The organism is Streptomyces sp. NPDC102451 (assembly GCF_044765485.1).
Taxonomy (GTDB): domain Bacteria; phylum Actinomycetota; class Actinomycetes; order Streptomycetales; family Streptomycetaceae; genus Streptomyces.
Map to the genome: position 1 here is coordinate 1 of NZ_JBIWKD010000017.1, position 57,283 is coordinate 57,283.

47 protein-coding genes, 1 tRNA gene and 1 pseudogene (1 of these 49 cut by a window edge) are annotated in these 57,283 nt (G+C 69.9%); 30 read left to right on the plus strand and 19 right to left on the minus strand.

Annotated elements, in window-relative coordinates; translation table 11 throughout:
* The first annotated feature begins 275 nt into the window (after positions 1-275).
* Positions 276-348: transfer RNA gene (locus ACIRD8_RS29470), tRNA-Thr, on the plus strand.
* 87 nt (positions 349-435) lie between these two features.
* Here the strand turns inward: ACIRD8_RS29470 and ACIRD8_RS29475 are convergent.
* Entirely contained in the window at positions 436-3,051 is a 2,616-nt protein-coding gene (locus tag ACIRD8_RS29475) for a SpoIIE family protein phosphatase (protein WP_403998062.1), read from the minus strand.
* Positions 3,052-3,477: 426 nt separating this feature from the next.
* Here ACIRD8_RS29475 and ACIRD8_RS29480 point away from each other — a divergent pair, with 426 nt between their 5' ends.
* The 11 genes from ACIRD8_RS29480 (at position 3,478) to ACIRD8_RS29530 (ending at position 18,640) form a co-directional block, all read left to right on the plus strand.
* The gene (locus tag ACIRD8_RS29480) at positions 3,478-8,910 is read left to right on the plus strand and encodes a HAMP domain-containing protein (protein ID WP_403998065.1); all 5,433 of its coding nucleotides are present in this window, start codon (positions 3,478-3,480) and stop codon (positions 8,908-8,910) included.
* Positions 8,911-9,154: 244 nt separating this feature from the next.
* Positions 9,155-9,835: a two-component system response regulator gene (locus ACIRD8_RS29485; protein ID WP_403998068.1), complete on the plus strand. Its 681-nt coding sequence runs from the start codon at positions 9,155-9,157 to the stop codon at positions 9,833-9,835.
* A 110-nt stretch (positions 9,836-9,945) separates the two neighbouring features.
* Positions 9,946-12,723: a DNA translocase FtsK gene (locus ACIRD8_RS29490; RefSeq protein WP_403998071.1), complete on the plus strand. Its 2,778-nt coding sequence runs from the start codon at positions 9,946-9,948 to the stop codon at positions 12,721-12,723.
* A 213-nt stretch (positions 12,724-12,936) separates the two neighbouring features.
* Positions 12,937-13,737: a helix-turn-helix domain-containing protein gene (locus ACIRD8_RS29495; RefSeq protein ID WP_403998074.1), complete on the plus strand. Its 801-nt coding sequence runs from the start codon at positions 12,937-12,939 to the stop codon at positions 13,735-13,737.
* Between the two features lie 155 nt (positions 13,738-13,892).
* On the plus strand, positions 13,893-15,371 hold the full coding sequence (gene rimO, locus ACIRD8_RS29500) for a 30S ribosomal protein S12 methylthiotransferase RimO (protein WP_403998077.1): 1,479 nt from the start codon (positions 13,893-13,895) through the stop codon (positions 15,369-15,371).
* Complete coding sequence (gene pgsA, locus ACIRD8_RS29505; RefSeq protein ID WP_403998080.1) at positions 15,368-16,186, plus strand: CDP-diacylglycerol--glycerol-3-phosphate 3-phosphatidyltransferase; 819 nt, start codon at positions 15,368-15,370, stop codon at positions 16,184-16,186. Before rimO ends, pgsA begins: the two co-directional genes overlap by 4 nt.
* Positions 16,183-16,695, plus strand: a complete 513-nt coding sequence (locus ACIRD8_RS29510; protein ID WP_403998083.1) for a CinA family protein — start codon at positions 16,183-16,185, stop codon at positions 16,693-16,695. Before pgsA ends, ACIRD8_RS29510 begins: the two co-directional genes overlap by 4 nt.
* Before the next feature lie 109 nt (positions 16,696-16,804).
* Complete coding sequence (locus ACIRD8_RS29515; protein ID WP_014153702.1) at positions 16,805-17,188, plus strand: helix-turn-helix domain-containing protein; 384 nt, start codon at positions 16,805-16,807, stop codon at positions 17,186-17,188.
* A 212-nt stretch (positions 17,189-17,400) separates the two neighbouring features.
* Complete coding sequence (locus ACIRD8_RS29520; RefSeq protein ID WP_403998086.1) at positions 17,401-17,871, plus strand: Dps family protein; 471 nt, start codon at positions 17,401-17,403, stop codon at positions 17,869-17,871.
* Between the two features lie 72 nt (positions 17,872-17,943).
* The gene (locus tag ACIRD8_RS29525; RefSeq protein ID WP_387389157.1) at positions 17,944-18,135 is read left to right on the plus strand and encodes a CsbD family protein; all 192 of its coding nucleotides are present in this window, start codon (positions 17,944-17,946) and stop codon (positions 18,133-18,135) included.
* A 286-nt stretch (positions 18,136-18,421) separates the two neighbouring features.
* On the plus strand, positions 18,422-18,640 hold the full coding sequence (locus tag ACIRD8_RS29530) for a hypothetical protein (protein WP_403998089.1): 219 nt from the start codon (positions 18,422-18,424) through the stop codon (positions 18,638-18,640).
* Between the two features lie 54 nt (positions 18,641-18,694).
* Here the strand turns inward: ACIRD8_RS29530 and ACIRD8_RS29535 are convergent, their stop codons facing one another.
* Together ACIRD8_RS29535 and ACIRD8_RS29540 are read right to left on the minus strand one after the other, a co-directional pair.
* The gene (locus ACIRD8_RS29535; protein ID WP_403998092.1) at positions 18,695-19,522 is read right to left on the minus strand and encodes an Fpg/Nei family DNA glycosylase; all 828 of its coding nucleotides are present in this window, start codon (positions 19,520-19,522) and stop codon (positions 18,695-18,697) included.
* A 59-nt stretch (positions 19,523-19,581) separates the two neighbouring features.
* Positions 19,582-24,285 carry a DEAD/DEAH box helicase gene (locus ACIRD8_RS29540; RefSeq protein ID WP_403998095.1) on the minus strand — a complete coding sequence of 1,568 codons (4,704 nt, stop codon included), beginning with the start codon at positions 24,283-24,285 and terminating at the stop codon, positions 19,582-19,584.
* Positions 24,286-24,422: 137 nt separating this feature from the next.
* Between ACIRD8_RS29540 and ACIRD8_RS29545 the strand changes: the two genes are divergently transcribed.
* Genes ACIRD8_RS29545 through ACIRD8_RS29555 form a run of 3 tightly spaced genes read left to right on the plus strand, consistent with a single transcriptional unit; the run spans position 24,423 to position 26,378 of the window.
* On the plus strand, positions 24,423-25,286 hold the full coding sequence (locus ACIRD8_RS29545; protein WP_403998097.1) for an AraC family transcriptional regulator: 864 nt from the start codon (positions 24,423-24,425) through the stop codon (positions 25,284-25,286).
* 10 nt (positions 25,287-25,296) lie between these two features.
* Positions 25,297-26,076, plus strand: coding sequence for an AzlC family ABC transporter permease (locus ACIRD8_RS29550; protein WP_403998100.1), 780 nt, complete (start codon positions 25,297-25,299; stop codon positions 26,074-26,076).
* The gene (locus ACIRD8_RS29555; protein ID WP_382983499.1) at positions 26,073-26,378 is read left to right on the plus strand and encodes an AzlD domain-containing protein; all 306 of its coding nucleotides are present in this window, start codon (positions 26,073-26,075) and stop codon (positions 26,376-26,378) included. Before ACIRD8_RS29550 ends, ACIRD8_RS29555 begins: the two co-directional genes overlap by 4 nt.
* A gap of 11 nt (positions 26,379-26,389) precedes the next feature.
* On the opposite strand, the gene ACIRD8_RS29560 is transcribed toward ACIRD8_RS29555, so the two are convergent.
* The gene (locus tag ACIRD8_RS29560; protein ID WP_403998103.1) at positions 26,390-27,304 is read right to left on the minus strand and encodes a hypothetical protein; all 915 of its coding nucleotides are present in this window, start codon (positions 27,302-27,304) and stop codon (positions 26,390-26,392) included.
* Positions 27,305-27,384: 80 nt separating this feature from the next.
* Here ACIRD8_RS29560 and ACIRD8_RS29565 point away from each other — a divergent pair, with 80 nt between their 5' ends.
* From ACIRD8_RS29565 to recX, 4 genes are all read left to right on the plus strand, one after another.
* The gene (locus ACIRD8_RS29565) at positions 27,385-27,579 is read left to right on the plus strand and encodes a DUF3046 domain-containing protein (RefSeq protein WP_099176446.1); all 195 of its coding nucleotides are present in this window, start codon (positions 27,385-27,387) and stop codon (positions 27,577-27,579) included.
* Positions 27,580-27,784: 205 nt separating this feature from the next.
* Positions 27,785-28,930, plus strand: coding sequence for an AI-2E family transporter (locus ACIRD8_RS29570; protein ID WP_403998415.1), 1,146 nt, complete (start codon positions 27,785-27,787; stop codon positions 28,928-28,930).
* 256 nt (positions 28,931-29,186) lie between these two features.
* The gene (recA, locus tag ACIRD8_RS29575) at positions 29,187-30,317 is read left to right on the plus strand and encodes a recombinase RecA (protein WP_403998106.1); all 1,131 of its coding nucleotides are present in this window, start codon (positions 29,187-29,189) and stop codon (positions 30,315-30,317) included.
* A 3-nt stretch (positions 30,318-30,320) separates the two neighbouring features.
* Positions 30,321-31,013 (plus strand): recombination regulator RecX, encoded by a 693-nt coding sequence (gene recX, locus ACIRD8_RS29580; protein ID WP_403998109.1) that lies wholly within the window; start codon positions 30,321-30,323, stop codon positions 31,011-31,013.
* Between the two features lie 421 nt (positions 31,014-31,434).
* On the opposite strand, the gene ACIRD8_RS29585 is transcribed toward recX, so the two are convergent.
* From ACIRD8_RS29585 to ACIRD8_RS29625, 9 genes are all read right to left on the minus strand, one after another.
* On the minus strand, positions 31,435-32,112 hold the full coding sequence (locus ACIRD8_RS29585; RefSeq protein ID WP_403998112.1) for a hypothetical protein: 678 nt from the start codon (positions 32,110-32,112) through the stop codon (positions 31,435-31,437).
* 251 nt (positions 32,113-32,363) lie between these two features.
* A complete protein-coding gene (locus ACIRD8_RS29590; protein WP_403998116.1) occupies positions 32,364-32,801 on the minus strand; it encodes a rhodanese-like domain-containing protein in 438 nt (145 codons plus the stop codon).
* The gene (locus tag ACIRD8_RS29595) at positions 32,798-33,349 is read right to left on the minus strand and encodes a cysteine dioxygenase (protein WP_403998119.1); all 552 of its coding nucleotides are present in this window, start codon (positions 33,347-33,349) and stop codon (positions 32,798-32,800) included. The genes ACIRD8_RS29590 and ACIRD8_RS29595 overlap by 4 nt, the downstream gene beginning before the upstream one ends.
* A gap of 73 nt (positions 33,350-33,422) precedes the next feature.
* Complete coding sequence (locus ACIRD8_RS29600) at positions 33,423-33,509, minus strand: putative leader peptide (protein ID WP_311605579.1); 87 nt, start codon at positions 33,507-33,509, stop codon at positions 33,423-33,425.
* Between the two features lie 32 nt (positions 33,510-33,541).
* Entirely contained in the window at positions 33,542-35,176 is a 1,635-nt protein-coding gene (locus ACIRD8_RS29605; RefSeq protein ID WP_403998122.1) for an FAD-dependent monooxygenase, read from the minus strand.
* 392 nt (positions 35,177-35,568) lie between these two features.
* A complete protein-coding gene (locus ACIRD8_RS29610; protein WP_403998125.1) occupies positions 35,569-36,501 on the minus strand; it encodes an amino acid ABC transporter permease in 933 nt (310 codons plus the stop codon).
* Positions 36,498-37,145 carry an amino acid ABC transporter permease gene (locus ACIRD8_RS29615; RefSeq protein ID WP_403998127.1) on the minus strand — a complete coding sequence of 216 codons (648 nt, stop codon included), beginning with the start codon at positions 37,143-37,145 and terminating at the stop codon, positions 36,498-36,500. The genes ACIRD8_RS29610 and ACIRD8_RS29615 overlap by 4 nt, the downstream gene beginning before the upstream one ends.
* Positions 37,146-37,286: 141 nt before the next feature.
* Positions 37,287-38,210 (minus strand): glutamate ABC transporter substrate-binding protein, encoded by a 924-nt coding sequence (locus tag ACIRD8_RS29620; protein WP_403998130.1) that lies wholly within the window; start codon positions 38,208-38,210, stop codon positions 37,287-37,289.
* Between the two features lie 32 nt (positions 38,211-38,242).
* Positions 38,243-39,028: an amino acid ABC transporter ATP-binding protein gene (locus ACIRD8_RS29625; RefSeq protein WP_099176455.1), complete on the minus strand. Its 786-nt coding sequence runs from the start codon at positions 39,026-39,028 to the stop codon at positions 38,243-38,245.
* A gap of 362 nt (positions 39,029-39,390) precedes the next feature.
* Here ACIRD8_RS29625 and ACIRD8_RS29630 point away from each other — a divergent pair, with 362 nt between their 5' ends.
* Complete coding sequence (locus ACIRD8_RS29630) at positions 39,391-40,083, plus strand: response regulator transcription factor (protein WP_403998133.1); 693 nt, start codon at positions 39,391-39,393, stop codon at positions 40,081-40,083.
* Between the two features lie 14 nt (positions 40,084-40,097).
* Positions 40,098-41,492 (plus strand): ATP-binding protein, encoded by a 1,395-nt coding sequence (locus ACIRD8_RS29635; RefSeq protein WP_403998135.1) that lies wholly within the window; start codon positions 40,098-40,100, stop codon positions 41,490-41,492.
* Positions 41,493-41,508: 16 nt separating this feature from the next.
* Here ACIRD8_RS29635 and ACIRD8_RS29640 read toward each other — a convergent pair whose 3' ends face one another.
* On the minus strand, positions 41,509-42,507 hold the full coding sequence (locus ACIRD8_RS29640) for a TAXI family TRAP transporter solute-binding subunit (RefSeq protein ID WP_403998138.1): 999 nt from the start codon (positions 42,505-42,507) through the stop codon (positions 41,509-41,511).
* 99 nt (positions 42,508-42,606) lie between these two features.
* Between ACIRD8_RS29640 and miaB the strand changes: the two genes are divergently transcribed.
* Both miaB and ACIRD8_RS29650 read left to right on the plus strand, forming a co-directional pair.
* The gene (gene miaB / locus ACIRD8_RS29645; RefSeq protein WP_403998141.1) at positions 42,607-44,127 is read left to right on the plus strand and encodes a tRNA (N6-isopentenyl adenosine(37)-C2)-methylthiotransferase MiaB; all 1,521 of its coding nucleotides are present in this window, start codon (positions 42,607-42,609) and stop codon (positions 44,125-44,127) included.
* Between the two features lie 29 nt (positions 44,128-44,156).
* Entirely contained in the window at positions 44,157-44,876 is a 720-nt protein-coding gene (locus ACIRD8_RS29650; RefSeq protein ID WP_403998144.1) for a class III extradiol dioxygenase subunit B-like domain-containing protein, read from the plus strand.
* A 72-nt stretch (positions 44,877-44,948) separates the two neighbouring features.
* Here ACIRD8_RS29650 and ACIRD8_RS29655 read toward each other — a convergent pair whose 3' ends face one another.
* Positions 44,949-45,194 carry an antitoxin gene (locus ACIRD8_RS29655; RefSeq protein ID WP_403998147.1) on the minus strand — a complete coding sequence of 82 codons (246 nt, stop codon included), beginning with the start codon at positions 45,192-45,194 and terminating at the stop codon, positions 44,949-44,951.
* A gap of 183 nt (positions 45,195-45,377) precedes the next feature.
* On the opposite strand from ACIRD8_RS29655, the gene miaA reads away from it, so the two are divergent.
* The 4 genes from miaA to ACIRD8_RS29675 all read left to right on the plus strand — a co-directional run bounded on the left by miaA (position 45,378) and on the right by ACIRD8_RS29675 (position 48,234).
* Positions 45,378-46,316, plus strand: a complete 939-nt coding sequence (miaA, locus tag ACIRD8_RS29660; protein ID WP_403998149.1) for a tRNA (adenosine(37)-N6)-dimethylallyltransferase MiaA — start codon at positions 45,378-45,380, stop codon at positions 46,314-46,316.
* A gap of 102 nt (positions 46,317-46,418) precedes the next feature.
* Positions 46,419-46,808: a hypothetical protein gene (locus ACIRD8_RS29665; RefSeq protein ID WP_403998418.1), complete on the plus strand. Its 390-nt coding sequence runs from the start codon at positions 46,419-46,421 to the stop codon at positions 46,806-46,808.
* 68 nt (positions 46,809-46,876) lie between these two features.
* Positions 46,877-47,641: a barstar family protein gene (locus tag ACIRD8_RS29670; protein ID WP_403998152.1), complete on the plus strand. Its 765-nt coding sequence runs from the start codon at positions 46,877-46,879 to the stop codon at positions 47,639-47,641.
* Between the two features lie 314 nt (positions 47,642-47,955).
* Positions 47,956-48,234 carry a hypothetical protein gene (locus tag ACIRD8_RS29675; protein WP_403998155.1) on the plus strand — a complete coding sequence of 93 codons (279 nt, stop codon included), beginning with the start codon at positions 47,956-47,958 and terminating at the stop codon, positions 48,232-48,234.
* A 342-nt stretch (positions 48,235-48,576) separates the two neighbouring features.
* Here ACIRD8_RS29675 and ACIRD8_RS29680 read toward each other — a convergent pair whose 3' ends face one another.
* The 3 genes and pseudogenes from ACIRD8_RS29680 to ACIRD8_RS29690 all read right to left on the minus strand — a co-directional run bounded on the left by ACIRD8_RS29680 (position 48,577) and on the right by ACIRD8_RS29690 (position 51,310).
* Positions 48,577-49,623, minus strand: a complete 1,047-nt coding sequence (locus ACIRD8_RS29680; RefSeq protein ID WP_403998158.1) for a tyrosine-type recombinase/integrase — start codon at positions 49,621-49,623, stop codon at positions 48,577-48,579.
* A 30-nt stretch (positions 49,624-49,653) separates the two neighbouring features.
* Positions 49,654-49,842: a helix-turn-helix domain-containing protein gene (locus ACIRD8_RS29685; RefSeq protein WP_403998161.1), complete on the minus strand. Its 189-nt coding sequence runs from the start codon at positions 49,840-49,842 to the stop codon at positions 49,654-49,656.
* A gap of 32 nt (positions 49,843-49,874) precedes the next feature.
* Positions 49,875-51,310: pseudogene (locus tag ACIRD8_RS29690) on the minus strand (replication initiator).
* Positions 51,311-51,640: 330 nt separating this feature from the next.
* Between ACIRD8_RS29690 and ACIRD8_RS29695 the strand changes: the two are divergent.
* Both ACIRD8_RS29695 and ACIRD8_RS29700 read left to right on the plus strand, forming a co-directional pair.
* The gene (locus ACIRD8_RS29695) at positions 51,641-52,855 is read left to right on the plus strand and encodes a hypothetical protein (RefSeq protein WP_403998164.1); all 1,215 of its coding nucleotides are present in this window, start codon (positions 51,641-51,643) and stop codon (positions 52,853-52,855) included.
* A 564-nt stretch (positions 52,856-53,419) separates the two neighbouring features.
* Positions 53,420-55,123 (plus strand): TlrC/CarA/OleB/SrmB family ABC-F type ribosomal protection protein, encoded by a 1,704-nt coding sequence (locus ACIRD8_RS29700; RefSeq protein WP_403998167.1) that lies wholly within the window; start codon positions 53,420-53,422, stop codon positions 55,121-55,123.
* A 414-nt stretch (positions 55,124-55,537) separates the two neighbouring features.
* Here ACIRD8_RS29700 and ACIRD8_RS29705 read toward each other — a convergent pair whose 3' ends face one another.
* Positions 55,538-56,929 carry an MFS transporter gene (locus ACIRD8_RS29705; RefSeq protein ID WP_403998170.1) on the minus strand — a complete coding sequence of 464 codons (1,392 nt, stop codon included), beginning with the start codon at positions 56,927-56,929 and terminating at the stop codon, positions 55,538-55,540.
* A 224-nt stretch (positions 56,930-57,153) separates the two neighbouring features.
* Here ACIRD8_RS29705 and ACIRD8_RS29710 point away from each other — a divergent pair, with 224 nt between their 5' ends.
* Positions 57,154-57,283: the start of a TetR/AcrR family transcriptional regulator gene (locus tag ACIRD8_RS29710; RefSeq protein ID WP_403998173.1), read on the plus strand. 437 nt of this gene lie beyond the right edge of the window; 130 of the gene's 567 nt are visible here — the first part of the coding sequence; the start codon lies at positions 57,154-57,156; its stop codon lies off the right edge, out of view.

A 57,283-nucleotide genomic window follows, 5' to 3' on the forward strand; every position in this document is an offset into this window, starting at 1 on the left:
ACTGCAGGGGGGACCCTGTGGGAGAGTAGGACGCCGCCGAACAATTATTCCGGGAAAGCCCCGTGCCCTTGTGGCACGGGGCTTTTCTGCGTTCACGGCTCCCGTCATGAGCCCCGCAGATCCGGGGGCGCGGGGGAGACAGCGAGTGCTGGTGCCGGCGGAACCTGGTCGGCCGCAACACCTCCGCCGCGACACATCCGGAGAAGCCATGAACTGGTGGTTCTGAGCACCCCTGAGTTCGGGGTATGCTTTACCTCGTTGCCGCAAGGCAGCAGGCCCCAATAGCTCAGTCGGTAGAGCGTCTCCATGGTAAGGAGAAGGTCTGCGGTTCGATTCCGCATTGGGGCTCAGCACAGAGAAAGGCCCCCGCCACTGGCGGGGGCCTTTCTCATGCCCGAGGCCCCGGGCCGACGCAGAGCGCCGGCCAAGGCCGCGCTAGAGGTTCTGCGGCTCCGGGACGCGCATGGCCAGGATGGCCATGTCGTCGGATGCGGGCTCCGCGGCGAAGCGCTCGACGGCCCGCAGGATGCGTCCGGCCACCGCGCCGGCCGTGAGGCCCGTGCACATGGCGAGGACATCGGCCAGGCCGTCATCACCCAGCATGCGAGCGCCCTCGCGGCGCTCGGTGACGCCGTCGGTCACACACAGCAGGACATCGCCCGGCTCCAGGGTGACCTCCTGCTCGTAGAGCTCGAGGTCCTCGATGACACCCAGCAGCGGCTGCGGTTCGGCCGCCGCCTCCACGGAGCCGTCCTGGCGCAGACGCAGGGGGAGAGGGTGGCCGGCGCAGACCACCTTCAGGAGGGCGCTGCCGTCCTCCTGGGGCCACAACTCCCCGTAGAGCAGCGTGAGGAAGCGGCTGCGCGCGCCCTCGTCCAGGATGGCGGCGTTCAGCCGCTCCAGCACCGCGGGGCCGCCGAACCCCTCACGGGCGAGCAGGCGCAGGGCATGACGGGCGAGGCCCGTGACGGCTGCCGCCTCCGGGCCCGTACCGCAGACGTCGCCGATGGCGAAGCCGTAGGCGCCGTCGCGGATGGGGAACACGTCGTAGAAGTCGCCACCGACCTCGTTGCCCTCGCCCGCCGCGCGGTAGATGACCTCGATCTCCACGTTGGGCACATCGGGCAGGCCGGGCGGGAGCAGGCTCCGCTGGAGGGACTGGCTGATGGCCATGCGCTCCGAGTACAGGCGGGCGTTGTCGAGGGCCAGCGCGGCCCTTCGGGACAGGTCCTCGGCCAGTTCGAGGATCTCCTGGCGGAAGTGTTCGTCGGACGGCTTGCCGAGGGTGAGCATGCCGATGACGCGGTTCCTCGCCACCAGCGGCAGGACCACGGTCTCGCCCCCCACGGCGACCGCAGTGGCCAGCGTGGTGCGGGCGGCCGCTCCCATGCTCAGGGGCGCGTCCCGGCCCAGGGTGCGCTTGGACGTGCGCAGGGCGGCCTGGTGACCGGCCTCCGTGGGCGCCGGCCAGATGCGGGCGCCGGGCGCCGGGACCGGGTCGGGCGGGTCGATGGACGAGAGCAGGGCCTTCAGACCGTCGATGCGCTCCTCGTCCTCGTGGAGGACGTAGGACAGATACGGCTCCGAGGACTGGTCCGCGATGGTGTAGACGGCACACCAGGTGGCCAGCGTAGGCACGGTCATCTGTGCCATCAGCGCCAGAGTCTGGTCCCTGTCCAGCGTTCCCGCCAGCAGGTCGGACGCCTCGACGAGGAAGGACAGCGAGCCCCGGCGCAGGCGTTCCAGCTCGCCCAGCCTGGCCGACTCGACGGCCAGTGCGATGCGGTCCGCGGCGAACTGCAGGCGCAGGGCCTCCTCGTTGGAGTACCGGCCCGCCGCTTCGGCCGCGACCCCGAGGGAGCCGGTGAGGCGGCCCTCGACCTTGAGCGGGACCGTGACGACGGAGCGCATCCCCGTGTCGCTGAGCAGCGGTACGGCGCCCGGGACGACGGTGAGGTCCTCGTGGACGGCGGGCATGCGGGCGGAGCCGTAGCGGCCCGTGCCGGCCTCGACAGGGACGCGTGCGAAGCGCTGGCGGGCCGAGGGAAGGCCGGTGGTCGCGCGGACCTCCAGCTCGGTCTCGTCGTCGGTGGCCAGCAGAAGGAAGGCGGCGTCGGCGTCCAACATGTCGCGCGCCCGCTCGACCGTGCGCTGCAGCAGTCCGTCGAGATCGTCCGGGGCCGGTGAGCCGATGAAGATCTCGAACGGATCCGTACTGCGGTTCTCGGCCGAGGAGTCGGAGACGGGGGCGCGCACCGGCGTCTGGAGCACAGCGCGTTCGTAGTCGCGTACGAGGAGACAGACGGTGGAGGGGGCGCCGTCGGCGTCGCGGACTCTGAGATGCGAGGCGTACACAGGGATGACCCGGCCGTCGGCGCCGCGGATGCCGTAGCTGCCCTCCCAGCGGGAGAGTTGCAGTGCGTCGGCGATGCCGGTGTTGGTGCCCGGGGTGTGCGGCCAGGCCACGAAGTCAGTGAGCTGCTTGCCGGAGACCTGCTCGGCGGCGTAACCGAAGAGGAAGGTGGCGTCGTCGTTCCACGAGGCGATGGAGCCGGAGCCGTCGGTCTGGACGACGGCCACCCGCACCCGCTGTTCCGCCACCGGCAGGAGAGCGGTGGGCAGGACCGGGCTCGCCGAGCGGATACCCACCGGGCGTTCGGGAAGGTCGAGCTGGAACCAGACATGTTTGTGCGTCGGGGTGTACTCGACGCCCCAGCGGGAAGCGAGCGCCGCGCAGAGGAGCAGGCCGCGGCCGCCCTCCCGGTCCGGGCTGCCGAAGTCGAGGCCGGAGCTCTGGAGCGGGACCTCCCGCTCCGGGTAGTGGTCCGAGACCTCGACGCGTACGCCGTCCTCCGTGCGCAGACAGAGCACGTCGGCGGCCGTACCCGCGTGAACGACCGCGTTGGTCACGAGTTCACTGGTAAGAACGACGGCGTCGTCAACGACGTCCGTGTACCCCCACCCCTGAAGGGTGTCGCGGACGAATGCGCGGGCGGTTGCGACCGAGCGTCCGACCGGATCGAAGGTGGCAGCCGCGCGCGCGGTGATCACAGCACTCCCCATATGGTGTCTCGTCGCTTCCCCGAGTCCTGTGCCCGTATATCGCCGCTTCGATTCGTCTGCCAGGCTAGACGTTCGCCAGGCCTCCCGCGTACACGAGGGCAGACTTGGGTACGCAGGCCACCCAGTGGTTGTGCGCCGGGCGCACAACTATGGGTCCCCCGGTGAGGGAAATGGGACGACCATGAGATCTTCCTCGCCCTCCCGCTCCGGCCTGGTACGTTTCAACGATTTGACGACCGCATAGTCACCCGTTGACGGTGTGCTGTGGCGGTGAGCCAAAGTGGAAGTGGGCAAGCTTCCGACAGCGGCCCGAGTAACGGCCCGAGCGATACGGTCAACCCCTGCGGGAGGGACACGGTGGAGTCTGGCGTGGCGGCGCGGGGTTCAGGAACGCGCACAAAAGGCGGGCAGTCCGTGAAAAAGCAGCGCAATGGGACCATCGATGTGGACGCGGCGGCTCTGAACAGACTGCTCGCGGCCCTCGTGGCGATGCGTGACGGCAACTTCCGCAGGCGGCTCACCGTCTCCGGCGACGGCGTACTCACGGAGATCGCCGCGGTCTTCAACGAGGTGGCCGACCGCAATCTGCATCTGACGGGCGAGCTCGCCCGTGTGCGGCGCGTGGTCGGGCGCGAGGGGAAGCTCACCGAGCGTCTGGAGACCGGCGCCTGCGAGGGCTCCTGGGCCGCTGCGATCGATGCCTCCAACGAGCTCGTCGACGACCTGGCGCGACCCGTGTCCGAAGTCGGACGGGTACTCTCCGCGGTCGCCGACGGTGATCTCGAGCAGCGGATGGAACTGCGCACCCACGCTCCGGACGAGACCGTACGCCCGCTGCGCGGGGAGTTCCTCAAGGTCGCCCGCACGGTCAACAACCTGGTCGACCAGCTCTCCGCGTTCACCGAGCAGGTGACGCGGGTCGCGGTCGAGGTGGGCACCGAGGGCAAGCTGGGCGGCCAGGCACAGGTGCGCGGCATGTCCGGGTCGTGGAAGGACCTCACGGACTCCGTCAACACCATGGCCTACCGGCTCACCGCACAGGTGCGCGACATCGCCCTGGTGACGACTGCCGTGGCCAAGGGGGACCTGTCACGGAAGGTCACCGTCCATGTGGCCGGTGAGATGCTCCAGCTCAAGAACACCGTCAACACGATGGTGGACCAGCTGTCGTCGTTCTCCTCCGAGGTGACCCGGGTCGCGCGTGAGGTGGGCACCGAGGGCGAACTGGGCGGGCAGGCGACGGTCCCGGGGGTGGCGGGGGTCTGGAAGGACCTCACCGACTCCGTCAACACGATGGCCGGCAACCTCACGTCCCAGGTGCGCGGCATCGCCGAGGTGACGACCGCCGTCGCCAACGGCGACCTGTCGCAGAAGGTCACGGTGAGCGCCCGCGGCGAGGTCGCGCAGCTCGCCGAGACGATCAACCAGATGACCGAGACGCTGCGTACCTTCGCGGATGAAGTGACACGCGTGGCCAGCGAGGTCGGTGGCGAGGGCCTGCTCGGCGGCCAGGCCCAGGTGCCGGGTGCCGCGGGCACCTGGAAGGACCTCACCGACTCGGTGAACACGGTCTTCCGGAACCTGACGACACAGGTGCGTGACATCGCCCAGGTGACCACCGCGGTGGCCAGTGGTGACATGACGCAGAAGGTCACCGTCGACGTGGCCGGCGAGATGCTGGAGCTGAAGAACACCGTCAACACGATGGTGGACCAGCTCCAGGCCTTCGGTTCGGAGGTGACCCGGGTCGCCCGGGAGGTCGGTGTCGAGGGCCGTCTCGGCGGCCAGGCCGAGGTGCCGGGGGCGGCGGGGACGTGGAAGGACCTCACCGACTCGGTGAACACCGCGTTCCGTAACCTCACGGGCCAGGTGCGTGACATCGCGCAGGTGACCACGGCCGTCGCCAACGGTGATCTGTCGCAGAAGGTCACCGTCGACGTGGCCGGCGAGATGCTGGAGCTGAAGAACACCGTCAACACGATGGTGGCGCAGCTGTCCAACTTCGCCGACCAGGTGACACGGATGGCCAGGGACGTGGGCACGGAGGGCCGCCTGGGCGGTCAGGCACGTGTGGACGGTGTCTCCGGCACGTGGAAGGAACTCACCGACTCCGTCAACTTCATGGCCGGGAACCTGACGTCCCAGGTGCGCCAGATCGCCCAGGTGACCACTGCGGTGGCGCGGGGTGACCTGTCGCAGAAGATCGATGTGGACGCCCGGGGCGAGATCCTGGAGCTGAAGAACACCATCAACACGATGGTCGACCAACTCTCCGCCTTCGCCGACCAGGTGACCCGGGTCGCCCGCGAGGTGGGTACGGACGGCCGTCTCGGCGGTCAGGCCCAGGTGCCCGGTGTGGCAGGCGTGTGGCGTGATCTGACCGACTCGGTGAACGGCATGGCGGGGAACCTCACCGCCCAGGTCCGCAACATCGCGCAGGTCGCCACCGCGGTGGCGCGGGGTGACCTGTCGCAGAAGATCGATGTGGACGCCCGGGGCGAGATCCTGGAGCTGAAGAACACCCTCAACACGATGGTCGACCAGCTGTCGAACTTCGCGGAGCAGGTGACCCGGGTGGCCCGTGAGGTGGGCACGGAGGGGATCCTCGGCGGGCAGGCGGAGGTGCAGGGCGTCTCCGGTACGTGGAAGGATCTCACCCAGTCCGTCAACGGCATGGCGAACAACCTGACGCTCCAGGTGCGCAACATCGCCGAGGTCACCACGGCGGTCGCGAAGGGCGATCTCTCCAAGAAGATCACCGTCGACGCCAAGGGCGAGATCCTCGAACTGGTGACGACGGTCAACACGATGGTCGACCAGCTGATGAACTTCGGCGACGAGGTGAGCCGGGTCGCCCGTGAGGTGGGTACCGAGGGCATCCTCGGCGGTCAGGCCCGGGTGCGCGGTGCGACCGGCATCTGGAAGGACCTCAGCGAGAACGTCAACCTGATGGCCAACAACCTGACCAGTCAGGTGCGGAACATCTCCCGGGTCTCGTCCGCGGTCGCCAACGGCGACCTGACGAAGAAGGTGACGGTCGAGGCGCGTGGCGAGGTCGCCGAACTCGCCGACACCGTCAACACGATGGTGACGACCCTGTCCTCGTTCGCCGACGAGGTGACCCGGGTGGCCCGCGAGGTGGGCACCGAGGGGGAGCTGGGCGGCCAGGCGCGCGTACCGGGTGTCTCGGGCACCTGGAAGGACCTCACCGAGTCGGTGAACTCGATGGCGTCCAACCTGACCGGTCAGGTGCGCCAGATCGCCACGGTGACCACGGCCATCGCCAAGGGCGATCTCACCAAGAAGATCGACATCGATGCGCGCGGTGAGATCCTGGAGCTGAAGAACACCATCAACACGATGGTCGACCAGCTCTCCTCGTTCGCCGAGCAGGTGACCAGGGTCGCCCGCGAGGTGGGTACCGAGGGCCAGCTGGGTGGCCAGGCCCGGGTCCGGGACGTCGACGGAACGTGGCGCGACCTCACCGAGTCGGTGAACGAGATGGCAGGGAACCTGACCCGTCAGGTGCGCGCCATCGCGGCCGTCGCGACCGCGGTGACCCGTGGCGATCTCAACCTCAAGATCGACGTCGATGCGGCCGGCGAGATCCAGGTGCTGCAGGACAACATCAACACGATGATCGCGAACCTCCGCGACACCACGCTCGCCAACAAGGAGCAGGACTGGCTCAAGGGCAACCTCGCCCGGATCTCCGGTCTGATGCAGGGCCGCCGCGACCTGGACGACGTCGCCTCGCTGATCATGAGCGAGCTGACGCCGGTCGTCTCCGCCCAGCACGGTGCGTTCTTCCTGGCCATGACCACCGGTGACGGCGACGAGGTCGGGTCGGACGGCGGCAGGGAGAGCTCGTACGAGCTGCGCATGCGCGGTAGTTACGGCTACTCGGCGGGCTCCATGCCGACCTCCTTCCGGCCCGGTGAGACGCTCATCGGCACGGCGGCCGAGGAGAAGCGGACCATCCAGGTGGACAATGTGCCACCGGGGTACCTGAAGATCTCCTCCGGGCTCGGCGAGGCGCCGCCCGCGCATGTGATCGTGCTTCCGGTGCTCTTCGAGGGCCAGGTGCTCGGGGTCATCGAACTGGCGTCGTTCCAGCCGTTCACGCACATCCAGCGGGACTTCCTCAACCAGCTCGCCGAGATGATCGCCACCAGCGTCAACACGATCAGCGTCAACACGAAGACCGAGAAGCTCCTCGAGCAGTCCCAGGAGCTCACCGAGCAGCTGCGCGACCGTTCGCAGGAGCTCGAGAACCGGCAGAAGGCGCTCCAGGCGTCCAACGCCGAGCTGGAGGAGAAGGCGGAGCTGCTGGCCCAGCAGAACCGCGACATCGAGGTGAAGAACACCGAGATCGAGGAGGCGCGGCAGGTCCTGGAGGAGCGCGCCGAGCAGCTCGCCGTCTCGATGCGCTACAAGTCCGAGTTCCTGGCCAACATGTCGCACGAGCTGCGTACGCCGCTCAACTCGCTGCTCATCCTGGCCAAGTTGCTCGCGGACAACGCCGAGGGCAACCTCTCGCCGAAGCAGGTGGAGTTCGCCGAGACGATCCACGGGGCGGGTTCCGACCTGCTCCAGCTGATCAACGACATCCTCGACCTGTCCAAGGTCGAGGCGGGCAAGATGGACGTCAGCCCGACGCGCATCGCCCTGGTGCAGCTGGTCGACTACGTGGAGGCCACGTTCCGGCCGCTCACCGCGGAGAAGGGGCTCGACTTCTCCGTACGGGTGTCCCCGGAGCTCCCCGCGACGCTGCACACGGACGAGCAGAGGCTGCTCCAGGTCCTGCGCAACCTCCTGTCCAACGCGGTGAAGTTCACCGACAGCGGCGCCGTCGAACTGGTCATCCGGCCGGCCGGGGCCGATGTGCCGAACGCCATCAGGGAACACCTGCTGGAGGCCGGCTCGCTGCGTGACGCCGACGGCGACCTGATCGCCTTCTCGGTCACCGACACCGGGATCGGCATCGCGTCCAGCAAGATGCTGGTGATCTTCGAGGCGTTCAAGCAGGCGGACGGTACGACCAGCCGCAAGTACGGGGGGACGGGCCTCGGCCTCTCCATCAGCCGGGAGATCGCGCGTCTGCTGGGCGGTGAGATCCACGCGGCGAGCGAGCCGGGACGTGGCTCGACCTTCACGCTGTACCTGCCCCTGCACCCGAGCGAGCTCCCTCCGCAGGGCTATCCGCAGATGGGCCCCGGTCCCATCGAGGTCCACGCGGGTTCCGCGGAGGGCGCCCTGCACCTGGAGGCGTCGCAGGGCAACGGGACCGAGCAGCCACTGGGCGACCCCGCTAACTCCGCAGGGGTGTTCCGGCGCCGTCGCAAGGCGCTGGGGGGTACGGCACAGCGCCCCGCCCTGGCCAACGGCAGGTCCGAGGAGGAGAGCGCGGCCCCCGAGGAGTGGGTGCAGAGCGCTCAGGAGGAGCAGGAACCCCGCAGGACGTTCCGCTTCCACGGCGAGAAGGTGCTGATCGTCGACGACGACATCCGCAACGTCTTCGCCCTCACCAGCGTGCTGGAGCAGCACGGGCTGTCGGTGCTGTACGCGGAGAACGGGCGCGAGGGCATCGAAGTCCTCGAACAGCACGATGATGTGACGATCGTTCTGATGGACATCATGATGCCCGAGATGGACGGTTACGCGACCACGACGGCGATCCGCCGGATGCCTCAGTTCGCGGGGCTGCCGATCGTCGCGCTGACCGCCAAGGCCATGAAGGGCGACCGCGAGAAGGCGATCGACTGCGGAGCCTCCGACTACGTGACGAAGCCGGTCGACTCCGACCATCTGCTGTCGGTGATGGAGAAGTGGATGCGCGGAGAGTGACAGCGCGGGGAGCGGTACGCAGGAATCCGTCGGCAGGCTGTGCGCGGGAGGGTGTGAGTGAGCGGATTCCGGGGAACCTTCTGGTCTTCGACCGCGTTTTCGCTATGTGCACAGTGACATCGCGGTGACAGGGTGTGGTGACGGGCGGGGTGCAGCTACCATGACCGGCACAAGGACGGACGGCGTAAGGGAGTCGTCCCCTGGGGCGGCACCCGGTGCGATTCCGGGGCGAGGAGGACGGGCCATGGTGCAGAAGGCCAAGATCCTCCTGGTCGATGACCGGCCGGAGAATCTGCTGGCGCTGGAGGCCATCCTCTCTGCGCTCGATCAGACACTGGTACGGGCATCGTCAGGGGAGGAAGCGCTCAAAGCGCTGCTCACGGACGATTTTGCCGTGATTCTGCTGGACGTACAGATGCCCGGCATGGACGGATTCGAGACGGCCGCGCACATCAAGCGGCGGGAGCGGACCCGGGACATCCCGATCATCTTCCTGACCGCGATCAACCACGGTCCGCATCACACCTTCCGCGGTTACGCGGCGGGTGCGGTGGACTACATCTCGAAGCCCTTCGACCCCTGGGTGCTGCGCGCCAAGGTCTCGGTCTTCGTCGAGCTGTACATGAAGAACTGCCAGCTTCGCGAACAGGCGGCGCTGCTGCGGCTCCAGCTCGAGGGCGGCGCCCATCAGGGCGCGCACGAGAAGGAGCCGGCCGGTCTGCTCGCCGAGCTGTCGGCGCGGCTCGCCGCGGTCGAGGAGCAGGCCGAGGCCCTCTCCAAGCAGTTGGACGACGAATCGGCGGACGCCGCCGCCGTGGCCACCGCCGCCCATCTGGAGCGCAAGCTCACCGGACTGCGCCGCGCGCTCGACGCGCTGGAGCCCGGTGCGGGCGGCTCCGCGGCCCCCCTGCCCTCGCAGAGCTGACCCGCGTCGGCTGAGGGGCCGTCAGTTCGACGCCCGCGTACGGGCGACACGGACGGGTGAAGCCGTAGGCACACGTGTCCACCGGCGTCGACACCGGTAACCTCAGTCACATGGCCTCACGTACGTCCGGCAAGGGTTCCCTGGGTGCGGCGGGCACCGCGAAGCGCGCCGGCCGTACCCAGGGACCGGCGAAGAAAGCCGCGCCAGCCAAGAAGGCGGCGGCGAAGAAGACGGCGCCCGCCAAGAAGGCACCGGCCAAGAAGGCGGCCGCGAAGAAACCCGCGCCCAAGCCGGCGCCGTCCCCCACAGGGGGCGTGTACCGGCTCGTCCGCGCGCTCTGGCTGGGTACCGCGCACGGCGTCGGGGCGGTCTTCCGCTCCATAGGGCGCGGTGCGAAGGGACTTGACCCGGCGCACCGCAAGGACGGGCTCGCCCTGCTGCTCCTGGGGCTGGCGCTGGTCGTGGCGGCGGGCACCTGGTCGCATCTGCGGGGGCCCGTCGGCGATCTCGTCGAGATGCTCGTCACCGGGGCGTTCGGCCGGCTCGATCTGCTGGTGCCGATACTGCTGGGTGCCGTCGCGGTGCGGCTGATCCTCTATCCGGAGAAGCCCGAGGCCAACGGTCGTATCGTCATCGGGCTCTCCGCCCTCGTCATCGGTGTGCTCGGCCAGGTCCACATCGCCTGTGGATCGCCGGGGCGCGAGGACGGCACCGGTGCCATGCAGGACGCGGGCGGTCTGATCGGCTGGGCCGCTTCCCAGCCCCTCGTCTTCACGATGGGCGAGGTCCTCGCGGTCCCGCTCCTTCTGCTGCTGACGGTCTTCGGGCTGCTGGTCGTCACCGCCACCCCGGTGAACGCCATCCCCCGGCGGCTGCGCCAGCTCGGCGTCAGACTCGGCATCGTCGACCCGGTGTACGTACCGGGCGAGGAGGACGGGAGCGACGACGAGCGGTACGACGAACAGTGGCGCGAGGCGCTGCCCGAGCGCTCGCGGCGTTCCTCGGGGCGCCGCTCGGAGACGGACGGCGTGTACGACCCGGACCAGGCCGAGGGCGAGGCGTTGGCCAAGCGGCGCCGGCCCCGTAAACCGTCCGCCCAGCCCGCGATGAACCGCACCATGGACGCCGTGGACGTCGCGGCCGCGGCGGCTGCCGCCCTCGACGGTGCGGTGCTCAACGGCATGCCGCCGTCGCCGGTCGTCGCCGATCTGACCCAGGGCGTATCACCGGACCGGGAGCGGACCGGCACTCCGGTGCCCGGCGCGCGGTCGGCGGAGAAGGCACCGTCCGGCGAAGGGCGCGGGGAGAAGAACACCTCGTCCTCCGGCGACGGCGTGCCCGATCTGACGAAGCCCGCCCCCGAGCGGTCCGGGGCACTGCCCGCCCGGGCGGAGCAGCTCCAGCTCTCCGGTGACATCACCTACTCGCTGCCCTCGCTGGACCTGCTGGAGCGTGGCGGCCCCGGGAAGACGCGCAGCGCCGCCAACGACGCGGTCGTCGCCTCGCTGACCACCGTCTTCACGGAGTTCAAGGTCGACGCGGCCGTCACCGGCTTCACCCGCGGCCCGACCGTCACCCGGTACGAGGTGGAGCTCGGCCCCGCCGTCAAGGTCGAGCGGATCACCGCCCTCACCAAGAACATCGCCTATGCCGTCGCCAGCCCGGACGTCCGCATCATCTCCCCGATCCCGGGCAAGTCCGCCGTCGGCATCGAAATCCCCAACTCCGACCGGGAGATGGTCAACCTCGGCGACGTGCTGCGGCTCGCGGACGCGGCCGAGGACGACCACCCGATGCTCGTCGCGCTCGGCAAGAACGTCGAGGGCGGCTACGAGATGGCCAACCTGGCGAACATGCCGCACGTCCTGGTCGCCGGTGCGACCGGTTCCGGCAAGTCCTCCTGCATCAACTGTCTGATCACCTCGGTCATGGTGCGGGCGACTCCGGAGGACGTGCGGATGGTGCTCGTCGACCCGAAGCGCGTCGAGCTCACCGCCTACGAGGGCATCCCGCACCTCATCACGCCCATCATCACCAACCCGAAGAAGGCCGCCGAGGCGCTCCAGTGGGTCGTGCGGGAGATGGACCTCCGCTACGACGACCTAGCGGCCTACGGCTTCCGGCACATCGACGACTTCAACCACGCGGTGCGCACGGGCAAGGCCAAGACGCCCGAGGGGAGCGAGCGCGAGCTCTCGCCCTACCCGTACCTGCTGGTCATCGTCGACGAGCTGGCGGACCTCATGATGGTGGCCCCGCGCGACGTCGAGGACTCCATCGTCCGCATCACCCAGCTGGCGCGTGCGGCCGGCATCCACCTGGTGCTCGCCACGCAGCGCCCCTCCGTCGATGTCGTGACCGGGCTGATCAAGGCGAACGTGCCCTCCCGGCTCGCCTTCGCCACCTCGTCGCTCGCCGACAGCCGGGTCATCCTCGATCAGCCCGGTGCCGAGAAACTCATCGGAAAGGGTGACGGCCTGTTCCTGCCCATGGGGGCGAACAAGCCGACCCGTATGCAGGGGGCCTTCGTCACCGAGGCCGAGGTCGCGGCCGTCGTCCAGCACTGCAAGGATCAGATGGCGCCGGTCTTCCGCGACGATGTCGTGGTCGGCACCAAGCAGAAGAAGGAGATCGACGAGGACATCGGCGACGATCTCGATCTGCTCTGTCAGGCGGCCGAGCTGGTCGTGTCGACGCAGTTCGGGTCGACCTCGATGCTCCAGCGGAAGCTGCGGGTCGGCTTCGCGAAGGCCGGTCGGCTGATGGACCTGATGGAGTCGCGCAACATCGTGGGTCCCAGCGAGGGTTCCAAGGCGCGCGATGTCATGGTGAAACCGGACGAGCTCGACGGTGTGTTGGCCGTCATTCGTGGGGAAACCGCTTCGTAAGAGTTTTGCGGGCAACCGTTTCGCCCGGCCGTACGTCAAGTTGAAAGGAGGAGCAACGGGATGATCCGTCCGGTGCTCCGTCCCCTGTCCTGCCCGAGGGGCTTCCCGGCGAACCCGATGGCGTACAAAGTCGTCGCTCCCGGTTGCCCCACCCTTTCGTACCACCCCTAGACTGAACATCCAGCAGGTGGCTCACGCTCGAAAGGCGCCCCCGTGTCCATCGGCAACTCCCCCGAAGACGACCGGCCTTCGATCGGTCGCGCGCTTCAGCAGGCTCGTATCGCCGCAGGTCTGACGGTCGAGGAAGTCAGCAGCTCCACCCGGGTGCGCATCCCCATCGTGCACGCGATCGAGGAGGACGACTTCTCCCGCTGCGGCGGCGACGTGTACGCCCGCGGCCATATCCGTATGCTCGCCCGAGCCGTCCGGCTCGACCCCGACCCACTGATCGCGGAGTTCGACGCCGAGCACGGCGGCCGTCCCGCGCCCACGCCCGCGGCGCCGCTGTTCGAGGCGGAGCGGATCCGCTCCGAACCCCGTCGGCCCAACTGGACCGCGGCCATGGTCGCCGCGATCGTCGCCGTGGTCGGCTTCGTCGGCTTCACGCTCTTCAGCGGTGAGGACGAGGGATCGGGCTCGGCACAGGTCGCCGAGGGTTCGACTCCCGACAAGACCACTCCCAAGCCCACCACGACCAAGCCCGCCGACCCCAAGCCCGTACCCTCCGAAAGTGCCATCGCCGCGGCTCCGCGGGACAAGGTGACGGTCAGGCTGAGCGCCACCGAGGGCAAGAGCTGGATCTCCGCCAAGGACCACAACGGGCGGCTGCTCTTCGACGGTCTGCTGGCCCAGGGCGACTCCAAGACCTTCCAGGACAAGGAGCGGATCGACCTCGTCCTCGGGGACGCCGGAGCGATCGATCTCTTCGTCAACGGCAAGAAGGTCGACGACCAGTTCGAATCCGGTCAGGTCGAACGGCTCTCGTACACCAAGGGTGACCCCGAGGTCGGCTGACCTCTCCACCCGTGCTTTCCCGACGGTGGGTACCCGGCAGGCGCCGGGTACCCACCGTCCTGCTTTCCCGCCGATTCACCGACTGTTCGGTCACTCCCCGTAGCAGTGAACCCTGCACGGCAGGGGGACTGCCGGGACAAAGTAGTCTTGAGTCCATGCCCGAACGCCGTACCGTCGCCCTTGTCACTCTTGGCTGCGCCCGTAACGAGGTGGACTCGGAGGAGCTCGCAGGCCGCTTGGCAGCGGACGGCTGGGAGCTCGTCGAGAACGCCACGGACGCTGATGTCGCCGTCGTCAACACCTGTGGGTTCGTGGAGGCCGCCAAGAAGGACTCCGTCGACGCCCTGCTCGAAGCCAACGATCTGAAGGATCACGGCAGAACCCAGGCCGTCGTGGCCGTCGGCTGCATGGCCGAGCGCTACGGCAAGGATCTGGCCGAGGCGCTGCCGGAAGCGGACGGAGTCCTCGGATTCGACGACTACGCCGACATCTCCGACCGTCTGCAGACCATCCTCAACGGTGGCATCCACGCCTCCCACACCCCGCGCGACCGGCGCAAGCTGCTGCCGATCAGCCCGGCCGAGCGGCAGGACGCCGCCGTCGCGCTGCCGGGGCACGCCCAGGAGATCGCACCCGCCCCCGCCGACCTTCCGGAGGGCGTCGCGCCCGTCTCCGGGCCGCGGGCACCGCTGCGCCGGAGGCTGGGGACCAGCCCGGTCGCCTCGGTGAAGCTCGCCTCGGGCTGTGACCGGCGCTGCTCGTTCTGCGCCATCCCGTCCTTCCGCGGCTCGTTCATCTCACGGCGCCCCTCCGACGTCCTCGGAGAGACCCGCTGGCTCGCCGAGCAGGGCGTCAAGGAGGTCATGCTCGTCTCCGAGAACAACACCTCGTACGGCAAGGACCTCGGGGACATCAGGCTGCTGGAGACCCTGCTGCCCGAGCTCGCCGACGTCGACGGGATCGAGCGCATCCGCGTCAGCTACCTGCAGCCCGCCGAGATGCGGCCGGGGCTGATCGACGTACTCACCTCGACGCCCAAGGTCGCCCCCTACTTCGACCTCTCCTTCCAGCACTCCGCCCCCGGGGTGCTGCGCGCGATGCGGCGGTTCGGCGACACGGACCGCTTCCTCGAACTCCTGGACACCATTCGGTCCAAGGCGCCCGAGGCCGGTGCGCGGTCGAACTTCATCGTGGGCTTCCCCGGTGAGACGGAGGCCGACCTCGCCGAGCTGGAACGCTTCCTGACCGGCGCGCGGCTGGACGCCATCGGGGTCTTCGGCTACTCCGACGAGGAAGGCACCGAGGCGGTCGGCTACGAGAACAAGCTGGACGCCGACGTCATCGCCGAGCGCCTCGCGCACATCTCGCAGCTCGCGGAGGAGCTGACCTCGCAGCGCGCCGAGGAGCGGGTCGGGGAAACCCTCCAGGTCCTCGTCGAGTCCGTGGAGTCGGACGAGGACGGGCCCGTGGCGGTGGGCCGGGCCGCCCACCAGGCGCCGGAAACGGACGGCCAGGTCGTCTTCACCGCACGCGAAGGGCTCACGCCGGGCCGTATGGTCGAAGCGAAGGCAGTGGGCACCGAGGGAGTGGACCTCGTGGCCGAACACCACGAGCTTGCGGAGGCAGCCAGATGACGGGAGCCCCGGCATCCGCGGCAGGCGGCTCCGGCGCGACGCCGGCGCCCCGCGGCGGCAAGCTGGGCGCGGCGGCCGTCAACCAGGCCGGTCTGTGGAACATCGCGAACATCCTCACGATGGTGCGGCTGCTGCTCGTCCCGGGCTTTGTCATGCTCCTCCTGCACGACGGCGGCTACGACCCGGTCTGGCGGTCGTTCGCCTGGGCGGCCTTCGCCATCGCGATGATCACGGATGTGTTCGACGGCCATCTGGCACGCACGTACAACCTGGTCACCGATTTCGGGAAGATCGCCGACCCCATCGCGGACAAGGCGATCATGGGCGCGGCCCTGATCTGCCTGTCCTCGCTCGGGGATCTGCCGTGGTGGATCACGGGTGTGATCCTCTTCCGTGAGCTCGGCATCACACTCATGCGGTTCTGGGTCATCCGGCACTCGGTGATCCCCGCCAGCCGCGGCGGGAAGGTGAAGACCCTCGCCCAGGGCATCGCCGTGGGCATGTACGTCCTGGCGCTGACGGGCCCCCTGGCGACCCTGCGCTTCTGGGTGATGATGGCGGCCGTCGTCCTGACGGTCGTCACCGGCCTCGACTACGTACGCCAGGCCGTCGTGCTGCGCCGCCGCGGGCTCGCCGCCGAGCGGGCCGCCGCCATGGAAGCGGTCACGGCGGCAGCGGCCGTGGACGGCGTCGCGGTGGCGCGGATCACCACGGATGATGCCGACGGGACGGCTGAGGGCACGGCGGAGCCTCTCGCGGAATCCGTCGGGGAGCGCGTGGCAGGCAGCCGCGGCCCCGCGGAGGCGGAGCGGTGACGTCCGCCGCGGCCGGGGTTCTGCGGCAGCTCCAGGGGCGCGGTGAGACGCTCGGGGTCGCCGAGTCCCTCACCGGCGGTCTGGTGGCCGCCGAGCTCACCTCCGTGCCCGGCGCCTCGCAGTGCTTCCGCGGGTCCGTCACGGCGTACGCCACGCCCCTGAAGCGTGATCTGCTCGGAGTCGACGGCACACTCCTGGCCGAGCGCGGAGCGGTGGACCCGGCCGTCGCCCTGGGAATGGCCGACGGCGTGCGCCGGGCTCTCGGCGCTGACTGGGGCATCTCGACCACCGGGGTCGCCGGCCCCGAGCCGCAGGACGGCAAGCCCGTGGGAACGGTCTTCATAGCCGTTTCCGGGCCGGGCGGCGTACAGAAAGTCGCCGAGCTGAGGTTGAACGGCGGGAGGGCGGACATCCGTAAGGAGAGTGTACGGAGCCTGCTCGAACTGCTCTCCGGCGAACTCGGCGAAAACGCGAGGGCACAGGATACGGAACAGAACGGGGGGACTTGATGTTTGCAGCCCTGAGTGAACACGACATCGCTCCCCGCACGGCCGCAGCGCAAGGCGGTACGGTGGGGCGTGAAGGATGCGGCTACGCGGTCCGAGGAGGGAGCCACCGATGATTCTGCTCCGTCGCCTGCTTGGTGACGTGCTGCGTCGGCAGCGCCAGCGCCAAGGCCGTACTCTGCGCGAAGTCTCCTCGTCCGCCCGAGTCTCGCTCGGCTATCTCTCCGAGGTGGAGCGGGGGCAGAAGGAGGCATCCTCCGAACTGCTCTCCGCCATTTGCGACGCGTTGGACGTACGGATGTCCGAGCTCATGCGTGAAGTGAGCGATGAACTGTCCCTGGCCGAGCTGGCCGAGTCGGCAGCAGCCAGTGATGCGGTACCTGTTCCGGTACGCCCGATGCTCAATTCCGTCTCTGTTGCGTCGGTCGCCGGCGTACCGACGGGACGGGTGACCATCAAGGCGCCCGCGGAAGCGGTGGATGTCGTCGCCGCCTGACCGCACGGTTCGTGGTGAACGAAGCCCCGGCCGGCCCTCACGGGCCGGCCGGGGCTTTCGTGTGCCCGGTGTGTGCGGGGCCGTTCGCGGGGCAGGCGCGCAGTGAGGCCGGAGGGCGATTCTCCGGGACAACCACCCGGATGCCCGGTTCGCCTCATATGTGACATTGTGGACAGATGGTAAGTCGAAGAGCTACCTGAACGGAGAAGTGCATGTCTGTCGTGAAGAGCGCCCTGTCGGACGCTGACCGCAAGGTCGTGGGAGACGCGCTGCAAGGCGCGCTGGTCGACCTCGTCGACCTCTCCCTGGTGGCCAAGCAGGTCCACTGGAACGTGGTCGGCCCGCGCTTCCGCTCCGTGCACCTTCAGCTCGACGAGGTCGTCGACACGGCGCGGCAGCACTCGGACACGGTCGCGGAGAGGGCTTCCGCGGTCGGCATCAACCCGGACGGCCGGTCCCGGACGCTCGCGAAGACCACTGCGATCGATGTCGTACCCGACGGCTGGATCAAGGACGTCGACGCGGTACGTGTCCTCGTCGACGCTCTCCGCGTGGTCATCGACCGCATGCGGGAGCGGATCGAGGCGACCGACGAACCGGACCCCGTCAGCCAGGACATCCTGATCACGCTCACCGCGGATCTGGAGAAGCACGCGTGGATGTTCCAGGCGGAGAGTGCTTGAACCCGCCTGAACTCGTAGCTGAGGCCTGAACTCGTGACTGAGGCCTGAACTCGTGACTTAGGAGGAATCGCCGTGACGGACAAGAAGGCCATGGACAAGCTCAAGGGCAAGGCCAAGGAAGCGACCGGCAAGGTCACCGGAGACCGTCGCAAGGAGGCCGAAGGCAAGTCCGACCAGGCCAAGGCCAAGGCGGAGGGCGCCCTGGGCGCCACCGGAGACCGCGCCAAGGGCGTGAAGGATTCCCTCACCGACGACGACAAGTGAGAGAGACGCCCCACCGGTGTGCCCCCGCGGATCCCGATCCCGGGGGCACCGGCATGTCCGGGGATACGGGATGCCGGGCACGTCGGTGTCTCCCGGAGCCGCGGGATGCAGTCGGCGCCGACCCGGGAGAAACTTCGGGGAAGGGCCGGGATGCACCTCTTCCCGCAGCAGCCCCGGGGGAGAGCGCGCACTGCCGTTCCGCTCGCACCGTACGCGCCGGTAGTGCACCGATGCGCCCTCCCGTCAGGAGATCGTGCCGTACTAGCGTCGGCCGGAGGAGGCAGCCATGGTGCGGCGATGGGTGCCGGCGCTCGTCCTCGGCGGGATGTGGTGGTGGGCCGTGCTGCGGCTGTTTCTGGAGCCGGAACACGCCGGACTGGTCGAGGGCGCGGTGGCGGCCGGGGGATGGGGGCTGAGTCTCCTGCCCGTCCATGTGGCGTCCGCGGTGCGGCCGGAGCCGGCTGCCGAGGACCCCATGGCGGAACGGTCGGACATACCCTCCTAGCCCTGCTACGTGTGCCGGTGCGGGCGCCCTGGGCTCTGGTGGGCCTTGCGGGTTTCAGCCGGTGGGCCCGGACTGGCAGTGCGGACACCAGTAGGTGGGTCGGTCGTCGCGGTCCGCCACGCGGATGGGTGTGCGGCAGCGCAGACAGGGGCGGCCGGCCCGCCCGTAGACGAAAAGACGCTCCCGTGTACGGCTGCGGGACATGGCCGAGGTTGCCCGGGACATGGCCGCGGTCGCTCCGGTCGTGGTCCGCACCGGACGGTCCCGGTTGGCCACCAGAAGCTGTTCGGCCGTACTGACGAGGCGGGTGACGACGGCCGGGGGCAGCTCGCCCACCGGGAGCCATGGCGTCACACGGGCCATGAAGCAGAGCTCGCACATGTAGACATTGCCGATACCGGCCAGGTTGCGCTGGTCCAGGAGCGCGTCGCCGACCCGGCGTCCGGGATCGGCGAGGACGTTGCGCAGAGCCGTGTCCGGGTCCCAGTCCGGGCCCAGCAGATCGGGGCCGAGGTGGCCCACGGCCTTCCCTTCGTCCTCGGTGCGCAGCAGTTCGAGGACGGGCAGCCGGTAGCCGACGGCGGTGCGCTCCGCGGTGGCGAGCACGGCGCGGATCTGGTGTGCCGGGCCGCCGCGCCAGCGCTCGCCCGGGTCGTACACGCGCCAGGCGCCGTCCATGCGCAGATGGCTGTGGAGGGTGAGGCCGCCCTGGAAGCGGGTGAGCAGATGCTTGCCGCGCGCTGTGACGCCCAGGACGGTCCGGCCGGTCAGGTCGGCCGTGGCGAACCGTGGAACCCGCAGGTCGGAGACCGTCAGGACCTGGCCGGCGAGTGCCGCGTCGAGACGCCGGGCGGTCTGCAGGACGGTGTCACCTTCGGGCATGCATCCATCATGCGCGGACGGAGCCGCTCGTGGTTCCCCGGCCGGGCCTCAAGCCGTCCTCAGGCGCGCAGGCGCAGACCTCGAGGCGTGGCGAGGAAGCCTGCGGCCTCCAGAGTGCGGCCGAGCGGTGAGGTGAGGGAGGAGGCGCCGTTGGTGCGCTCCACCGTGACCGTGCCCAGCGTCCCCGCGCGGGCGGCCTTCGCGAGTGCCTCCGCCGCGGTGTGGAGCGCCCGGTCGGCGGGGTCGGTGGGCCATGCGAGGAGGGACTTGCCGCCGCGCTCCATGTAGAGCGTGAGCTCGCCGTCCACGAGGACCACCAGCGCGCCCGCCTTGCGGCCCGGCTTGTGTCCCGCGCCGTCCGGCGACTCGGGCCAGGGCAGGGCCGCACCGTACGCGTTGGCGGGGTCGGCCGCCGCGAGGACCAGCGCGCGGGGGGCCGAACCGGGATCCGCACGGTCACGTGCGGTGGAGGCCGCCCTGAGCCGGTCCACGGCACCGTCCATGGCGAACTGGGCTGCCCCCAGCCCCTCGACGACATACCCGCGGCGGGCCTGGCCGCTGTCCTCGAACGCGGCGAGGACGCGGTAGACCGCCGAGAACCCGCCCTCGACGCCCTCGGCCTGCACCGCACCGCGGGTCACCACGCCGTGGCGGTCGAGCAGCGTCCGGGCCAGGGCGTGCGCGCGATGGGTCGGCTCGGGCTCTGCCGGTGGCAGCAGCGACCAGCGTCCGGACACGGTCGGTGGGCCGGTGCGGGATGCGGGACGGGCGGCCGCGGTCAATGACCCGTAACGGCCGCGCGGCACATTGCGTCTCGCGCGGTGTGCCGTGGAGCCGGCCGTCCGCCCCGAACCGAGGAGCGAACGCAGGGGGGCGAGCGTGTCGTTGGTGAGACGGCCGGACCAGACCAGGTCCCAGAGCGCGTCGGCCAGCTGGGGATCGGTGCAGTCGGGGTGGGTGGTGGCCCGGACCTGATCGGCGATCTGCCGGAAGAAGACCCCGAATCCGCCGGAGAGCACGGTGAGCACCGACTCGTGCAACGCGGTCTCCTCCAGGGGGAGGGGCGGAGGGAGCAGCAGCGGAGCACTGTCGGCCAGGTAGACGGAGAGCCAGCCGTCCTTTCCGGGGAGGGCGCCGGCGCAGGCCCAGACGACCTCGCCGGTGGTGGTGAGTTCGTCGAGCATCGCCGGGGTGTACCCCGTGACCCGGCTCGGCAGGATCAGCTTCTCCAGGGCGGACGCGGGGACCGGGGCGCCCTGCAACTGCTCGATGGCGCGGGCCAGTCCGTCGATGCCCCGCAGGCTGTTGTCGCCGAGGTGCTGCCACTGGGGGAGGAAACCGGCCAGCGCGGCGGGCGGAACAGGCTCCAGCTCCTGGCGGAGCGCGGCGAGCGAACGGCGGCGCAGCCGCCGCAGGACCGTGGCGTCGCACCACTCCTGGCCGATGCCGGCGGGATGGAATTCGCCCTGGACGACGCGGCCCGACGCGCCGAGCCGCTGCAGTGCGCCGTCCGTGACGGCGGTGCCGAGGCCGAACCGGCTCGCGGCCTGCGTGGTGGTGAACGGGCCGTGCGTACGGGCGAACCGGGCGAGCAGGTCACCGAGCGGGTCCTTGACCGGCTCGGTGAACGCCTCGGGGACGCCCACCGGAAGCGCGGTGCCGAGTGCGTCGCGCAGCCGGCCCGCGTCCTCGACGGCCGCCCAGTGAGCCGCTCCGCCGATGCGGACCTGGATGGCGCGCCGGGAGGTCTCCAGCTCCGGGGCCCAAGAGGGCTCCGCGCCACGCTCCGCCAGTTCGGCATCGGTGAGGGGGCCGAGCACGCGCAGGAGATCGGCGACGCCCTCGGCGTCCTTGATCTTCCTGTCGTCGGTCAGCCACTGGAGCTCCCGCTCCAGTTCGCCGAGTACGTCGGCGTCGAGCAGCTCCCGCAGCTCCGCCTGGCCGAGCAGCTCGGCCAGGAGATGGGAGTCGAGCGAGAGCGCCGCGGCCCGCCGCTCGGCGAGGGGCGAGTCGCCCTCGTACAGGAACTGCGCGACATAGCCGAAGAGGAGGGAGCGTGCGAACGGGGACGGCTCGGGCGTCGTCACCTCGACCAGGCGGATGCGGCGCGCCTCCAGATCGCCCATCAGCTCGGTGAGCCCGGGGACGTCGAAGACGTCCTGAAGGCATTCGCGGACGGCTTCGAGGACGATCGGGAACGAGCCGAACTCGGAGGCCACCTGGAGCAGCTGGGAGGCGCGCTGGCGCTGCTGCCACAAGGGGGTGCGCTTTCCCGGACTGCGCCGGGGCAACAGCAGGGCGCGCGCGGCGCATTCGCGGAACCGGGAGGCGAACAGGGCGGATCCGCCGACCTGTTCGGTGACGACCTGGCCGATCTCGCCCTTGTCGAACACCACGTCGGTGGCGCCGACGGGGGGCTGGTCACTGTCGTATCCGGCGGCGGGGAACCCCGGACCACCGGCGCCGCCTCCCGCGTCTCCGCCCGCATTCGCCTGGACCGGGTCGAAGTCGAGGAGGTCGAGCCCCATCAGGTCGGCGTCGGGCAGTCGGAGTACGATGCCGTCGTCCGCGTGCATGACCTGTGCGTCCATGCCGTACCGCTCGCCGAGCCGGGCGGACAGGGCGAGTGCCCACGGGGCGTGCACCTGGGCGCCGAACGGCGAGTGCACCACGATCCGCCAGTCGCCCAGCTCGTCCCGGAACCTCTCGACCAGGACGGTCCGGTCGTCGGGGACGTGGCCGCAGGCGCGGCGCTGCTCGTCGAGGTAGGACAGGATGTTGTCCGCGGCCCAGGCGTCCAGCCCGGCGGCGAGCAGCCGGAGCCGGGCGTCCTCAGCTGACAGCCCGCCGATCTCCCGGAGGAACGCCCCCAGCGCGCGGCCGAGCTCCAGCGGACGGCCCAGCTGGTCGCCCTTCCAGAACGGCAGCCGGCCCGGGACCCCTGGGGCGGGCGAGACCAGGACCCTGTCCCTGGTGATGTCCTCGATCCGCCAGGACGTGGTGCCCAGGGTGAAGACGTCCCCCACCCGCGACTCGTAGACCATCTCCTCGTCCAGCTCACCGACGCGTCCGCCGCCCTTCTTCGGATCGGCGCCCGCCAGGAAGACGCCGAAGAGCCCGCGGTCGGGAATGGTGCCGCCCGAGGTGACGGCGAGCCGCTGGGCGCCGGGCCGGCCCGTGACCGCACCGGTGACGCGGTCCCACACGACACGGGGCCGCAGCTCCGCGAAGGCGTCGGACGGATAGCGCCCGGCGAGCATGTCGAGCACGGCGGTGAACGCCGACTCGGGGAGTGAGGCGAAGGGGGCCGCACGGCGGGCGAGGGCGAGCAGGTCGTCGGCCTGCCAGCTGTCGAGCGCGACCGTGGCGACGATCTGCTGGGCGAGCACGTCCAGCGGGTTGGACGGGATCCGCAGGGCCTCGATGGCACCCTCGCGCATCCGCTCGGTCACGACGGCCGCCTGCACCAGGTCACCGCGGTACTTGGGGAAGACCACCCCGGTCGACACGGCGCCGACCTGGTGGCCGGCGCGCCCCACCCGCTGCAGCCCGGAGGCCACGGACGGCGGCGACTCGACCTGGATCACCAGGTCGACCGCGCCCATGTCGATCCCCAGCTCCAGGCTGGAGGTGGCGACCACGGCGGGCAGCCTTCCCGCCTTGAGGTCCTCCTCGACCTGGGAGCGCTGCTCCTTGGAGACCGAGCCGTGGTGCGCACGGGCGAGGACGGGCGGCGCCCCTTTCGCGGCCCCGGACTGGGCCATGATCTCGGCGGGGGAGTGGGTCTCGGGCAGCGGCCGGCCCGCTCCCGGCTCCTCCTCGAACGCGGAGCCGGTCGCCCGCTCGTAGGCGATCTCGTTCAGCCGGTTGCACAGGCGCTCCGCCAGCCGCCGGGAATTGGCGAAGACGATCGTGGAGCGGTGCGACTGCACGAGATCGGCGATCCGCTCCTCGACATGGGGCCAGATCGACGGCTTCTCCGCCTGGCCGCCCTCGTCGCCCGTGGCGGGGGAGCCGCCCAGCTCGCCGAGATCCTCCACCGGCACCACGACGGAGAGGTCGAACTCCTTCGTGGACGGGGGCTGGACGATCTCCACCTTCCGCTGCGGTGAGAGGAACCGCGCGACCTCGTCGACCGGGCGGACCGTCGCCGACAGCCCGATGCGCCGGGCGGGCCGCGGCAGCAGCTCGTCCAGCCGCTCCAGGGACACGGCCAGGTGCGCACCGCGCTTGGTGCCCGCGACTGCATGCACCTCGTCGATGATCACCGTCTCGACCCCGGCGAGCGCGTCCCGGGTGGATGAGGTGAGCATCAGGAACAGGGATTCAGGGGTGGTGATCAGGATGTCCGGGGGCTTCGTCGCCATCGAGCGGCGCTCGGCCGGAGGGGTGTCGCCGGAGCGGATCCCCACCCGCACCTCCGGCTCCGGCAGGCCGAGTCGCACCGACTCCTGACGGATCCCGGTCAGTGGTGAGCGCAGATTTCGCTCCACGTCCACGGCGAGCGCCTTCATCGGTGACACGTACAGCACGCGGCAGCGCTTCTTCGTCTCGGCGGGGGGCGGAACGGCCGCCAGCCGGTCCAGGGAGGCGAGGAAGGCGGCCAGCGTCTTGCCCGATCCGGTCGGCGCGACGACCAGCACGTCCGAACCCTCGCCGATGGCCCGCCAGGCACCCTCCTGCGCCGCGGTGGGCGCGTCGAAGGCCGCCGCGAACCAGCTGCGGGTCGCGGGTGAGAACGAATCGAGTGCGGAACCGGCCATGACCCCCATCGTGCACCCCGCCACTGACAACGGCCGGTGGACGTGCCTGCCGCGCACCTTCCCGGACTCCCGGCCGCCTGCCCGCCGCGCACTTTCCCGGACTCCGTCACCTGCCCGGACCTGCGAGAATGACGAACATGGCGGAGGCGGACACGACACGGGAATGGGCGAGGCACTGGCAGTACGCGGAGCTGCCCGACCTCGATCTGCTGCGCGCCCGGTACGTTCGCCACACCTTTCCGCGCCACAGCCACGAGGGCTATGTCTTCGCCACGATCACCAGCGGTGTCGAGGACGTCGGCCTTCCCGACGGCACCCTGCACGCCGAACCCGGCACCGTGGTCATGATCAACCCGGAGGTGCCGCACACCGCCCGCGCCGGGGTGCCCGAAGGATGGGTGTACGCCACGCTCTACCCGTCCGCCCAGGTGATCAACGACATCGCGGCCGACCTGACGAGCCTGCGCGGCACGGTCGGCTTCGCCGAGAGCGGCGTGCGGGATCCGTATGCGGCCCGGCTGATCACCGAGGTCCACCGGGCGGCCGAGGAGGGCAACGCCCTGGCCGCCGACAGCGTCCTGCGGGTCCTGGTCGCCCGGCTGCTCGACCGCCACGGCAGCGTGCTTCCCGCCAAGGCCGCACGATTCGCCGGTGCCCGTGACGCGGCCCGGGCCCGGAACGCACTGGAGGAGCGGATGGAGCGCCCGCCCACCCTGGAAGCGCTCGCCGCCGAGCTGGGCAGCAGTCCGTTCGCGCTGCTGCGGGCCTTCAAGAAGCAGTACGGGATGCCCCCGCACACCTGGCTCACCGACGCCCGGGTGCGCCGTGCGCGACGGATGCTCGACGCGGGGACCGCACCCGCCGAGGCCGCCGCCGCAGTCGGCTTCACCGACCAGCCCCATCTCAACCGTCACTTCACCCGGATCGTCGGGGTGCCCCCGGGCGCCTATCAGCGCGAGCGTGCAAGAACGTACAAGACCGGCAGCGATGTCTCCCCGTAGCGTTCCGGACGTGGCAGAACAGACAGCATCCCCTCAGAACACCCGCGCACCCCGTGCGCAGGGCGCGGGCATGGAGAAGCCGGACGGCGCCGTCGTCCGGGACGCACTCGGCGTGGGCATAGCCGTGGGTCTCTCCGGATTCGCCTTCGGCGTGACCTCGGCAGGATCCGGACTGACCCTCCTCCAGACCTGCGCGTTGAGTCTCCTCGTCTTCACCGGCGCCTCCCAGTTCGCTCTCGTGGGCGCCCTCGCGGCGGGCGGCAACCCCTACACCGCAGCGGCCGGAGCGTTCTTCCTGGGTATCCGCAACGCCTTCTACGGACTGCGTCTGTCGCAGCTGCTCGCCGTACCGCGCTTCCTGCGCCCCCTCGCCGCCCACTGGGTCATCGACGAGACGACCGCCGTCACCCTGGCCCAGCCCGCCAGGCGTGCCGCTCGTATCGGCTTCACCGTCACCGGGCTCACCCTCTACGTCCTCTGGAACCTGACCACGCTGGTCGGCGCGCTCGGGGCCGAGGCGCTCGGCGACACCGACGCCTGGGGGCTGGACGCGGCCGGCCCGGCCGTGTTCCTCGCCCTGCTCGCGCCGATGCTGAAGAGCACCACGGAACGCGTCGCAGCGGGACTCGCGATCCTGCTGGCACTGGGCCTCCTGCCGCTGCTGCCGGCGGGCGCGCCCGTCCTCGTGTCCGCGCTGGCGGCTCCGCTCGTCCTCTTCCTGAAGGGCCGGGACAAGAGCGCCACGGACGACACCGCCACCGAAGGCGCGCAGCCCGGGGAGGGCCGATGAACATCTGGATCGCCATCGGGCTCACCGCCGTAGGCTGCTACCTCGCGAAGCTCCTGGGGCTCCTCGTCCCCGCCGGGGTCCTGGAGCGTCCCCTGGTGCAACGACTGGCGGCGCTGATGCCGGTGGCGCTGCTCGCGGCCCTCACCGCCCAGCAGACCTTCGCCGACGGACAGCAGCTGGTGCTGGACGCCAGGGCGGCGGGGCTCGCCGCGGCGGCGCTCGCCCTCGTCCTGCGGGCTCCCTTCCTCGTCGTCGTCGGCGTCGCAGTGGCGGTCACCGCGGTCGCGCGCGCCCTGCTCTGAGGCGGGACGGCTCAGCGCGGCCCACGGCCGTACGCCCGGAGGGTCTGGAGCGCCTTGAGCGTCACGATGGGACGGCCCTCCAGGGCCGTCCCCGGTGCCCACTGGCGCCAGTTGACCGGCCAGCCGCCGTCCTCCTCCTGTTCGGCCGCCAGGTGGTCCAGGGACCTCTCCAGTTCGCCGTCGCTGAACCAGCGGCGGGCGAGCGACCCGGGTGTGCGGGCGTAGTCGTAAGGGAAGTGGTGTTCCCCGGGGGCGTAACCAGGAGCCACCGGGTACTCCGCGCGGTGCACGGGATCGAGCACCACCAGCCGCTGCTCACGCACCAGTTGCCCCAGGCGGTCGGCGGCCGACTCGGCACGCGCACGGTCGGGGACGCCGTCCAGGAAGGCGACGGCCGCCTCGATCTCGTACGGATGGGACTGCTCCAGGGCGTCGACGGCGGCCCAGCAGAAGTCGGTGGCCCGGAACAGCCAGGCGTGCCAGACCTGGTTGCGGTGCAGCAGCCCGACGACCGGGCCCGTCGCCAGCAGCTCGGCGGGCGGGTCGTCGACGACGGGGATGAAGGGCGCCGCGGGGTAGCCGCGCTGGGAGGGGTGGAGTGCGGGCAGCGCGCCCTCCTTGGTCGACACGTCCGTCAGATAGCGGCAGATCCGCTCCACGCGCAGACCACCGCAGCGACCGATCGAGTCGAGGACGCTCAGTGCGTGAGCGGTGTGCAGTGGTTGACTCACCGGCCCGCGGAGATCGGGTTCGAGCGCGTGACCGTAGCCACCGTCCTCGTTCCGATAGGCGGCGAGCGCGGTTTCGACGATGTCCGCGTCCCCTTCCAGGAAGAGATGGGCGAACCGCCGCTGTTCGAGGACGCGTGCGGTGAGCCAGACGAACTGCTCGGCGCGGGCGAGGGGATTTGCTCCGGTTCCAGCCATGGACCGACCGTAGAGGGGAAAGTGCCTCCGGCAGGGTGCTCCCGGCCCGGCTGCACTCTCAGGAGCGGGATACTGAGGGCATGCGGTTGACGATTTTCTGGGAACGGATGGCGGACCACTTCGGCGAGACGTACGCCGACTCCTTCGCGCGCGATCACGTCATGGCGGAGCTCGGCGGCCGGACGGTGCACGAGGCCCTGGCGGCGGGCTGGGAGGCCAAGGACGTCTGGCGCGGGGTCTGCTCGGCGGTCGGCGTGCCTCCGGACAAGCGCTGAACCACGCGGTCCGCCCGGCGCGCAGCCGCTCGACGTGCGTCCCCCGCCCATCCGCTGCCGGGCCGGGCGGCCGGCTGTCACCGCGGTGAGCGAGACTTGTCCCGTGGCACCGACAGACGAGACCGCCCAGACCCAGCCGCCCGGCCTGCCGCCCGTCCCGCCGGCCGCACCACCGAATCCGCCGCCGGGTACCGGCCCTGTCCGCATGCCTGCCTGGCTGCCACGCGCGATGGTCATGGCCCTGGCGCTCTACGGGTGCTTCCACCTGGGCAGCTGGGCCTTCTACCAGCTCATCGGGCTGCTGACCAACATCCTGATCGCCTTCTTCCTGGCGCTGGCCATCGAGCCAGCCGTCAGCCGCATGGCCGGACACGGGCTGCGCCGGGGGCTCGCCACCTTCCTGGTCTTCCTCGCCGTGCTGATCGCCGGGGTCGGCTTCGTCGTCCTGCTCGGTTCAATGCTCGCCGGCCAGATCGTCGACATGGTCGAGGAGTTCCCCAAGTACCTCGACTCGGTGATCAACTGGGTCAACCAGACCTTCCACACGGAGCTCTCCCGCGTCGAGGTGCAGGACAGCCTGCTGCATTCCGACTGGCTCCAGAGGTACGTGCAGAACAGTGCGACGGGCGTGCTCGACGTCTCCACCACCGTGCTCGGCGGACTGTTCCGGCTGCTGATGATCTTCCTGTTCTCGTTCTACTTCGCTGCCGACGGGCCCCGGCTGCGGCGTGCGCTGTGCTCCGTACTGCCGCCCGCCCGGCAGGCAGAGGTGCTGCGCGCCTGGGAGATCGCGGTCGACAAGACCGGTGGCTACATCTACTCGCGCGGGCTGATGGCGCTGATCTCCGGAGTGGCGCACTACGTCCTGCTGGTGGCCCTCGGTGTCCCCTACGCGCCGGCGCTGGCGGTCTGGGTCGGCCTCGTCTCGCAGTTCATCCCCACGATCGGTACATACCTGGCGGGCGCGCTGCCGATGCTGATCGCCTTCACGGTCAACCCCTGGTACGCGCTGTGGGTCCTCGGTTTCGTCGTGGTCTACCAGCAGTTCGAGAACTACGTGCTGCAGCCGAAGCTCACGTCGAAGACCGTCGACATCCATCCCGCGGTGGCCTTCGGCTCGGTGGTCGCGGGCACCGCGCTGATGGGTGCCGTCGGGGCCCTGATCGCCATTCCGGCGGTCGCGACTCTCCAGGCGTTCCTGGGCGCCTACGTGAAGCGCTACGACGTGACGGACGACCCGAGGGTGCACGGCGGCCACCGCTGGCGCCGTGGAGAGCCGGTGGTGTCGAGGCTCCGCCGCGCCGTGAGGGGTGGCGGGGACGATGCAGACCGGGCCGACGGCGACTCGTGACGACATGAGACACGTCACGCTTCATTGACTTGCTCGATGTCGGATGCTATAAGGCGCTACTCTCGGCCGTGTCGGCCCGGCGTGGTGCGCTTGACACTAAAATCGAACATCCATTCTCATGGGATTCCGGCCGGGTTTTTCCGGGCCCGACCGTGGAGTTGTCCACAGGCCGGGAGGACGTCGAGGCCCATTGTCAGTGGCAGGGGTTAGCGTCTGTCACGTGAAGCGATCGACTCAAGCAAATCGGGTGGAACCCATGGCAGGAACTGACCGCGAGAAGGCGCTGGACGCCGCACTCGCACAGATTGAACGGCAATTCGGCAAGGGTGCGGTGATGCGCCTCGGCGAGCGGCCGAACGAGCCGATCGAGGTGATCCCCACCGGGTCCACCGCGCTCGACGTGGCGCTCGGCGTCGGCGGGCTGCCGCGCGGCCGTGTGGTGGAGGTGTACGGACCGGAGTCCTCCGGTAAGACGACGCTGACGCTGCACGCCGTGGCGAACGCGCAGAAGCTCGGCGGCTCGGTGGCGTTCATCGACGCGGAGCACGCCCTGGACCCGGAGTACGCGAAGAAGCTCGGCGTCGACATCGACAGCCTCATCCTCTCGCAGCCGGACAACGGCGAGCAGGCGCTGGAGATCGTGGACATGCTGGTCCGCTCCGGCGCGCTCGACCTGATCGTCATCGACTCCGTCGCGGCCCTGGTGCCCCGTGCGGAGATCGAGGGCGAGATGGGTGACTCGCACGTGGGTCTGCAGGCGCGTCTGATGAGCCAGGCGCTCCGGAAGATCACCAGCGCGCTCAACCAGTCCAAGACCACGGCGATCTTCATCAACCAGCTGCGCGAGAAGATCGGCGTGATGTTCGGCTCGCCGGAGACCACGACCGGTGGCCGGGCGCTGAAGTTCTACGCGTCGGTGCGTCTGGACATCCGCCGGATCGAGACGCTGAAGGACGGCACCGACGCGGTGGGCAACCGCACCCGCGTCAAGGTCGTCAAGAACAAGGTGGCGCCGCCGTTCAAGCAGGCCGAGTTCGACATCCTCTACGGCCAGGGCATCAGCCGTGAGGGCGGTCTGATCGACATGGGCGTGGAGCACGGCTTCGTCCGCAAGGCCGGCGCCTGGTACACGTACGAGGGCGACCAGCTCGGCCAGGGCAAGGAGAACTCCCGCAACTTCCTCAAGGACAACCCGGACCTGGCCAACGAGATCGAGAAGAAGATCCTCGACAAGCTCGGGGTCGGTGTCCGTCCGGAGGATGCCACGGCGGAGCCCGCGGCCGATGCAGCGGCCACCGCGGGTGCTCCGGCCGACGGGGCGGCCAAGTCGGTACCGGCTCCCGCGACCAAGGCCAAGCCCGCCAAGGCCGCAGCGGCCAAGAGCTAGGCCGTGACGCGTCGCACGGAGTGGCCGGGCACCGACGTCGGTGAGGGTCCTGGCACCGAGTACGCCGCAGAACCGTCCGGGCGTCCCCCGGAGCCCGGCCGGGGGGCCGGGTTCGGCGAGGGAGCGGGCCGTCGTTCCCGCTCCCGTTCCAGAAGCAGCGGTTCCCCTTCCTCGTCGAGGGCCGAGAAGGGGGAACCGCGAGACCCGGTCGAGCAGGCGCGCAACATCTGTCTCAGGCTGCTGACCGGGACTCCGCGCACCCGTAAGCAGCTGGCTGACGCGCTGCGCAAGCGGGAGATCCCCGACGAGGCGGCGGAGGAAGTGCTCTCGCGGTTCGAGGACGTGGGGCTGATCGACGACGCGGCGTTCGCGGACGCCTGGGTCGAGTCCCGGCACCACGGCCGAGGCCTGGCCCGACGTGCCCTCGTGAGGGAGCTGCGCACCAAGGGGGTGGACCCGACGGTGATCGACGAGGCGGTCGGGCAGCTCGACCCCGAACAGGAGGAGGAGACCGCCAGGGAGCTCGTCGCACGAAAGCTCCGCTCCACCCGGGGGCTGGACCGCGACAAGCGTCTGCGCCGACTGGCGGGCATGCTCGCGCGTAAGGGGTACGGCGAGGGGATGGCCTTGCGCGTGGTGCGTCAGGCGATCGAGGCGGAGGGGGAGGACACGGAAGGGCTGGACGAGCCCTTCTGACCGGCGAACGGGGGAAGAAACGAACCGGGGGAGAAACGAACCGGGGAGAAACGAACCCGGGAAAGCGGGGGAACGCTGGGCCGGGCGGGTGCGGGGGTGGTCGTGGTGCTCGGCGGAACGGGGAGCCGGGAGCGGGGGACGCGGGGGACGAGCCCGTAGGTCACGTGAGCGGGTCTGCGGCGGTGGCGGAGGGGGCCACCGCCGAGGACCTGCGTCCGGAGTGGGCAGGTGCGGGCCTCGGTCGGCGGTGCCGCCCCGGGCAGGGGCCGGGGTGACGTGGACCGACCGTGCCGCTGCTGGGGTGGGCGGGCGCAGGCCGGGCCATGCTCCTCCGCAGGCGGCGTCTGCCCGGGTGGTCCGTGTGCTTGGCTGCCCGTCTGCTCCGCCGCCCCCATCAGGCCGAGCAGGAGCGGCGGGCGAGTCAGTGCCCTGCCAGGGACGCCCGGAGGATAGTGGCGTCGATCAGAGCCAGGGCGTCGGCGGCGGTGCGGCCCGGGTGCCTGTTCCAGGGGCCGATCAGACCGGACCAGCCCTGCGAGCGCAGTTCGGTGATGACCCAGGCACCGGCACGGTCGACGGTGCCGAGCGATCCGTAGCCGAGGCGGTGGGCGGCCAGCATCGCCCCGCAGAGGCAACGCGCGCCACGGGCGTTGCGCAGGCGGTGCGGGGTGTTCTGCCAGCCCCACTCGGTCAGGATCTGCCGTGCGTAGCCCAGATGGATGGACGGGCGCACATCGGGCTGCCCGATGCGACGCCAGGCGTGCAGACGCTCGGGCAGCAGGGCACCGAGGCGCCCGGGAAGCGGGCGCTCGCGTGGCTGCCGCGGGGGCAAGGCCCGCAGGGAGTCCTCGACGAGCCGGTCGACGGGAACGGACAGCAGACCCCGCCAGTCGGCCGGGTGCGGGTGCGGGTGCGGGTGCGGGTGCGGGTGCGGGGTCGCGGTCGCGGTCGGCGTCTCGCGGTCCGGTACGGACGCCGGGGGTGCGGGCTCCCGGGCGGTCTGCTCCCAGCCCGTGACGATGTGCTGCCACGCGTCGGTGTCATGGAGCCGGGAGGCCTGTGCGTCGAGCTGGTCCGGGGTGAGCTGAACGGTTTCCATCGGCGCGACATCTCCGTACATTCCGGTCCTCAGTGATGAGGTGAATGTCCGTCGCGCGCGGTGATTGCTCCACCGGAGAGCAGCGTTCGGGTGGGCCGGAGCACCATTCGGTCCTGTCAGCGGCCGGATGACCGGTGACAGGACCGAATGGCGCTCCGGCCGCCGGACCGGTCATGGGGCCCATGGGTCGTTCGTTCACCGGGCCGGTCACGGGGCCGTCGGCGAGGAGACCGGGGAGCCGGTGCTCGCGGTCAGAGAGCGACCGGGAGCCCGGCCGCGCGCCATGCCTGGAAGCCGCCGGCCAGATCCGTGGCCCGGTGGAGTCCCAGCTGACGCAGGGAGGCGACGGCGAGACTTGAGGCGTAGCCCTCGTTGCAGATCACCACGACCCTCAGATCGTGGCTCACCGCCTGCGGGGCCCGGTGGCTCCCCTGCGGATCGAGCCGCCACTCCAGCTCGTTGCGCTCCACGACCAGAGCGCCGGGGATCAGGCCGTCCTTCTCGCGCAGCGCGGCGTAACGGATGTCGACCAGCAGTGCACCGTCGGAGGCCGCGGCCGCGGCCTCCTCGGGCCCGACCCGCTCGTAGCCGGCCCGTACCCGGTCGAGCAGTGCGTCGATGCCGACCGGCTCCTGACGGCCCTCATCCCGAGGGCCTTCATCCTGACGGTCCCGGCCCCCGTCGCTCACTGCCAGTCCTCCGGGCGCTCGGTCTGCTCCAGGCGCAGCACCGCTCCCGTGCGGCTGTAGCGGCGGATCTGCGGCAGGGGCGGGTAGTACGCGTGCACCGAGATGGCGTGCTCGTGGCCGGATTCATTGAGCACCTCGTGGACGTGGTGCCGCCCGAAGGCCCTGCCCTGGCCGGTCGCCAGGTGCCGGTCACGGTCGATGCCCTCGCTCAGTTCGAGGGTCGTCCAGCCCGCGGTGGGCAGCCGCGCGGCCAGCGAGTGTTCCCTCAGGGCGCCCGCTGCCACGGTGAATGCCCCCGTCGATTCGGCGTGGTCGTGCCAGCCCGTGCCGGTGCCGGGCGGCCAGCTGATCAGCCAGGCCTCGCTGCCGCCGGGGCCCTCGAGCCTGAGCCAGGTACGCCCCTCGGGATCGAGCGGGAGCGAGGCGACGAGCTCGGCGTCCTCCGCGGTCCGGCGGACGAAGTCGAGCAGTTCCGCGACGGTCGGGGCCGACGGGCCCGTCCCGACGGCGGACGCGGGCGTGGGAAGGGTGGGGAAGGATGCAGACACAGGGACCGTCCTGAGAAGTTCGCGTGGAAGCACGGCCGCGCGGCGAACAGCACGGCGTGCGGGGAGAGGCGAATCAGCAGGACGGGCGACACACGCAGCCCGCATAGCGGACGAGGTCCATATGGACCCTCCGCCACAGGCGCACATCGGTGTCGGTCATGATCTGGAGTACACCATGTGCGCCTGCGAGGGTCAATTGACGTCCGCGGTCCGGTCGGAGCTCGTGGTGGTGCGTGCCTGGTCACCGTGCGCCGTGTCCGCGCCACCCCCGCGCGCCGTGTCTGCCGCCGCGAACAGCTCGGCCGGCCGCACCCCGCTGAAGGCCGTGACGAGATGTCCGTCCGGCCTGACCAGCAACACCGTGTGGGCCGTCGCCCCGGGGTAGCTCTCGGTCACCAGCAGCTCGGCGTCGACGGGGAGGGCGCCCACTGCTTCGACGAGCCGGGGCATGACACCCGCGGTCAGCCAGTGGCGCCTGTCCCACACCCCCGTGCCCGGTGCGACCAGGATCACCAGCAGGTGCCCCAGGCCCAGCCGGTCGCGCAGCCGCACCGTCTTCCCGTCGGGCGCGGTCACCCGCACATCGGTCACCGGAGCGCCGGGGGCCGTCCCCACCGACGCGTGGGCCTCGGTGCGTTGAGGTGAAAGGGGGGAGTGCGTGTACGAGGGGGGCGCGCCCAGGGGCCCACAGCCCAGATGGCCGTCGGCCAGCAACGTGTCGTGCCCGCGCGCCGCTCCCGGCACGAGCGTCCGCAGGCCGGCCCCGCCCCGCAGTATCGGCAGGGACTGGTCGGCGGCGCGCAGCCGCGAGGCGACGGCGGCCCTGCGCTCGGCCTGGTAGCTGTCGAGCAGCAGCTCGGAGGCGCTCTGGTGCCAGGCCTGTGCCAGCTTCCAGGCGAGGTTCTCGGCGTCCCGAAGCCCTTCGTCCAGGCCCTGGGTGCCGAGTGCGCCCAGCAGATGTGCGGCGTCCCCGGCGAGGAAGGCACGCTTGGACCGCCAGCGCCTGGCCAGCCGGTGGTGCAGGGTGTACACGCCCGTGTCCAGTAGCTCGTAGGCCGGCGTCTCACCGCACCAGCCCTCCAGCGTGTCTCGGATCCTGGTGATCAGGGCGTCGGGGGTGACGAGTTCGCCGCGCGGCGGAAGCAGCCAGTCCAGCCGCCAGACACCGTCGGGCAGCGGCCGGGCGGTGACCTCGGCACCGCCGGTGCGCCAGGGCGGAGCACGGTGCAGCACCGCCTCGCCCGGCCAGGGCAGTTGGGCGCGCAGTGCTGCGACAGCGTGCCGCTCGACCGCAGTTCGGCCCGGGAACCTGATGTCGAGGAGCTTGCGTACGGTGGACCGCGCGCCGTCGCAGCCCACCAGGTAACTCCCGCGCCACCAGGTCGATCCGGGCTCCCGGGTGTGCACCGTGACTCCGTGCGCGTCCTGCTCCAAAGTGTCGATCCTGCTGAACGGCACCATGGTGACCAGGTCGTGCGCGGCGACCGCGGCGCGCAGTCCGCCGGTGAGCGCGTGCTGCGGCAGATGGACGGGGGAGGGCAGCGGAACCGTGCCCTCCCCCTCGCCCAGCGGTACGGCCCGCACCAGTTGCTTACGCCGCACCGACCGCCAGCCGGCCCACCGCAGCCCTTCGTCGTGGAGCGCCGGGCAGCCGAGCCGTTCCACCAGGTCCGCGGTGTCCTCACGCAGCACGACGGTGCGGGCGGGGCGCGGTTCGTCCTTCCCCGGCCCTTCGTCGAGAAGGACGCAGGGGACACCCTGAGCCGCGAGGGCGAGCGACAGCGCCAGCCCGACCGGGCCGGCGCCGACGACGATCACCGGGTCCACGGTGTGAACCCTCCGGCGCCGGTGGGAGTGGCCGTCGAGGTCGTGGACGCCGGAGGGGACGAGGAGGATGCGGCGGCGGTGGTTCGGGACGCGATCACAGAACGAATGCAACCCACTGCCGGTGCCTGCGTCAAGCGACAGCGGGACGGGACGCCCGCGTCGCCACCTCACGCAACCCATGCAGCTCCCGCGCCCCAAGGGCGTTCGAGGAGAGCAGCGCCCGAAGTGCGGGGCGCGCACGGGGAGAGTGCCTGCGGCCGAGACCCGGAGCTGCGCCGAGCGCGCCTCCGTGAACCCGGACAGCCCCGCCGGTGCTGCACCGGCGGGGCTGTCATGAAGGGGAGGAGGGGTCGGCCCGTCTCCCGTCGCGGGAGGACCGGACGTACGGCCCGTCAGTCCGTCTTGCTGATCCCGTCGTTCGCGCCGGGCCCGTCTGCCGGACCGTCCTCGGCGCGGGGCGCCGCGAGGCTGCCGACGGGAAGGATCCCGGGGGTCTCGGCGGCCGCGGCGATCGCGATACCGGTCTTCGCCCGGCGGCCGCGCTTCTCGATCCAGGTGGCCAGCGCCGACAGCAGCAGACACATCGCCACATAGATCGTGCCGATGACCGCGATCGTCGAGACGTACGGGTACTGGCTGTTGACCTGCGTGTTCGAGGCGATCAGACGCGCGGTCTGGAGCAGCTCCGGGTACAGGATGATGAAGCCGAGCGAGGTGTCCTTGAGGGTCACCACCAACTGGCTGATGATCGTCGGCAGCATCGCGCGGACAGCCTGCGGAATCAGCACGCTGACCATGACCTGGGTCTTGCTCATCCCGAGGGCATAGGCGGCCTCGCTCTGGCCCTTGGGCACGGAGTTGATGCCCGCGCGCAGCACCTCGGCCTGGACACAGCCGTTGTAGACGGACAGTCCGAGCGCCAGGGCCCACATCGAGTAGTCGGTGAGGAAGCCGACCCAGATGGCGTAGATGGTGATCAGCAGCGGGATCGAACGGAAGAGTTCGATGAACGTGGTGGCGGTCCAGCGGACCGGCTTGTGGTCGGAGAGCCGGCCGACGGCGAGCAGGACGCCGAGGATCAGCGAACCGACCGCGGCAAGGCCGAAGGCCTTGAGCGTGGCGAGCACGGCGTCGGCGATGTTCTGCCGGATGCCCGCGTAGTTGAAGATGTCCCACATCTCGGGGGCGAGGTGCCCCTTGTCGGACAGCCGCACCAGGCTGATCGCGATCAGGGCCAGGATGGCGAGGCTTCCGGCCACGGCGTAGATCCGGTTGCGGACGGCCGCCTTGGGACCCGGGGCGTCGTAGAGAACGCTGGCACTCATCGGGCGACCTCCATACGGCGCTCCAGCAGACGGAAGAGACCGCTGATGGCGAACGTGACGACCAGGTAGCCGAGGGCCACCCAGATGAAGACGGGCATGATCTCGTAGCCCCGGTCACTCATGAGCTTCTGCCACCCGAAGAGTTCGGTGACGCTGAAGGCGCCGGCGATCGCCGAGTTCTTGGTGAGCGCGATGAAGATGCTGCTCAGCGGCGGGATGACCGACCTGGTGGCCTGCGGGAGAACCACGATCCGCAGCGTCTGGGCGAACGTCATACCGATGGAGCGAGCGGCCTCGGCCTGCCCCAGGGGGACGGTGTTGATGCCCGAGCGGACCGCCTCGCACACGAAGGAGGAGGTGTAGAAGCCGAGTGCCAGCGAGCCGAGCAGGAACGGGCTCATGCCCGGGAAGAGGATCTCCGGCACCACGAAGAAGAAGATCAGGAAGAGCAGCGTCAGCGGGGTGTTGCGCAGCAGGGTCACCCAGGCGGTGCCGAAGAAGCGCAGCGGGGGCACGGGCGACACACGGAAGCCGGCTATCGCGACACCCAGGACCAGAGCGATGACCGAGCTGATGGCGGTGATCGACACGGTGCCTATGAAGCCGTCGCGGTATTCCGGGAAGTTGTCGAGCAATACGTTCATGGGGTCTCCGCGTCGGCGGTCAGCGGCATCAGGGCAGGGGAAGCGGCGCCCCGTACGCCGCCGTGATCGGTCTCGGCGGCGTACGGGACGCCTCACTCACGTGTGTGGCGTCAGTGACAGGACGTCAGCGACGGGGCTGCGTCAGTAGCGCTCGATGGCCGGCGGCTCGGTGTAGTCCGAACCGGACAGGCCCAGGGTCGCCTCGTAGATCTTCTTGTACGTGCCGTCCTGGACGTGGGTCTCCAGCGACTTGTTGATCGCCTCGCGGAGCACCTTGTCGTCCTTGTTCATGCCGACGCCGTACGGCTCGTCGGTGAACGGCTTGCCGACGACCTTGAGCTTGCCGGAGTTGGCGGCGGCGTACCCCTTGAGGATCGAGTCGTCGGTGGTGACGGCGTCGACCTGCTTGGTCAGGAGCTGCTGCACGCAGTCCGAGTACTTGGCCAGCTCGACGACCTTCGCGCCGTACTCGGGCTTCTTGATCTCCTGGAGCGGGGTGGAACCCACGATCGAGCAGACCTTCTTGTCCTTCACCGACTCCTTGCCGGTGATGGAGGTCTCGTCCTTGCGCACCAGCAGGTCCGCGCCGGCCTTGTAGTACGGGCCCGCGAAGCCGACCTGCTTCTTGCGCTCGTCGTTGATCGTGTAGGTGCCGACGAAGTAGTCGACCTGGCCCTTGGAGATGGCCGTCTCACGGATGCCGGAGTCGACCGTCTTCCACTCGATCTGCTTCTCCGAGAAACCGAGGTCGGCCGCGATCATCCGGGCGATCTCGACGTCGAAGCCGGAGCGCTCCTTCGTCGACTGGTCCTCGAAGCCGAGGTACGGCTGGTCGGCCTTGGCACCGATGACCAGCTTGCCGCGCTTCTTCGCCTCCTTGAAGGCCGGCGAGTCCAGGTCGACACCGGTCGCCACGGTGTACTTCGGCAGCTCGGGAGCCTCGGACGAACCGGGCTTGACGCCCGACGGCTTGTCGCCGGCGGAGCCCTCCTTGCCGCCACAGGCGGTCGCGGTCAGGGCGAGCACGGCGATGGCCGCAACGGCGGCCGACTTACGGAGCTTCATGTGAACAATCCTCGTGTCGTAGGTCGTCGGTATCAGTGGTGAAGAATCTTCGACAGGAAGTCCTTGGCCCGGTCGCTGCGCGGATTGCTGAAGAACTGGTCAGGAGTCGCCTCTTCGACGATCTTCCCGTCCGCCATGAAGACCACGCGGTTGGCGGCCGAGCGGGCGAAGCCCATCTCGTGGGTGACGACGACCATGGTCATCCCCTCCCGGGCCAGCTGCTGCATGACCTCGAGCACCTCGTTGATCATCTCCGGGTCGAGAGCCGACGTGGGCTCGTCGAAGAGCATGACCTTGGGGTCCATCGCCAGCGCACGAGCGATCGCGACGCGCTGCTGCTGACCGCCCGAGAGCTGCGCCGGGTACTTGTCCGCCTGCACGCCGACCCCCACGCGGTCGAGCAGGTTCCGGGCCTTCTCCTCGGCGGCCTTCTTGTCCGTTCCGCGGACCTTGACCTGGCCCAGCATCACGTTCTCGAGCACCGTCTTGTGTGCGAAGAGATTGAACGACTGGAAGACCATGCCGACATCGGCACGCAGCCTCGCCAGCTCCTTGCCCTCCTGGGGCAGGGGCTTGCCGTCGATCGCGATCGCACCCGAGTCGACCGTCTCCAAGCGGTTGATCGTGCGGCACAGCGTGGACTTCCCGGACCCGGAGGGCCCGATGACTACGACGACCTCGCCACGGGCGATGGTCAGATCGATGTCCTGGAGCACATGCAGCGCGCCGAAGTGCTTGTTGACGTTGCTCAGTACGACAAGGTCGTCTCCCGCAGGTGCGGCATCCTCGGCGGCCTTGGTCACTGAAACTCCGCTCATCGGCTTCTTGCTCCGTCCTCCTCGGTTAGGCAAGGACCCTAGTGACGCAGTGCTACCAGCGTCATTACATCTGAGCGGAAATTGAGCATAACGATCCGGCCGCAACCGGACACTCCGTGTGAAGGGGACGCCACGGGGCGCTCGGCGGCGTACCGGGTGGGTAACGGAAACCTGGTGGTAACCGGTGGGGGCTTGACTGACGTACCCGTCATCGGCGTGGATGCCCTGGTACGGGAATGACATGAATCGCCGCGGTACGGAAAGGTTCGCCGGACGGAACACCGGTGGACCGTCACGCACGGTTCCCTGTCGCCGCGAGGATCACGGGAAGACCCGGGAAGAACATGAGGGAGAGGGGGGCCATGAGACTGCTGCTCGTCGAGGACGACGACCACGTCGCCGCCGCCCTGTCCGCCGTGCTCTCACGCCACGGCTTCCAGGTCGTGCACGCCCGCAGCGGCGAGGAGGCCCTGCAGGCGCTGCTGCCGGCCGAGAAGGAGCCCTTCGGGGTCGTGCTCCTGGACCTCGGGCTGCCCGACCAGGACGGCTACGAGGTGTGCGGGAAGATCCGCAAGCGCTCGGCGATCCCGGTCATCATGGTGACCGCGCGGTCCGACGTCCGCTCCAGGATCCACGGCCTCAACCTCGGCGCCGACGACTACGTCGTGAAGCCGTACGACACCGGTGAACTGCTGGCCCGCATCCACGCCGTGGCCCGGCGCAGGGCGACCGGTGAGGACACCGGGCCGACCCCGCTCGCGGTCCTGCGGCTCGGCCCGGTCCACATCGAGCTGCCCACCCGCAGGGTCAGCGTCGACGGCCAGGAGGTCCAGCTCACCCGCAAGGAGTTCGACCTGCTCGCGCTGCTCGCCCAGCGTCCCGGTGTGGTCTTCCGCCGGGAGCAGATCATCAGCGAGGTGTGGCGGACGAGCTGGGAGGGAACGGGACGCACCCTGGAGGTGCACGTCGCGTCGCTCCGCTCCAAGCTGCGGCTCCCCGCACTGGTCGAGACCGTGCGAGGCGTGGGCTACCGGCTCGTCGCTCCGTCGGCCTGAGGACGTACGCCCCCGTGCGCACCAGGCTGCTCCCCCTGCTCATCGTCCTGATGGCCGCCGTACTGCTCGCCCTGGGCTTCCCGCTGGCCGTACGCGTGGCCGCCGCCGAACAGCAGCGGGTCGTCATCGACCGGATCGACGACACGGCGCGCTTCGGCGCGCTGGCCCAGTTCGTCGACGAACCCGTCCGGGGCACCGACGAACGGCAGCGGATCCTGCAGACCGAGCTCGAGGCCTACGACTCGGTGTACGGGATCCGGGCCGGAGTCTTCTACCGCGACGACAGGGCCCTCGCCAAGGCCCCCGGCTCCTGGACCCTGCCCGTCGAGGGAGAGGGCCGGGAGGCCTTCAAGGAAGCCCTCCTCGGCCGCCGCTCCCACGACCCGTCCCAGGTCTGGCCCTGGCAGGACGGCCGGATCGTCGTCGCCTCCCCGGTCGTACGCGACGGGGACGTCGTCGCCGTCGTCGTGACCGACTCGCCCACCGGCGACATGCGGTCCAGGACCCTGCGCGGCTGGCTGCTCATCGCCCTCGGCGAGGCCCTGGCCATGCTGGTGGCGGTCGGCGCCGCGTTCCGGCTCACCGGATGGGTGCTCCTGCCGGTCAGGGTCCTGGACGCGGCGACCCACGACATCGCCAGCGGCCGGATGAGGTCCCGGGTCGCCGCGTCCGGCGGACCGCCCGAACTCCGCAGGCTCGCCCGCTCGTTCAACGAGATGGCCGACAACGTCGAGGACGTGCTGGAGCAGCAGCGTGCCTTCGTCGCCGACGCCTCGCACCAGTTGCGCAACCCGCTGGCCGCGCTGCTGCTCCGGATCGAGCTCCTCGCCCTCGAACTGCCCGAGGGCAACGAGGAGATCGCCTCGGTCCGCACGGAGGGCAAGCGGCTCGCCCAGGTCCTCGACGACCTGCTGGACCTGGCGCTGGCCGAGCACACCGAGGCGGATCTCCAGCTCACGGACATCGCCGCGCTCGCCGGTGAACGGGTCGCCTCATGGCGTCCGCTGGCCGAGGAGAAGGGCGTACGGCTGACGCTGGACGGGGCTCCGGCGGTGACCGGCTGGGCGGACCCGATCGCCCTCTCCAGCGCACTGGACGCCGTCATCGACAACGCGCTCAAATTCACCCCCGAGGGCCAGGAGGTCCGGGTCACGGCGGGCTCCGAGGGCGAAAGCGCCACGGTCGTCGTCGCCGACCGGGGGCCCGGCCTGACCGAACAGGAGCTGGAACGCGTCGGCGACCGCTTCTGGCGCAGCGGGCGCCACCAGAACATCAAGGGATCCGGTCTCGGCCTGTCCATCTCGCGTGCCCTGCTCGCCGCGGGCGGCGGATCGATCCGCTACGGGACGCACGAACCGCACGGCCTGCGGGTGACGGTCACCGTGCCGCGCAACCCGCCGCACGCCTGAGCCCGGCACCGGACCGTCAGGGCTTGGCCGAGCGGTAGTAGCGCCTGGCGCCCTCGTGCAGCGGCAGCGGATCGGTGTAGATGGCCGTCCGCAGGTCCACCAGCTGCGCCGAGTGCACCTCGCGGCCGATCCGGTCCCGGCTGTCGATCACGGTCCGGGTGAACGCCTCGGTCGTCAGCGGATCCGTACGGTCCGTGGTGATCAGCAGGTTGGAGACCGCGACCGTCGGCACGGCCTGCCCCTGCTGCGCCTGCGGGTAGGCGTCGGCCGGCATCACGGCCGAGCGGTAGTAGCGCGTGGACCCGCCGACGGCCTGGAGCTCGGAGACCAGCGCGTCCTCCAGCGGCACCAGCCGGATCGCGAACTTCTCCGAGAGGCTCTGCACGGCGGCGGTCGGCAGCCCGCCGGACCAGAAGAACGCGTCCAGCCGGTCGTCCGCCAGCCTCGCCGGCATCGTGTCGATCCCCGCCTGGACGGGAGTGATGTCCGTGGCCGGATCGACGCCCGCCGCCCTCATCAGCCGGTCCGCGACGAGGAGCACCCCCGACCCCTTCTGCCCCACTCCGACCCGCTTGCCCCGCAGGTCGGAGACCTTGCGGATCCCGGAGTCCCGGGGCACGACCAGCTGGATGTAGTCGTCGTACAGCCGGACGCAGCCGCGCAGCCGCCCGGCCCCCGGTTTCCCGCTCTGCAGATAGGTGGCGACCGCGTCGGCGGTGGCGATGGTGAAGTCGGCCTTCCCCGTCGCGACCCGTTCGATGTTCTGCTGCGAGCCCTCGCTGGTCTGCAGCCGTATCGACACCTTGGGCATGTCCTTGGCCAGCGCACCCTCGAGCCGCTGCCCGTAGCGCTGGTAGACCCCGCTCCGTACGCCCGTGGAGAACGTGAGCGAACCGCTGGGCTCCTCCTCGCCGAGCGGCAGCACCCACCACAGCAGCAGCCCGAGCACGACAAGGGCGGCGGCGCCCCCCAGAAGGGTGCGTCGTCGGCCGAACCGGGACAGTGCGTGCAGCATGGCGCGATCCTGCCAGGCCGTGCCCCGTCCTGGCCAGGCCGGACCCGGGGCACGGGCTCCGGCGGCGGGAGAGGCGCGGTCACCGCCTACCCTTGTCCCATGACCAGCGGCAACCGGAGCGAAGCAGTGGACGTCCAGAAGAGCTACGAGGTACGCACTTACGGGTGCCAGATGAACGTCCACGACTCCGAACGCTTGTCGGGGCTCCTGGAGGACGCCGGATACGTGCGCGCACCCGACGGCTCCGACGGTGACGCCGACGTCGTCGTCTTCAACACCTGCGCGGTGCGTGAGAACGCCGACAACAAGCTCTACGGCAACCTCGGCCGCCTCGCCCCCATGAAGACCAAGCGCCCCGGGATGCAGATCGCCGTCGGCGGCTGTCTGGCGCAGAAGGACCGCGACACCATCGTGCGGCGCGCCCCCTGGGTGGACGTCGTCTTCGGTACGCACAACATCGGCAAGCTGCCGGTGCTACTGGAGCGCGCGCGGGTCCAGGAGGAGGCGCAGGTCGAGATCGCGGAGTCCCTGGAGGCGTTCCCCTCGACGCTGCCCACCCGCCGTGAGTCCGCGTACGCCGCCTGGGTGTCGATCTCCGTCGGCTGCAACAACACCTGCACCTTCTGTATCGTCCCGGCACTGCGCGGCAAGGAGAAGGACCGCCGCACCGGCGACATCCTGGCCGAGATCGAGGCGCTGGTCGCCGAGGGCGTCAGCGAGATCACCCTGCTCGGCCAGAACGTCAACGCCTACGGTTCCGACATCGGCGACCGCGAGGCCTTCTCCAAGCTGCTGCGTGCCTGCGGCACGATCGAGGGCCTGGAGCGCGTCCGCTTCACCTCGCCCCACCCGCGCGACTTCACCGACGACGTGATCGCGGCGATGGCCGAGACCCCGAACGTGATGCCCCAGCTGCACATGCCGATGCAGTCGGGCTCGGACACGGTCCTCAAGGCCATGCGCCGCTCGTACCGCCAGGAGCGCTTCCTCGGGATCATCGAGAAGGTGCGCGCCGCCATGCCGGACGCCGCCATCTCCACCGACATCATCGTCGGCTTCCCCGGGGAGACCGAGGAGGACTTCGAGCAGACCATGCACGCCGTGCGCGAGGCCCGCTTCGCGAACGCCTTCACCTTCCAGTACTCCAAGCGCCCCGGGACACCCGCCGCCGACATGGAGGGGCAGATCCCCAAGGAGGTCGTCCAGGAGCGCTACATGCGCCTGTCCGCCCTCCAGGAGCAGATCTCCTGGGACGAGAACAAGAAGCAGGTCGGCCGCACCCTGGACGTCATGGTCGCGGAGGGCGAGGGCCGCAAGGACGGCGCCACCCACCGGCTCTCCGGCCGCGCCCCCGACAACCGTCTGGTCCACTTCACCAAGCCCTCCCAGGACGTACGCCCCGGCGACGTGGTGACGGTCGAGATCAGCTACGCCGCCCCGCACCACCTGCTCGCCGAGGGCACCCCCCTGGGTGTCCGGCGCACACGGTCCGGGGATGCCTGGGAGAAGCGCACCGCGGCTCCCGCCGCCCAGCCCGCCGGAGTCATGCTGGGACTGCCCGGGATCGGCGCGCCCGCCCCGCTGCCCGTGGCCGCCACCCCGGGGTGCGGCTGCGACTGAGACCGGCCGGCCTGAGTACGCTGACCGGCATGCTTGTCGCCGCAGCCGTCTGCCCCTGCCCGCCGATCCTGGTCCCCGAGGTGGCCGCGGGAGCCGGGCCCGAGCTCGACGCCGCGAGGAACGCGTGCCTCGACGCGGTCGGCGTGCTCGCCGCCGCGCAACCGGATCTGCTGGTCGTGACCGGCCCCGCCGAACCGGCCGGCCGCGGCCCGTTCCCCCCGGGATCGGCCGGATCCTTCGCCGGATTCGGCGTCGGCCTGACCGTGCGGCTGGGCGAGCCGCCCGCCGGGTCCGCCGCGCCGCAGCGCCCGCTCCCCGCGTCCCTCGCCGTCGGCGCCTGGCTGCTGGGCCGCACCCGGTGGGACGGCGCCCCGGTCGAAGGGCTCGGCGTGGACGAGTCCCTCGCCGCCGACCGCTGCCTGCGGGCAGGAGCGGACCTGGCGGCCGGGGCGGAGCGGGTGGCCCTGCTGGTCATGGGCGACGGCAGTGCCTGCCGTACGGTCAAGGCGCCCGGCTACCTGGACGAGCGGGCGGCGGACTTCGACGCGGCGGCGGCACGCGCGCTGGGCGCAGCCGACGTGGCCGCGCTGAGCGCTCTGGACGAGTCGCTCGCGTACGAACTGAAGGCGGCGGGCCGGGCGCCCTGGCAGGTGCTCGCGGGCGCGGCCCAGGGCGCGGGCCTCGACGGGCGGCTGCTGTACGAGGACGCCCCGTACGGCGTGGGGTACGTCGTCGCCGCCTGGTTCTGATCCGGCCACCGGCACGCACGAGGGCCGTGGAGCGACTTCGCTCCACGGCCCTCGATTCCGCTGCGACCCGGGTCAGGATGCGGGCGGCGGCGGCGGTGTGCCGCCCTCGTTCTTCTGGCCCAGGCGGTCGACCGCGTCCTTGGCCTTCTGCGTGCCGGACACGATCTTGTCGCTGTACTTGCCCTTGGTCTTCTCGTCGACCGTACGGGCAGCCTTGTCGAGGCCCTGGTCGATCTTGCCCCCGTGCTGCTGCGCGAGGTCGCCGACCTTCTCCTTGGCCGGGGCCAGCTTGGCCTTCAGGTTGTCCAGGAAACCCATGGGTCACCTTCCGTGCTGGGGGACTGTGGTCACATTTTACCCGTCTGTGAGCAAACTCGCGTTACTCGCCGTGTCCGTCCGTACCTGGGGGACCGGAGGGCGACGCGGCCTCCTCCGGTCCGCCCCTACCCGCTCCGGTCCCGTCCGGTCGGGGGAGGACCCGAAGTTTGGGAGACTGTCCCGGTGAGAAGACCAGCTCCCACCCCCCGCGTCATCACCGTCGTCGGTCCCACCGCAGCCGGAAAGTCCGATCTGGGAGTGTTCCTCGCCCAGCAGCTCGGCGGTGAAGTGGTCAACGCCGACTCCATGCAGCTCTACCGCGGCATGGACATCGGCACGGCGAAGCTGACGCTCCCGGAGCGGGCCGGCGTTCCGCACCACCTCCTGGACATCTGGGACGTCACCGAGGCCGCGAGCGTCGCCGAGTACCAGAGGCTCGCCCGAACCGAGATCGACCGGCTGCTGGCCGAAGGGCGTACCCCCGTCCTGGTGGGCGGTTCGGGTCTCTACGTGAAGGGCGCCGTCGACGCCCTCGACTTCCCCGGGACGGACCCCGACGTACGCGCCCGGCTCGAACAGGAGCTCACGGAGCACGGCTCCGGCGCCCTGCACGCCCGGCTCGCCGCCGAGGACCCCGAGGCCGCCCGCGCCATCCTGGCCGGGAACGGCCGCCGGATCGTGCGCGCCCTGGAGGTCATCGAGATCACCGGCAAGCCCTTCACGGCCAACCTCCCCACCGGGGAAGCGGTCTACGACGCCCTGCAGATCGGTGTCGACGTCGGTCGCCCCGAACTCGACGAACGGATCCGTACCCGCGTGGACCGGATGTGGGAGGCCGGGCTCGTGGACGAGGTGCGCGACCTGGAGACCCGGGGCCTGCGCGAGGGGCGCACCGCCTCGCGGGCGCTGGGCTACCAGCAGGTGCTCGCGGCGCTCGCGGGGGAGTGCACCGAGGACGAGGCGCGCACCGAGACCGTACGCGCCACCAAACGCTTCGCGCGCCGCCAGGACTCATGGTTCCGGCGCGACCCGCGCGTCCGGTGGCTGAGTGGTGCCGAGGAAGACCGCGGAGAACTCCCGCAGCGGGCGCTGGCGTTGGTCGAACGAGCGGTTACAGCCTGATCGCAGGAGGGTCTGTCAAACGAGATCGTTTTACAGTCCCCAGGAACGACGCTGCGGACCGATACCGGCGCAACAGTCGAGATCACCGGGAACAAGTCCTTCATCAAGCACACCAAAACCTACAACTTCACCGTCCACGAGCTCCACACGTACTATGTGCTCGCTGGTCAGACGCCGGTCTTGGTTCACAACAGCAACTGCCCCAATGGGAAGCTGTCGGATCCCCTGCCCAGGGGGATGAATAACAAGATCGCTTCAGCCTACGACGACGTGAAGGCAGGGCGGATTCCATCGCACGACACGTACGGGGGACGTGAACACTCGTGGTGGGCAGGATCCAAGGAGTACCGCGTGCCGGGCAGGCCGGAAACTGACAGAATCCTGGAGAAGGAGCTGCCGAACGGCGTCAAGGTATATGGGTGGACGTCCACGCATTACACGAAGATTCAACGCTTCAGTGCACCCCATTTCCCTGACTCGGGGTGGAATTAGTAGCTCTATTGGTTAACTGGTGCAGCGACTTGATTGTCGCTGCACCAGTTCCGGTTTGGGGATTAGACATGGCTGGCGAACTGCCGGTAGCGGGAAAGGTGGATTTTCCGCTGTACGTGGTATCGGATGAAGAGTCCGGGGGGGTGCTTGTTGCCGCTGAAGGAGTAGAGGGTTTTTTTGTCGACCCGGAAGAAGAGGCACCGGAAGTTGTCTTTCTGAGGGCCCATGAGGTCGAGAAGGGTAGGCGGAGGGTCGAAGATGCAGTGATGGCGGTCATGAATCGTCAACGGGAGAAGATTGGTGAGTACTTCATTGGGCGGGTTGTACTCGGCGATACGGCCGTAGAGGAGCCAGGCGGAAGTATTTCGAGAGTCGCTTACCGGGTTTTTGGTAATCGCTGCGAGTATCCCGAAGCTGAGAGGGTTTGGTCGCGTTGGGCATCAGGGATCGCCCTGGAGGAGGGTGAATGGGTTCGGTGGCCGGCGAACTGTCAGAGTGCATGGCTGCACGTCGTTCAGAATTCCTGGTTTGCATCGAACCGTAGGGCTGCTCGCTATGGAGTGGAGGAGGTTGTCCATTTGGACGGTGGGCAAATTTCCACGAAGTCGGGGTTCTACTGTGCGTTGGGTGAGGCGGTCAACGGGCCGGGTGGGTACTTTGGATCGAATCTCGACGCTCTCGCGGACTGTATTTCTTCGAGTTTCGGCGAGGGCCCTCCGGCGAGGATTGTTTGGCGAAACTTTCACGCGTCGCAAGAATCTCTTGATCACGCCTTCCTGGATTCGATTTTGGGACTAATGCGTGAATTCCGCGTAGATCTCGCCACTTGCTGACTTTGGAGGCGTGCGCGCGAGCAATATGACGCCCCGAAGTGCTTGATCTCCCGCCAGGTAAATGGACTTCCGTCGAGGACAATGATCGATGGATTCAGGGGGTAATCGAGGCTCGCAAGCCGGTGTATGTCGCCTCGCCGGTGGAAGGGAATCTGACCGTGGGGGGACGTCCAACTGTATTCGCCAGGGAGCTAAGGCAGTTTAGTGAGGCGGGTTACACGCGGAGCGGAGACTATTTGCTTCCTCCGCAGGGGTGACTCAGGGGGTAGGTGTACAAGATAGTTGGCTCGTCGTCCAGTTGCGGAGGATCCACGGTGATCACAAGTCGCATTGCCGCTAGGCTCGAAGGGCAGTACGGGGCTGAAGCGACTTCGGTTTCCTCCCTGCTGGAAGAGGCCGAGGTCAGGGTGTTTCATGAAGCTGCGGAGGAAAAGATAACGGCCGCAGTCGTAATTTTGGCGGACGGGAGTGTGGACAAACTTCTCGGCGCGATTGAGCTGATGGAGACCGATTGGCGAGACCTGCTTATCGCGGCGGAGCTTGCGAATGCTGATTGGCCGTCAAGGTTGGATGATATTTTTGGCGCGAATTAGGGTTGCGATAGTATGGCCAGTCAGGTGTAACGATCGGTGTAGTCGCCGCGGCGTCCGATCGAAAAACATTCGGGATCTTTCAGTCGATTCAACGAACGCTATCTCGGAGCGGTGATTCCACTTATCGGATCTTCGCTTGGGGGCGACTGGAGAATCAATAAGAAAACAGCTCTCGAGCTCGTCGAAGCCTCTCGGCGGTGATGTCTTTTGGATGGCGAAGATGTCCTTTAGGTGCCGAGTAAAAACGACGGACAGGAGTCCTGGGATACACCGCGGGGTCCTATCTCATAGAAATCCGATAGGACCCGGCGGTGTCTCTGACGGCAGCAGTTGACGGCAACGTCAGCGGACGGGTGCGGCACAGAGGGGTGATTCGTCGCCGTCGTCGGGCTTGCCTGTGGTCTCGGCGGAGTTGCGGAGGGCGTTGCCAAGAAGGTCGATGGCGTCGCGCTGGAGGCGGAGTCGGACGTGGGCGTACACGGTGGCGGTGACGCCGATGTGGGCGTGGCCGAGGTTGCGGTGCTGTTCGAGAGAGCGCAGGCATGGCGTCGGCAGGGCGATGCGCCGTTCGGAGCTCTGGGTCTTGGTCGGGAGGGCGGTTAGACCGGCGGTGTTGGTGCCCTGGAGGGTGCGTCGGATGCTGGCGGTGCCACCGGTGAGGTCGAGGTCTCCCCAGTGCAGGCCGAGGAGTTCGCCCTTGCGGAGCCCGGTGTGCAAAGCGAGTTCGAACAGTGGCTGCAACCGGTGGCCGTTGGCGGAGGCCAGGAATGCGCGCGCTTCGTTGGCGGTGAGGGGTTCGAAGCGGCGGGGGCGGGGTGTGCCGGTGCGGACGTTGCGGGCGACGTTGCGCGGGATCTCCTCCTCACGCACGGCGTGCTCCAGGGCGGACTTGAGGACTGAGTGCACGTAGGCCAGGGTCAGGGGCGAGAGCCGCTTGGAACAGCACTTTCCGGCGCCACAGCAGAGGGGCTCATCGCGAGCGGTGTCGAGGCCTCGGGTGCAGCACTGGCAGGTGGTGCGGAGCTGGTTGAGCCAGGTGCGGACATCCTTGGCGGTGAGCTTTGCGAGCTTCTTCTTGCCGAGGCCGGGGATGAAGTATAGCCGTGCGACGGCGGTGTAGCGGGTGTGGGTGTTCTCGCGGAGCTGATGGACGGCGACGTTCTGAAGCCAGTACGTCAGGTACGTAGCCAGGCTGCCCTGCGCGGACGGAGCGGGGACACCACGGTTGCTGGCGGCGATCTTCTCGGTGAGCTTGGCCAGCGCTTCCTTGCGGGTAGTGCCGTAGACACGGACACGCCGGCGGGTGCTGCCGGGGGCGAGGACGTATCCGGCGGCCTCCCACCGGCTGTCCTTGCGCTGATAGACGGTCCCGTCGCCGTTGGCACGCACGCGGCGGGAGGGGCTGCTGGGGCGTGGTCATTACGCGGCTTCCTGGTCGAGGCGGGTGCGGATGAAGTTGCTGAGGGCGTGGGTGGGGATGCGGCGGGCGCGGCCGAGGGTGAGCGAGGCGAGCTGGCGGGTGCGGAGCAGGTCGTAGACGGCGGAGCGGCCGAGCTGGAGGCGAGCCATGACCTGTGGCACCGTCAGCAGTTCCTTCGGTGTACTCACCGGCTGGCGGGGCGTGACCGGGGCAGGTGCGGTCAGCAGCAGCTCCCTTCCGCGATGAACTGCCGTGCGAGTTCTCTGCGGTGCCAGACGGCGGCGGCGAGGAGTGCGGCGCCGGGGCTGTAGCCGGTGCCGATGTAGGCCCAGTGGCCGAGGACGAGCGTGGTGTCCGGGTCGTGCTCGGGCAGGCCAGCATGGATACGGGCCTGTTCTGTGCGCCAGGCGCGGCGGGCGTCGCGCAGCGCGCCGAGAGTGGTGGAGTAGGAGCGGGACTTGGTGGAGAAGTGGCCCCGAAAGCCGAGCATGTGAGCCCATTTCCAGAGCTTCAGGTGGGCGAACTCGGGTAGCCTGCCCAGCTCCCAGCAGGTGCGGATCATCTGCCGTACATGCCGGGCGACCGAGAGGCGGGGCAGGGGGCGGGCCTGTCCGGTTCCGTCGCAGGCGGTGCAGGGGAGCGGGGTTCCGTGGGGCAGGAGGGTGGCTCCGCGTCCTGGCAGGGGCGGCAGAACAGCGCTCGGTCGAGGGTGCCGGAGACGTCGGCGGACTTGGCCACGTATGCGGCCACGGCCTGGTCGGTGAACTCGGCGTCGGCGCCGAAGGCCGTGATCTCGCGTACGTCGAGCTGTTCGCCCCAGGTGAGTTCGCGTTCCCCGACCGCGTCCGACTCGACCGTGATGCGGACCCGCGAGGCGGCCGCACGGACGGCGTCGGTGAGCACGGCGACGGTGGCGTACGGCGGCGGGGGTTGACTGGTGCCGTCCGGGCCGTCGAGGCGGATCACGGCGTGGAAGTGGACCAGGCCGCGCTTCTGGTACTCGGCGACCTTGGCGAAGGAGACTCGCAGGACCCCGTGGGCGGCCTTCTGGGTCATGCCGAGCCCGGCGGCAAGTTCGCGGCGCAGGTAGGTGGTGAAGCGTGCCCACAAGGCTCCGGCGTGGGCGTTGAAGAGGACCGCGCCCGCGTAGTCGTACGTCGCGGGATTCAGCGGCGTCCCGATCAGAGCGTCCGTGGGTTCGTGGAGCTTGCGGCAGCGGCAGGGCCGGATGTCGCCGCAGGGGGTGGTGAGGCGGTTGTGGACGGAGCCGAAGGACGGTGGGGTGAGGGTGGCGAAGACGCGGGGGTGGGTGCGGACGGTGTCGGGCACGGTCTTGCCGCCGGTGAGGCCGGCGCGGATGAGGTGGTAGGTGTCGGCGGCGTAGCGGCGGGAGCAGGCCGGGCAGCGGGAGGAGCGGCGGTTGCCGCACGTGGTGAGCAGGCTGCCCGTCGGCTCGGCGGAGGATGTGTAGGAGCGCAGCACTTCGCCGGTCGTGGTGTCGACGGTGGTGCTGTGGCCGGTCAGGCGGATGGGTTCGGTGCAGCCGCCGAGGTGTTCGATCTGCTGTTGTGCGCGGTCGAAGTCGGGGTGGTTGACGAGGTGGAGCAGGTCCCGTACGGCGGGGCTTGCCACGTGGCGCAGGGCCAGGGTGACCATTCGGGGCGTGTCCCTTCTGTTCGGGTGGGTGGCCCCGAGCAGCAACCAGCAGAACTGGAAGGCGTGTTGGTGCTGCTCGGCGCATGACGAACCAGGCCCATGGGCGGGCGTGGGGTTCAGCGAGGGGATGAGGCCGGTGAGGGCCGGGGCTCAGAATTGAGCGAGAGCGGCGGTGGCCACTGGCAGGGCGACACCCATGCGGCTTCCCAGGTGGGCGGCGGTGATCGGGGTTCCATGCTCGGCGCGGTGGGTGTCCGAGATGCGCCGGGCCGGGGCGTTGTCGGTGGGTGCTGGCAGAGTGCGGGCATGACGGATGGCGAGAGTGCCCGCATGACGCGGATCCTGAGCGGGCTGCCGGCGGCGGCCCGAGAACTGCTGGGGGGAACGAACTGGGGGTCCCTGCGGCACGCCTACGGCTCCGCCGAGGACATACCAGTCTCTCTGTGCTCCCTCGTGGACGAAGATCCCGAGGTTCGGTCCGAGGCGTTGGCCGCGTTGGACATGGGCGTGCTGCACCAGGGCTCGCTGTACACCGTCACCGCGCCCGCGGCGCTGTTCGTCGCCGCGATCCTCGACCACCCCATAAGCCTCGCCGAGCACGAGGGGCACTTCCCGTGGGACGACGGACCGTCGCGCAGTTTGCGGGCCGCCCTGCTCGACTGGCTGGGGCAGGTCGCCGAGTCGGCCGCCTATGGGGAGGATCCGGTGCGCGCCCGAACCGACTGGCTGTGGGCGCCCTGGGACGACGTGGCGCGGCGTGAGCGCGACCCGGTCGAGCTCGCTGCACTGCACGAGTGCCGGGAGATACGCCCCGACCTGTACGACGCCGTCGAGCCGTTCCTCTCCTCTCCCGATCCCCACATCCGAGAGGCCGCGCTCGGCGCCGCCATGCCGCTCCTCCTGGCCCCAGGACTCGCCGACCGGGTGCCGCGGGCCGCCACGCTGCTGCGGGCACGGCTGGGCGCCGTGGCAGGGCGACGGGAGCGAGCGAGTATGGCGAGGGCGCTCGGCGTGTGGGGGGCGGACATCTCCGACCTGCTCGCCGACTCCGACCCAGCTGTACGGGTCTGCGCCGCGCTCGGTCCCGCCCCTGCCGACCGGCCGCGCGCTCTCGCCGTCCTCCTCGACGCCCTGCGGGACCCGCGGACGACGGACGGCTGGTTTCCCGAGCCGCTGCCCGGGCTCGACGGGTGGTTCCGGTTCACCGTGCTGCGCTGCGCGCTCGCCTTGGCCGAAACCTTCGAGGAGGTGGCACCGGTGGCGGTCGCCATCGTGGCCGCGGAGGACACGTCGTTCGTCGACTTCGAACGCGGGCCGATCCTCCTCAGAGCCTTTGCCGGTGGCTACGACCCGGCCCGCCCGCTCTCTTCCGCCCAACGCGACCTGTTGCGGGCCTTCGTGGACACCGACGAGGCGACAGGCGGCATCGGCGGGAACACGCTGTGGTTCCGCGCGGCCGGACTGCCCGACAACCGGGAAGGCATCGCCGCGTTGCTGAGACCTTGCCCGCCACCGCACCCTGCGCCCATGACGTTTCCCGCCTGAGGCCGAGCACCGAAGTTGCCCCCAGGCCATCGGCGAGCCACGGTCACAGCCGGTCTCTGACTGCCAGCGGCTCGGACGGGCCCGGCCGGCGGGGAAATCGGCGCAGGAGGGCAGGGACGCGCTGATCGCCGCCCCGCGGCGTCCGCGGCGTGCTTCTCCATTCCGGGCCGCGGGGCGGAGTACGGCTCACGGAAGTTGATCAAAGCCTGCCGACGGCTGGGCGCGACCAGGTCCATGGGCTCCGGGCCCGCGGCGGACGGGGTGGTGACGGCGCCCACGCGGCTGACGCTGATCGCGCTGCTCCCAAGCCGGTGGGCTTCTGCCACCTCACCGAAGAAAACGGCTTGCAGCCCCACGGACTCCCCGCCTACGGTGCTGCGCATGGGTTCTCTGTGATAGTCCCCGTGCGGCCGCGTTGAGCTCGGCTCCGTCGTCGCGCGCTCCCATCCGTGCTTCCGTCCCTCCCGTGATGCCGTCCGTCCGGCGTGCCGCGGAGTGTTTCCGGCGTGCGCGGATGCGTCCGTCCACCCGTGCCGATCGGCCCGGCCGAGAACAGGGGATTCCATGCTTACCGCACAACTATCTCTTCAGAACGTCACCCGCCGCTACGACGACCACGTCGTGCTGGACGACGTGTCCTTCAGCATCAAGCCGGGCGAGAGGGCCGGCATCATCGGCGACAACGGAGCCGGAAAATCCACCCTGCTGCGACTGATCGCTGGGCAGGACCGGCCCGACAACGGCGAACTGACCGTGATCGCACCAGGCGGCTCGGGCTATCTGGCCCAGTCGTTGGCCCTGCCCCCCGAGGCCACCGTCCAGGACGCAGTGGACATGGCACTTGCCGACCTGCGTGAACTCGAAGCGCGGACGCACCACGCCGAAGCCGGACTCACGGGCCTGGCGGGGGCGGAGCTCGCCGCCGCGCTGGACACCTACGCCCGCCTGGTCGCCCAGTACGAGGCGCGCGCCGGCTACGAAGCCGACGCCCGGGTGGACATCGCCCTGCACGGGCTCGGCCTGCCGGGTCTGGCTCGTGATCGGGCCCTGGGCACGCTCTCGGGCGGTGAGCGATCACGGCTGGCGCTGGCCGCGACCTTGGCGTCCCGGCCGGAGCTGCTCCTGCTGGACGAGCCGACCAACGATCTGGACGACCGGGCGGTGGGCTGGCTGGAGGCACACCTGCGGGCGCATCACGGCACGGTGCTCGCAGTCACCCATGACCGGGTGTTCCTGGAACGGGTCACCACCACGATCCTGGAGGTCGGCGAAGGCAAGGTGACGCGTCACGGCGACGGCTACAACGGCTACCTTGCCGCCAAGGCCGCTGAGCGACGGCGCCGCCTGCAGCAGTACGCGGACTGGTGCGCGGAGCTGGCCCGCAGCCAGAAGTTGGCCGCCACGAACGTGGCACGGCTGGAGGCGGTCCCTCGCAAGCTGCCGTTCGCCGTGTTCGGCCACGGCGGCTTCCGTGCCCGCGGCCGTGGTCACGGTGCGATGGTCCGTATCCGCAATGCGAAGGAACGTGTCGAACGGCTGACGGACAACCCTGCCGCGCCACCGCCCGAACCGCTGGTCTTCGCCGCACGGATGACCACCGCCGACGGTCAGACGTCGCAGGCCGCGGCGGAACTCACCGGCATCCGTGTCGAGGACCGGCTGCACGTACCCTCGCTGCGGATCGGCGGCGACGAGCGGCTGTTGGTCACCGGGCCCAACGGGGCCGGCAAGACGACGCTCCTGCGCGTGCTGGCGGGTGAGCTGCAGCCCGATGAGGGGACGGTGCGCACGCGGGGCCGAGTCGGGCACCTGAGACAGGAGGAGACACCGTGGCCTCCTGGCCTGACCGTCCCACAGGCGTTCGTCCACGGCCGCGGAGGCGAACCGGACGAGCGCATCGACCATCTGTTGTCCCTCGGCCTGTTCAGCCCTGCCGACCTGCGCCTGAAAGTGAGCGAACTGTCCTATGGACAAAGACGCCGGATCGAACTGGCCCGCCTCGTCAGCGAACCCATCGACCTGTTGCTGCTGGACGAGCCCACCAACCATCTCTCCCCCGTCCTGGTCGAAGAACTGGAAGGAGCCCTGGCCTGCTACCAAGGCGCGGTCGTCGTCGTCACCCACGACCGCCGCATGCGAACCCGCTTCACCGGCAGCCACGTGGAACTGAACGCCGGCCACGTCGCACGGCCTCGGCCCCGTTCACCCGAGGCTACGACGAAGCGAAACGTAGCTCTCTGTGATCAGAGTGACGCTCGGTCAGGGTGAGCGAGGCCGGGTCCGGCGCGGCGTCGCAGCACGGTGTGCAGCATGTCGTCGGTGATGTCCGGCGGCCGGCCGTCGTGACCCTCGAACTCGCCGGGAGCCTCGACAGCACCGCAGCGGAGACCGCGTTCCGGTCGACGGTTGATGCAGTACTGCGCGGCTGGGCAACCCCCTCCGCCCTCCCTGGCCTTCGACGCGCAGACCCGGCGCTGTGAAGTCATTGCTCCGCAGCCGCCCGGAGACGGCCGGCGGAGGGCCGAGTCGAAGTACGCTCCCGAGCCGGCACAGATCGGTTCGGAGCAACGGCCGAGGGTTACGTGGCCGTAGGGGAGCGGGGAGAGCCGGGCCGGCCACGCGTCGGCTGGGCTGTGGGTGCTCCCGGCGCGGTGCGGTGGCCGTCCGAGGCGGCTGTTGTTGTCAACGGCTGTTCGCGGATGCCTCGTTCGAGGTGGTGACCGCATCTGGATCGGTGGAACGTTGCGCCGCCGCGGAGCCTTCCGTGGACTTGGACCTCGCCAGCCACAGGCCGGTGAACACGGCGGTGGCCAGAGTGACGGTGCCGGCAGCGAGGAAGGCGTCGTTGAGGCCGGTCTCGAAGGAGGCGCCGCCGGTCTGCCGGGTGCGGACGACGGCTCCGAGTACCGCCACGCCGAGTACCGCGCCGATCTGCCGGGTGGTGCTGCTGATGCCTGATGCGAGGCCGCCTTCCTGTGGGCTGACTGCCTGGATGGCGGCTCCAGTGAGCGGGGACAGGGTCAGGGCGAAGCCGATGCCGACGACTCCGAGCCGCCACCACACGTTCGCGTAGCCGGTGTCGGCGTGCACCGTACCGAGCGCAAGCAGTCCCAGACCGGCCAGGGCCAGGCCGGTGGTGACCACGACGCGGAAGCCGTGCCGGGCGGCGAGCCTGCCCGCGTACGGGCTGACGATCACCATGCCGAGCGACATCGGCAGGGTCTGCAGGCCGGCGCGCAGGATCGAGCTGCCCTGGACGTACACGAAGAACTGGGAGAAGAAGAACGACGAACCCATGAGCGCGAACCCCACCACGACCATGGCGGTGTTGGACACGGTGAACAGGCGCTGCTGGAACAGCCGCAGCGGCAGCATCGGAGCGGAACGTCGCGCTTCGACGGCGACGAAGAGGGCGAGGAGGATCACCCCCGCCGCGAAGCCGCCCAGGATCACCGGCGACGTCCAGCCGCGGGCACCGCCCTCGATCAGCCCGTAGGTCAGCGCCCCCACCCCCAGAACGGACAGCACCGTCCCCGGGACATCGATCGCCGGGGCGCTCGGATTGCGGGTCTCTTCAAGGCTCCGCAGGCCGACCGCCAGCAGGACCGCACCGATGGGCAGATTGACCAAGAAGATGGCGGGCCAGCCGAACACATCCGTCAGCACGCCGCCGGCCACGGGGCCCACGGCCAGGCCGAGTCCACTGAACCCGGCCCACAGCCCGATCGCCCTGATCCGTTCCTGCGGTACGGGACACGCGGCGACGAGCAGGGCCAGCGAGGCAGGGCTCAGCGCCGCGGCCCCGATGCCCTGCAGCACCCTGCCGGCGACCAGCCAGCCGACCGAGGGCGCGAGGCTGCACAGCACCGACGCGACGGTGAACACCGCCACGCCGGTCAGGTACACCCGCTTACGGCCGAACCGGTCGGCGAAGACACCACCGGACAGCAGCAGCATGGCGACCAGCAGCACATACGCGTCAACGATCCACTGAAGACCGGTCAGTTGCGTATGCAGCCGGTGCTGCATATCGGGCAGCGCCGCTCCCACGATCGTGTTGTCGAGCAGAACCATGAACTGACCCGAACAGGTCACCGCGAGCAGCACGGCCCGGCTCTGCCGACTGCCTACGGAAGCAGGCGATGCAACCAAGGGAATTCCTCTCCATCGTCGGTTGCGCCTCTCCACGGCCGACACGGTCGACCTCCGAGCGCACTAACGCAGCCATTGGCTGCGTTAGGAAACTGTACGGAGGGTCGCCTCGTAAACGCAAGTGCCAACTGCGTTAAGGTGAGGGCATGGACGAACGACAGCGAGCCCGACGGCCCGGTGGGCGCAGCGCCCGCGTCGGCGCGGAGGTGCACCGGGCCGTCACCGAACTGATCAGTGAGCGCGGCTACGGCAACTTCACGGTCGGCGAGGTCGCAG

What these genes read in the sequence shown, in the direction of transcription:
- ACIRD8_RS29485 (WP_403998068.1), top strand. Translation starts at nt 9,155, where the DNA reads ATGGTGCAGAAGGCCAAGATCCTCCTGGTCGATGACCGGCCGGAGAAT.
- ACIRD8_RS29490 (WP_403998071.1), top strand. Translation starts at nt 9,946, where the DNA reads ATGGCCTCACGTACGTCCGGCAAGGGTTCCCTGGGTGCGGCGGGCACC.
- rimO (WP_403998077.1), top strand. Translation starts at nt 13,893, where the DNA reads ATGCCCGAACGCCGTACCGTCGCCCTTGTCACTCTTGGCTGCGCCCGT.
- pgsA (WP_403998080.1), top strand. Translation starts at nt 15,368, where the DNA reads ATGACGGGAGCCCCGGCATCCGCGGCAGGCGGCTCCGGCGCGACGCCG.
- ACIRD8_RS29515 (WP_014153702.1), top strand. Translation starts at nt 16,805, where the DNA reads ATGATTCTGCTCCGTCGCCTGCTTGGTGACGTGCTGCGTCGGCAGCGC.
- ACIRD8_RS29520 (WP_403998086.1), top strand. Translation starts at nt 17,401, where the DNA reads ATGTCTGTCGTGAAGAGCGCCCTGTCGGACGCTGACCGCAAGGTCGTG.
- ACIRD8_RS29530 (WP_403998089.1), top strand. Translation starts at nt 18,422, where the DNA reads ATGGTGCGGCGATGGGTGCCGGCGCTCGTCCTCGGCGGGATGTGGTGG.
- ACIRD8_RS29535 (WP_403998092.1), bottom strand. Translation starts at nt 19,522, where the DNA reads ATGCCCGAAGGTGACACCGTCCTGCAGACCGCCCGGCGTCTCGACGCG.
- ACIRD8_RS29540 (WP_403998095.1), bottom strand. Translation starts at nt 24,285, where the DNA reads ATGGCCGGTTCCGCACTCGATTCGTTCTCACCCGCGACCCGCAGCTGG.
- ACIRD8_RS29545 (WP_403998097.1), top strand. Translation starts at nt 24,423, where the DNA reads ATGGCGGAGGCGGACACGACACGGGAATGGGCGAGGCACTGGCAGTAC.
- ACIRD8_RS29555 (WP_382983499.1), top strand. Translation starts at nt 26,073, where the DNA reads ATGAACATCTGGATCGCCATCGGGCTCACCGCCGTAGGCTGCTACCTC.
- ACIRD8_RS29560 (WP_403998103.1), bottom strand. Translation starts at nt 27,304, where the DNA reads ATGGCTGGAACCGGAGCAAATCCCCTCGCCCGCGCCGAGCAGTTCGTC.
- ACIRD8_RS29565 (WP_099176446.1), top strand. Translation starts at nt 27,385, where the DNA reads ATGCGGTTGACGATTTTCTGGGAACGGATGGCGGACCACTTCGGCGAG.
- ACIRD8_RS29570 (WP_403998415.1), top strand. Translation starts at nt 27,785, where the DNA reads ATGCCTGCCTGGCTGCCACGCGCGATGGTCATGGCCCTGGCGCTCTAC.
- recA (WP_403998106.1), top strand. Translation starts at nt 29,187, where the DNA reads ATGGCAGGAACTGACCGCGAGAAGGCGCTGGACGCCGCACTCGCACAG.
- ACIRD8_RS29585 (WP_403998112.1), bottom strand. Translation starts at nt 32,112, where the DNA reads ATGGAAACCGTTCAGCTCACCCCGGACCAGCTCGACGCACAGGCCTCC.
- ACIRD8_RS29600 (WP_311605579.1), bottom strand. Translation starts at nt 33,509, where the DNA reads ATGACCGACACCGATGTGCGCCTGTGGCGGAGGGTCCATATGGACCTC.
- ACIRD8_RS29610 (WP_403998125.1), bottom strand. Translation starts at nt 36,501, where the DNA reads ATGAGTGCCAGCGTTCTCTACGACGCCCCGGGTCCCAAGGCGGCCGTC.
- ACIRD8_RS29615 (WP_403998127.1), bottom strand. Translation starts at nt 37,145, where the DNA reads ATGAACGTATTGCTCGACAACTTCCCGGAATACCGCGACGGCTTCATA.
- ACIRD8_RS29620 (WP_403998130.1), bottom strand. Translation starts at nt 38,210, where the DNA reads ATGAAGCTCCGTAAGTCGGCCGCCGTTGCGGCCATCGCCGTGCTCGCC.
- ACIRD8_RS29625 (WP_099176455.1), bottom strand. Translation starts at nt 39,028, where the DNA reads ATGAGCGGAGTTTCAGTGACCAAGGCCGCCGAGGATGCCGCACCTGCG.
- ACIRD8_RS29630 (WP_403998133.1), top strand. Translation starts at nt 39,391, where the DNA reads ATGAGACTGCTGCTCGTCGAGGACGACGACCACGTCGCCGCCGCCCTG.
- ACIRD8_RS29640 (WP_403998138.1), bottom strand. Translation starts at nt 42,507, where the DNA reads ATGCTGCACGCACTGTCCCGGTTCGGCCGACGACGCACCCTTCTGGGG.
- miaB (WP_403998141.1), top strand. Translation starts at nt 42,607, where the DNA reads ATGACCAGCGGCAACCGGAGCGAAGCAGTGGACGTCCAGAAGAGCTAC.
- ACIRD8_RS29650 (WP_403998144.1), top strand. Translation starts at nt 44,157, where the DNA reads ATGCTTGTCGCCGCAGCCGTCTGCCCCTGCCCGCCGATCCTGGTCCCC.
- ACIRD8_RS29655 (WP_403998147.1), bottom strand. Translation starts at nt 45,194, where the DNA reads ATGGGTTTCCTGGACAACCTGAAGGCCAAGCTGGCCCCGGCCAAGGAG.
- ACIRD8_RS29670 (WP_403998152.1), top strand. Translation starts at nt 46,877, where the DNA reads ATGGCTGGCGAACTGCCGGTAGCGGGAAAGGTGGATTTTCCGCTGTAC.
- ACIRD8_RS29695 (WP_403998164.1), top strand. Translation starts at nt 51,641, where the DNA reads ATGACGCGGATCCTGAGCGGGCTGCCGGCGGCGGCCCGAGAACTGCTG.
- ACIRD8_RS29700 (WP_403998167.1), top strand. Translation starts at nt 53,420, where the DNA reads ATGCTTACCGCACAACTATCTCTTCAGAACGTCACCCGCCGCTACGAC.
- ACIRD8_RS29705 (WP_403998170.1), bottom strand. Translation starts at nt 56,929, where the DNA reads ATGGTTCTGCTCGACAACACGATCGTGGGAGCGGCGCTGCCCGATATG.